Genomic DNA, 57671 nt, shown 5'->3' with positions numbered 1-57671 from the left:
GCGAACTCGGCAGAGCAGGTATCAACACGTTTGAATACCGGGCGCACGCCCAGCTTCTGACGCTGCTTGCGGAACTGCTTTTCGGACACACCCAGCAGCTTAGCCAGGCGTGAGTCAGAGAAGCCCTTACGCTTGAGACGGAACACCTGATCCTTGTCCAGCTCGCTCAGCGCCATCTCGGAGACACGCTGTTCTTCCTTGATCAGGTCTTCAAGCTGTACCAGGAACCAGGGATCAACGCCGCTCAGGTTATAGATTTCGTCAACGCTCATACCGAGACGGAAGGCATCGCCGATGTACCAGATGCGCTGGGCACCCGGCTGACTCAGCTCGGCGATCACTTCATCGCGGGCTTCCTCTTCGTTGCTCAGATCAACGATCGGGTCGAAGCCGTCTGAGCCCACTTCCAGGCCGCGAAGCGCTTTCTGCAGGGATTCCTGCTGGGTACGGCCGATCGCCATCACCTCGCCGACGGACTTCATCTGAGTGGTCAGACGGTCGTTGGCCTGGGGGAATTTCTCGAAGGTGAAACGCGGAATCTTGGTAACCACGTAGTCGATAGCCGGCTCGAACGATGCCGGAGTACGACCACCGGTGATATCGTTCTGCAGCTCATCCAGGGTGTAACCCACCGCCAGCTTGGCCGCGATCTTGGCGATCGGGAAACCGGTGGCCTTGGAGGCCAGCGCCGAGGATCGGGATACACGCGGGTTCATCTCGATAACGACAACGCGACCGGTCTTCGGATCGACACCGAACTGGACGTTGGAACCGCCGGTTTCCACGCCGATCTCACGCAGTACCGCGATCGATGCGTTACGCATGATCTGGTACTCCTTGTCGGTCAGGGTCTGGGCCGGTGCAACGGTGATGGAGTCACCGGTGTGCACGCCCATGGCATCGAAGTTCTCGATGGAGCAGACGATGATGCAGTTGTCGTTCTTGTCGCGAACAACTTCCATCTCGTACTCTTTCCAGCCGATCAGGGATTCATCGATCAGCAGCTCGTTGGTCGGTGACAGGTCCAGACCGCGCTCACAGATCTCGATGAACTCTTCACGGTTGTAGGCGATACCGCCACCAGAACCACCCATGGTGAAGGAGGGACGAATAATTGCTGGGAAGCCGATGGAATCCAGCACCTGCAGCGCTTCTTCCATGCTGTGGGCGATCGCCGCACGCGGGCATTCCAGGCCGATGTTCTTCATCGCCTTGTCGAAGCGCTCGCGGTCTTCCGCCTTGTCGATGGCATCCTGGGAGGCACCGATCATTTCTACGCCGAACTCCGCCAGCACGCCTTCGCGGTCCAGATCCAGCGCACAGTTCAGTGCGGTCTGGCCACCCATGGTCGGCAGCAGCGCGTCAGGACGCTCTTTTTCAATAATTTTGGCTACGGTTTTCCAGTTGATCGGCTCGATGTACGTCGCATCGGCCATCACCGGATCGGTCATGATGGTAGCCGGGTTGGAGTTCACCAGGATGACCCGGTAACCCTCTTCACGCAGCGCTTTACACGCCTGTGCTCCGGAATAGTCGAACTCGCACGCCTGGCCGATGACAATGGGGCCTGCGCCGAGGATAAGAATACTTTTAAGGTCCGTACGTTTTGGCATCTGTATTAACCGGTCGTCGCTGTTTTCAGTTCAGGGCTTGTGGAGCGTCTTGCCTCAGGCACGGGCACGCATCAGTTCGATAAAGCGATCGAACAGCGGCGCCACGTCGTGCGGACCGGGGCTCGCTTCAGGGTGACCCTGGAAGCTGAACGCCGGGCAGTCAGTGCGCTCGATCCCCTGCAGGGAACCATCGAACAGGGATTTATGGGTCGCACGCAGCGTATCCGGCAGTGTTGTCTCATCGACAGCGAAGCCGTGGTTCTGGCTGGTGATCATCACATGAGTGCTGTCCAGATCCTGTACCGGGTGGTTGGCACCGTGGTGACCGAACTTCATCTTCACGGTCTTGGCACCGGATGCCAGCGCCAGCAACTGGTGGCCCAGGCAGATACCGAACACCGGCAGCTTGGTCGCCAGGATCTGCTGGATCGCATCGATCGCGTAGTCACAGGGCTCTGGATCGCCAGGCCCATTGGACAGGAACACACCATCCGGATTCAGCGCCAGCACGTCAGCGGCCGGGGTCTGCGCCGGTACAACCGTCAGACGGCAGCCGCGCTCGACCAGCATGCGCAAAATGTTGCTTTTAACACCGAAATCGTAAGCGACTACATGGAAGTCCTGATCCGCACCGGCGATCTCCTGATGGCCTTCGCCCAGTTTCCAGGTGCTGGAGTTCCACTCGAAGCTGTCTTTAACGCTGACTTCGCGGGCCAGATCCATTCCCTGCAGACCCGGGAAAGCGCGAGCAGCCTCAAGCGCCTTCTCTTCGTCAATCGCGTCGCCGGCCATGATGCAGCCGTTCTGCGCGCCTTTTTCACGCAGGATGCGGGTCAGGCGACGGGTATCGATATCGGCGATACCGAGAATATTGTTGTCGCGCAGGTACTCATCCAACGCTTTCTCGCTGCGGAAGTTGCTCGCCAGCAGCGGCAGGTCACGAATGACGAGCCCGGCAACCCAGAGGTCACGGGATTCTTCGTCTTCGGCATTGACGCCGACGTTACCGATATGCGGATAGGTGAGCGTGACGATCTGGCGGCAGTAGGACGGATCGGTAAGGATCTCCTGGTAGCCGGTCATCGAGGTATTGAATACCACCTCACCACTGGACTCTCCATCGGCGCCAATCGCTACCCCCCGGAATACGCTGCCATCTTCAAGGGCCAGAATGGCTGGTCGCGTCAATTGAACCTCCCCGCGCGTGCGCTAAAAATTTTATGATCTGAAAGAGAGTGCCGTCTCAGGCGTGAAGCCCAAGAGCCTCAAAACACCGCCTCATACGTGCAAAAAAGCGAGGTCGAGCCCTGGGCTCACCTCGCTTCTACAAAAATTCTGCTGATTCGCCACAGACCTGCGGCTAAAACCGGCAATATTTTAGTGTATGCCGGGCAAGCTGTCCACGAACGATCCTCGCTATCTACCCCTGGAAGCCGGTTTTTCATGCCGACGGGAATAGACCGCTGCTATCGCGGCAACCTGCACCTTATGGATCAGCTACCCCAGTAACGTACCCGGCCGGTATCCACGTGGATAAAGTTGGACTCGCTGTAGAGCCCGACGCCGCCTACCTTAAGATCCACCGCCATCTTGTGCAGCTGATGCAGATCCATGCCGGGCATGCGGATGTCCATCGCCTTGCCCTGCATATGCAGACTTTTCTTGGCAACGCCGTTGCTGTTTGAACGCAGCATGTTGTTGGTCTTTGGCGAGCGGTAACCGGATATGATTTCGAAAGGCGCCTTGCGGCCCGCTCTCAGCTTGAGAACGTGAAGCATGTCGATCAGCGCCGGATCCATCGGATGCACATCACCCGTGCGGAAATCACGCAACACATGGTCAATTTCGGCCAGACTTTCACTGAGGTAATTCCCTTTTTCCCAGTAGGTCAACTTCACCTTTTCGCCGGTATGCAGGTTGTGCAGGGCGATATGGCGCTCGTTTTCGTGGGGTATGGCTGCGAAGGTTTTGGGGACATAAAGCCCTGCAGCGGTGGCTGCAAAGCCCTTCATGAAGCCGCGGCGGGAGAGAGGCGCGGCTAACCTCGTACTACGTTTGAACGGCACTCGTGTGTTACCTCAGGGTGTCGATTCTAGGTTTAATCCTTTGGCTATAAATTCCTTCAATAGTTCAAATGCTAACCAATAAAGCAACATATGTATATATTTTAATCACTTGTATGCAGCAACTCGGTTATCGGGAAGGCGGCCCGCATGCTCCAGCCGCGCCTGAATCTGCTCATCAAGGCCGTAGATATCCGGCCGGAACTGTGCCCTGCCCTCGGTATCAACCCAGGCTGAAAGGTAGACGAGATACACCGGCACCGGTTCAGGCAGGCGCCTGATCTGCTTATCCCCCTCTGCCAGTGCAGTGTTCACCCAGTCCTGCATGGCAGGCGAGCCGGACACCAGCAGATCCACCAGCCTGTCGATCCCCTCGACACGGACGCAGCCGGAACTGAACGGCCGCAGCGGTTTGTCGAACAGGTATTTGGATGGTGTGTCGTGCAGGTAAATCGAGAAGGGGTTGTCCATGCCAAATTTAAGCTGCCCCAGTGCGTTACCGGCACCCGGCGCCTGAATCAGGCGGATGTTACCCGGGTTCTGCCAGTCGATCTCCTGTGGAGAAACGAAGCGCCAACGCCCCTCCTGGTGCAACTGTACCCGCACCCGGTTTTCGGCCAGCCAGTTGATATCGGCACGAATCTTCGGCAGCAGATCTTCGCGCATGATCCGTCTCGGCACCGTCCAGTCGGGGTTAACCGTGAGATAGCTGAGATCGGACTGAAACGAAGGCGTCGGACGACGCGGCCTGCCGGTGATGGTGCGGGCATAGAAATTGACCTGATCATCGACGACCAGCTCGAGAAAATATCCCGCCGGGCTGACAAGAATATAGCGCTCACCCAGCTCCCGGGGCATCCAGCGCCAGCGCTCCAGGTTTACCTCCAGCTGAGCCAGACGCTGCTCCAGGGTACGGTTCAGCTCACGCAGGGTTTTCGGCCCCAGAATCCCATCCTCTTTAAGCCCGTGGCGTGACTGGAAACGTTCAAGCGCTTCGACCATTGGCTGGTCATACAGATCGGGCGCGGTCTCCAGTGCCAGCGGATCGGGCTCGGCATCGCCAAGCTGGATCAGCCGGTCGCGCAGCGCCGGCACTATGGGCGCCTGATCACCGGGTTCCAGCAACCCCTCCAGTTGCAGCGGCAGCGGCTGAACGCTTTTCGCCAACTCACGGTAGCGACCGTAAAGATCAACCAACGCCCGGTATTGGGCGGTCTCGGGAGCGAGGCTCGCAGCGCGTTCTTTCGGGGCACGCTGCTGCAGCGCAGTCCAGGCCTGCGCCACCGGGTCGATGACCGGCCGCTGCAGGTACCAGAGACGGTCGAGAGCGGCTTCGTCCTGGCCACGTCCCAAATCCGCCAGCAGGCGAATAAGCGCATCTGACAGCAGCAGGTCCCTGACGGCGGGATCCTGTTCCTGACTTAATCGAACATCGTGATAACGGGTGGGAGACAGGCCCTGCGCGTAGGCAAGATCAACCGCATCAAGCAGCGAATCGATCAGGGCGGTATCCGGGGTACCCTCCGAGTCATACCAGAGATAGGGGCTATCGGACCTGTCATAGAGCGCACGCAGACGGAGCCAGTCCGGCCTCATTTCACCGGCAGCCTGAGTCAGCTGTCCCGGTCCTGCGGGGAGTTCTACGGCCGTCACACTCCATGTGGTCAGCAGCAGAGAGACCAACAAAAACCAGCGACAGGGGGTCCGATAAGCAGACATGAGCACACCCTCGACAAGCGGTTGTGAGCCCGCATCCATTGCCGGCTCAATGCTCTAATTATAGACCCCCTGCATGATCAGATCACTTCAGCCAGGTTACCTTTGCTCTCCAGCCATTGCTTGCGATCAGAAGAACGCTTTTTAGCCAGCAGCATGTCCATGACTTCGAAAGTATCGTCGCCATCGGTCAGGGTCAGCTGAACCAGGCGACGGGTATCCGGCGCCATGGTGGTCTCGCGCAGCTGCATCGGGTTCATCTCACCCAGGCCCTTGAAGCGCTGCACGTTGATTTTCGCGTTGCGCCTCTCCGCCTTGATCCGCTCGACGATGCCCTGTTTCTCCTCTTCGTCCAGCGCGTAGTAGACCTCCTTGCCGGCATCGATGCGGTACAGCGGCGGCATCGCCACGTAGACATGCCCCGCCGCCACCAGCGGACGGAAGTGCTGCACGAACAGGGCGCAGAGCAGGGTTGCGATATGCAGGCCATCGGAGTCCGCATCGGCAAGGATACAGATCCGGTTGTAGCGCAGGCCGTCGAGTTTGTCGGAGCCGGGATCGACACCGATCGCCACGGAGATATCGTGGATCTCCTGGGACGCCAGGATCTCGCCCGATTCCACTTCCCAGGTGTTCAGAATCTTTCCGCGCAGCGGCATGATCGCCTGAAACTCGCGGGAACGCGCCTGCTTGGCCGAACCACCGGCGGAGTCACCCTCCACCAGGAACAGCTCGGCCTGGGTCATATCCACACCGGAGCAGTCCGCCAGTTTGCCGGGCAGAGCCGGCCCCTGGGTCACCTTCTTGCGCACCACTTTCTTGTTTGAGCGCATGCGGCGCTGGGCGTTGGCGATCACCAGCTCGGCGATCTTCTCCCCCTCCTCCACGTGGCGGTTAAGCCAGAGGGAGAAGGCATCCTTCACGGTACCGGAGATGAACGCGGCGATCTGGCGCGAGGAGAGACGCTCCTTGGTCTGGCCGGCGAACTGGGGGTCGCGCATCTTCGCTGACAGGATATAGCAGCAGCGCTCCCAGACATCTTCCGGGCTCAGCTTCACACCGCGCGGCAGCAGATTACGGATCTCACAGAACTCACGCATCGCATCGAGCAGACCGGAGCGCAGGCCGTTGACGTGGGTACCGCCCTGCGCCGTGGGAATCAGGTTCACGTAGCTTTCGGCGGTAATTTCACCGCCTTCGGAAAGCCACTGCACCGCCCACTCAACGGCATCCTCTTCGCCCTGCAGATGACCGGTAAAGGGCTCTGCCGGCAGGGTCTCGTAAACCTGGGTGTTACCCTTGAGGTAGGCCACCAGGCCATCCTCGTAGTACCACTCCTCTTTCTCTTTCTTGGCGCCGCTGGCGTCAGTGAACACCACGCGCAGCCCCGGACAGAGCACCGCCTTGGCGCGCAGATTGTGCTTCAGCCGGCTGACGCTGAACTTGGGACTGTCAAAGTACTTGGGATCGGGCAGGAAACGCAGCGTGGTACCGGTGTTGCGTTTGCCGCAGCTGTCCACCACTTCCAGATCGGAGACTTTCTCGCCATCCGCAAACGCCATCTTGTACACCTGGCCATCGCGCTTGATCTCCAGGTTGAGCAGCTTGGAAAGCGCATTAACCACGGAAACGCCGACACCGTGAAGGCCGCCGGAGTAAGTGTAGTTGTCGTTATTGAACTTACCGCCGGCATGCAGCCGGGTCAGGATCAGTTCGACACCGCTGACGCCCTCTTCCGGGTGGATATCCACCGGCATACCGCGGCCGTCATCACTGACCGACAGGGAGCCGTCATCATGCAGTGTCACCTCTATACGGCGGGCGTGACCGGCCAGCGCCTCATCCACCGAGTTGTCGATCACCTCCTGCGCCAGGTGGTTGGGGCGGTCGGTTTCGGTGTACATGCCCGGACGACGACGTACCGGGTCCAGTCCGCTCAGTACCTCGATCGCTTCGGCGTTGTATTGCTTAGACATCCGTCTGTTTTCCTGTATCAGAGTGCGCTTGCCGGCAGCGGCGTCGGCTCGGGAAGCGCGATGCGCCCTTCGGCAAAGGCGAAAATAGCGGGAATCAATTGTTCAAACCGGTCAAATCCGTGACTGCCCCCGGGCTGCACGAACTGGGCTGCGGCGCGATACTTATCCACAGCCTGGCGATAATCCAGGGTTTCATCGGCGGTCTGCACCAGCAGCAGGTAACGCTCCGGCGCTTTCGGCTCAGGGGTATCCAGCGCGAGCAACTGTTGCAGATGGCGCTCGGTCAGCTGGTAGTGCTCATCGGTATAGAGATTGGTGTTCTCCCCCAGCCATTCACTCAGCAGCTCGTAGGGGCGCACCGCCGGATTGATCAACACTGCACGCAGGGAGTCACGCTGCGCCGCCTGCTCCATCAGGTAGCTGCTGTAGTAGCCTCCCAACGAGCTGCCAATCAATACCACCGGCTCTGCGGCGGCGCGCTCAAGCTCAGCATTCAGCTGGGCGATCGCCTGCTCCGGCCAGTGTGACAGTTTTGGACAGCGAAAGCGTTCCCCGATACCGCGCTCTTCAAGCGCGCGCTTAAAAAGTTGCGCTTTCCAGGACGCCGGCGAGCTGTTGAAGCCGTGCACATAGATATATACCGGATCGGCCATCAGCAACACCTGTTCAGAATCTTGTGGATGCCGGGAACGTTACCCAAGCTCGGGATCTGGCGCAACCTGAGCCAGGCGCCGCATGCCGGACTCAACCCGGCCGTCCGGATACAGCCGATACCAGCGGTAGCCGGGAGATGCATCAGGACCGCCGCTCTCCAGCAGAAAATCAGCCTGGGCCGGTTTGAACTGGACACTGGTGGACGGCGAACACCAAAAGCGAGCCTGACCGATAGAGCGCGCCTGGGATTGATGCAGGTGGCCGCAGATCACCGCTTTCACCTGGGGCGCAGCCGCCACCAAGTCAGTAAAGTCGGCGGCATTACCCAGCATGATTTCATCCTGCCAGTCGCTGTCGGTGGCTACCGGGTTATGGTGCAGGGCGATCAGTACGGGACGTTCGGTGGATTGTGCCAAACGCTGCTCCAGCCAAACCAGTTCGGTTTCACTCAGTGATCCACTGCCGCGCCCATCCGGGTAGCTGGTGGAGTCGAGCAGCAGCAGGCGCCAGTGCCCCAGATCCACCTCTTCCCGACCACAGGGCATAGCGCTGGCCGCCCGCATGGCACCGATCTCATCGTGGTTGCCGGGTATCCAGTGCCGCTTACCGGGCAGAGGCGCGAGAATATCCAGCAGCCGCCGGTAGGCTTCAGCGTTGCCGTGATGCACCAGATCACCGGTCAACAGCAGATGATCGACCGGCAAGCCACTGGCCAGCACATCATCCACCACCAGGCGCAGCTGGCTGTCGGCGTCGATATCGCGAAACAGCTGTCCCGGTTCGGGCATCAGGTGGCAATCGGTGAGCTGGAGCAGGAAGACAGCGCGGGATGCGGAATCAGCCAACGAAGACAGGCTCCATCAGGTGGCCGTGGCTGAGGCACTGGCTCAGGCACTCGCCGAGAAAGTCGTTCAACTGCGCCTTCTCGTCCGGCTGATGCATCTGCGGATTGGGATAGGGGTAACGCCCGGAGAGCTGGCGGCGCTGGCGAATGCAGATCACCTCGGCCATGCCGGCATCGTGATACAGCCGCACCAGCAGCTGCGGGGCGTCGAGCCAGCGGGAATCGCTCTCCATCTGCTGGCTCACCATCACCGTGCTGGTGTAGCGGAAACGCTCCTCGACCTGCAGCCGAACGACCGCACTGCGCCCCTGCCAGCTGATCTGATACTCGCGCTGATCCTGAGTATCCAGATCGGGCAGCAGCTTCAACAGCCGTGCGTAGTTGGCCTCGCAGACAGAACTCTGTCGCGTCAGGTCGGGTACATACTTGCGTTTCATCGTTGTTCGGATAACTCCTCGTTGCGTATCGATTCGCGATTCAGTTCAAGCCACTGTAGACCAATTATCGCCGGTCCACTATTGATGCGCCCGTTGCGCACAAGTTCAAGGGCCTCGTCGGCGGCCAGCACACGTACGCGAATATCCTCGCCCTCTTCGGGCAGGCCGTGCACCCCCTGAGCATCGCTGGCATCGACACAGGCGAACATCAGGTCGATCCATTCATCACAGGCACCGGGACTGGGCAGAAAGCGGGAGATTTTTCTGACTCCGCCGAGTTTCATGCCCGCCTCCTCATCGCTCTCGCGGATGGCGACATCGGCGGCACTTTCGCCCGGCTCGACAATACCCGCCACCAGTTCCAGCAGCCAGGGACCTTCGGGGGCATCCAGCGCGCCAACGCGGAACTGCTCCACCATCACCACCGCATCCTTATAAGGGTCATACAGTAGCACACATACGGCATTGCCGCGGCGAAACAGCTCGCGCGTAATGCGAACTTCGCCACCCTGGTAACGTTTGTGACTGAGTGTCAGACGGTGCATCTTGAAGTAACCGTCAAACACCCGGCTATCGTCCTCGATGCAGTAGTCATCCCGACCGAATTCGGCCTGCCACGGCTTTTGCATTGGGTCACTCCCTGTGTCTGAGATCGGTCTACTATACCGCGATTCTCAGACACAGGGGCAAATGGCCGGCGGGATCAGGCGCTGCGGCAACCCGCCGGCAGAAGGTCCGGCGCACGCCGGGGAGAGAGGTAGAGCGCGTTGCCGCCCTTGGCCTTGGCCTGCATTTTCGCCTCCAGGGCCAGCTCGGCGACCTCGTGACAGCTGGAGCACTGGTAGGGGTCAGGATGCACCACACCTATGGCCAGACTGATCAGCGGATAGAAGGCCTTCTGGCCATGACGGTCCGGTGCCCAGATTCCGCCGGCTTCCAGGTCGGCAGCATGACAGAAGGTCTGCACCCGCTCCTCAAAGGCGGCGAGGATCGACTCACAGGTTTTACGCCAGTCGTGGTGCCGGAACAGGACAACAAAGTCGTCGCCACTCACATGACCCAGATAGTTATCATCAAAGGAGACGAACCGCACCAGCAGCTCACCCAGTTCACGGATCAGCTCATCGCCCCGGGTATAGCCGTAACTGTCGTTAAACGCCTTGAAGTGGTTCAGGTCGATATAGGCCACATGAAAGTCACTGGCCCGCTGCAGCAGCCGGTCCACCTCACTGTTGATCGGCACGCTACCGGGCAGCAGCGTGAGAGGGTTCGCAAAGCGGGCGTTACGCACCTTCAACTCGGTCATCCGCCTGAGCAGGTCACGCACATTGCCCATGCCGAGATAGCAGCCGTCCTCGACGATCACCAGATCCTGCTGGATCAGCAGCGACTCCTCCTGCCCGGTCACCATCAGCGAGACCTTCTCCAGCGGCGTGTCAGCGGGCACGATCAGCACATCCGTCTGCATCAACCGGGAGACCGGTCGCTGCTCGTATAGCGCACGCCCATACTTCGCGGCGAACCGCGCCAGCAGATCCGCCCGGCGCACAACCCCCGCCGGCTCGCCGTTAACCAGCACCGGCACGGAGATCACCTGCGGATCGTTACTGAAAATCTGACTGACTTCATGCAGGGGCGCATCCGCCACCACTGCAGGTACACTGCGCACCAGCACCCGTGCGGTATCCGCCTGGGCCAGCATGCGGCAGTCACTGCGACTCTGCAGATAGCCGTGGCGTACCACCAGCGGCTCGATCAGCAGATCCGGCTCCCGGGCCGGGCGCCCGAGCAGGAAGCCCTGGCCGTAGCGTACCCCCATTTCCTGAAGTGCATGCAGCTCTTCAAGTGTTTCTATGCCCTCGGCGATGATTTTGCAGTCCAGGGTATCGCCGATATTGCAGATGGCGCGGACAAACTCCCGCTTCACCGAATCGCGCTCGATACCACGGACAAAGTGCATATCGATCTTGACGTAATCGGGGTGAAGCTCGGACCAGAGTTTAAGGCCAGAGTAACCACTGCCGAGATCATCGATGGCGATGTGAAAACCCATTTCCCGGTAGTGATCGACGGCGGAACGGGTCAGCCCATGGTGATCAAAGGGGTGCTGCTCGGAGAGTTCGATAACGATGTTCTCCTGCGGAATCCCCAGCTCGCCGAGCAGCTCGGCGGTGAAGCCGTGCTGATGTTCAGGCGTGCTGAGCAGCGACGCGGAGACATTGAGAAACAGTTTGCCCTGCAACCCCAGCGCCGAGTAGCGCTCCACGGAGCAGCGGCGACACAGCAGCTCCAGCCGGTGCTGCAGATGGTTGCGGATGGCCGCGTTGAACAGGTGATAGGGCGAGTAAAGGGAGGTCCCCTCCGGCCCCCGGATCAGGGCTTCGTGACCGAAACACTCCCCGGTGGAGAGGTCGACTATCGGTTGAAAAACCGGGTAGAGACGCTGCTCGCGGATAATCTCCGTGAGCAGCTCCGCCTCCGCCTGGCCGCTGTCTAATGCCCCGCCTGCAAACCGTCCCTGAACCATAGAAAGCCACCTGTAAAACCATTCCTGGATAGGTCAGTTTATGGCGATTCCATGACAGCGAGGTGACAGCTCAGACCACTTCGGTTTGCCCCACAGAGAAGCGACGCAACTGCTGAATCTCCTCTGCCCAGATGTCGGGATCGATGGTTTCCAGCACCAGAGGAATCCCCTCAAAGCGCTGATCCTGCATGATGTAACGAAACACCGCCCAGCCGATTTCACCCTGCCCGAGGCTGTGGTGACGATCCACATGGCTATCGAGCGCCGCCTTGGAATCGTTGATATGCATGCCGCGGAGATACTCAAAACCCACCGTGCGCGCAAACTCGGCAAAGGTCGCTTCGCAGGCTTGCGTAGTTCGCAGATCGTAGCCCGACGCAAAGGTGTGACAGGTATCCAGACAGACACCCACCCGGGACTTGTCCTCAACCTGGTCGATGATCTCGGCGATCTGTGCAAAGGTACAGCCCAGGTTGGAGCCCTGACCCGCGGTATTTTCGATCACCGCCGTCACACCCCGGGTTTGATCCAGCGCCAGGTTGATCGACTCGGCAATCCGCGCCAGGCAGTCAGTTTCTCTGATCTTGCGCAGATGGCTGCCGGGATGAAAATTGAGCAGCGTCAGCCCCAGCTGCTCGCAGCGCTGCATCTCATCGACAAAGGCGTTACGCGACTTCTCCAGCGCCTCCGCCTCCGGATGCCCCAGATTGATCAGGTAACTGTCGTGGGGCAGGATCTGCCCCGGTCCGAAGCCGTGCTTTTCACAGTTACGCTTGAACGCCTCGATACTCTTACCGGTCAGCGGTTTGGCATCCCAGCGGCGCTGGTTCTTGGTAAACAGGGCGAAGGCGTTGGCACCGATCTCGGCCGCGTTGAGCGGCGCGTTTTCCACACCGCCGGAGGCGCTGACGTGGGCTCCTACGTAGTACATATATCTCCCAAACTAAATCCTAGCGAGCGGCTCGTGGGCAACGCAGCCCACGGGTCGCGCAGTCGATTTATTAGAGTTTGCAGGCGCCGCCCAGGCAATCATCAAAGTCCATGGACGCCAGTTCTTCCTTCTCCGCATGCAGGGTGCGGATACGGCCCAGCAGCTGCCCTTCGGTGCTTTCGTTGGCTTCGACGCCTGCGCGCTCAAATACGGCCAGCAGTGCGCTCAGTTCTTCCAGATTCAGTTCATGCATGGTTATCTACCCAGCTTGGTTTAAGAGATGCGGTTATACAGGTTGCAGCTGCTCGATCATCAGCTGCAGATTCCGCTGACCGCGGAATTCGTTGATATCCAGCCGGTAAACCGCTTCCACTTCGGTGACCGACTGATCCGGCCACTGCCGGGTATCTATATTGAAGGCGATGGCATCCAGCGCCATCCCCGACTGCGGCTCCATCAGCACCAGCTTGAGATGACGCTGGCCGACTATCCGCTGCTGCAACAGCCTGAAGCGACCATCGAAGCGCGGCTCAGGGAACTGATGCCCCCAGGGTCCAGCTTCACGGATCTGCTCAGCAAGCTCCATGGAGAACTGCTCGGCACTCAGTGCGCCGTCGGTAACGACGCGATGCGTCAGTGCGTCTTCATCCAGCTGACGTCGCACCTCGCGATCAAAGGCCTCGCGGAAGGCATCCAGCTGTTCAGCCGCAAGTGTCATCCCCGCCGCCATGGCGTGGCCGCCGAATTTCTTGATCAGGCCCGGATGCAGTGCGTCTATGGCTGCCAGCCCGTCACGGACATGAAAGCCCGGGATCGAGCGCGCCGACCCTTTAATGTCGCCATTATCCCCCGGCGCAAAGGCGATCACCGGACGGTGCACCCGCTCCTTGATGCGGGATGCCAGAATACCGATCACCCCCTGGTGCCAGCCCGGATCAAACAGCGACAGGCCATAGGGCAGCGCTTCATCGTCCAGCTGCAGCTGGTCCAGCAGCACCAGCGCCTGCTGCTGCATCTCCTGTTCGATGCCGCGGCGCTCGCGGTTCAGGTCATCCAGGGTCCGGGCCAGGTCCAGCGCATAGTCGTAATCATCGCTGAGCAGGCATTCGATACCGATCGACATATCCTCCAGCCGCCCCGCCGCGTTCAGACGCGGCGCCAGGGCAAAGCCCAGATCGGTGGCGGACAGAATATCGCGCCGACGCCCCGAGACTTCGATCAGCGCCAGGATACCGGGGCGCGCCTGCCCGGCGCGGATCCGCTGCAGCCCCTGATACACCAGGGTGCGGTTATTACGTTCCAGCGCCACCACGTCGGCCACGGTGCCCAGTGCCACCAGATCGAGCAGGCTGGCCAGGTTGGGCGGTTTTATCCCCTGTTCGGCAAACCAGTTCGCCTCGGTCAGCGCACGGCGCAGGGCGATCATGACGTAGAAGATCACCCCCACACCGCAGGTGGACTTGGCCATAAAGCTGCAGTCCGGCTGATTCGGGTTGACGATGGCACAGGCTGCCGGCAGCTGTTCACCGGGCAGGTGGTGATCGGTCACCAGCACATCGATACCCAGTTCGCGGGCGCGCTCGACCCCCTCGATGCTGGAGATACCGTTATCCACAGTGATGATCAGGCCGGGCTCCTGGGTCGCGGCCACGTCGACAATCTCAGGGCTAAGCCCGTAGCCGAACTCAAAGCGGTTGGGAACCAGGTATTCCACGCTGGCGGCGCCAAACTGACGCAGAGCAAGAATCGCCAGCGCCGTGCTGGTGGCGCCATCACAGTCAAAATCACCGACGATCAGAATCGGCTCACGCTGCACCAGCGCACGAACCAGGCGCTCCACCGCTGCATCCATGCCGCGCATGGCCGAATCCGGCAGCAGCTCCTTAAGCTGCCGGCCCAGTTCATCGAGGCTGGAGATACCACGGCTGGCATAGATTCTGGCCAGCACGGGATGCAATCCCATCAGACCTGCGGGCAGGCGCTCCGGTACCGGGCGTCGTTCAATAAAAGCTTGGCTCATCGATCTCAATTAGCAGGCGCTTTCAGCTCCAGCGGTGCCGGGAACAGCTGACTGGTTTTGTTGGTCAGGTAGTACGCAACCAGCCCCACCCATTCACGCATGGCGGTTTCGGTATCACGCAGGTTCTCCCACAGTCCGGGGTCCAGACGGGCACCGTCAGAACTCAAGGCGCGGTAATCCACGGGATAGGGCGTCAGGTCCCAACCCTGGCGCCGAAATACGCCGATGGAGCGTGGCATATGGAACGCGGAGGTCACCAGCAGCCAGCGCCCCTTGGGCACGCCTTCCAGGCTGTCGATGGTATTCAGCGCGTTCTCGTAGGTGTTGCGGGAGTGCCGCTCAATCAGCACACGATCGGACAGACCCACAGCATCCAGGTATTCGCTGGCCACATCGCCACCGCGAAACTCCGGTCGCAGCACAGAGCCACTGCCGCCGGAGAAGACGATCTTCGCCTGCGGGTACTGGCGGGCCAACACGGGGATGATCATCAGGCGCTCAGCGGCCTGATTGAGCTGCGGCTGCCCCCAGAACAGGCTCTCCTCGGCCAGTTCACCGCCGCCAAGCACCAGAATACCGTCCACATCGGCGGTTTTTTCCGCTTGTGGAAAACGTTTTTCCAGCGGCATCAGCAGGGCATCTCCCAGCGGCATCAGCAGGAAGAGCAGGAACAGCAGCAGGTTGCAGCCCAGCAGCACAGCACCGAAACGGCGCCATCCAGCCCAGAGACTGAACAGTCCGACCAGCAGCATCCAGACCAGCAGGTGATCGGGACGGGCAAGGAACCAGAACAGCTTGGAAAGACTGAAGAAACTATCCATGATGCGCTCCCTGCTCCGGGGCTTGAGGCGGGATTAAGAAGAGAAGGCCCGGGCGGTCCGGGCCTTGTAGCAATCAGTCGCGATGAACGTGCGAGGCGATAAACGACTGCACGGCGCTGATGTCATTGTCGATCACGTCGAGACGCTCTTCGCGCTCAAACAGGTCAGATAGATGCTCCGGCAGCTGCGGCCCTTCCAGGCCCGCCTTGATTACCGGTTCCGGGAACTTGACCGGGTGCGCGGTGGCCAGGGTGATCATCGGCACCGACTTGTCGCGCCAGCACTCACGAGCCGCCTTGACGCCGATGGCGGTGTGCGGATCGAGCAGGTAGCCGGTCTCGGCGTGCACGTCGGCAATGGTCTGACAGGTGGTTTCATCATCGGCACAGGCGCTGTCGAACAGCTCGCGCACCTTCTCCCAGCGCGCTGCATCCAGCTTGACCGGCTCTTTCTTGAAGCGGTCCATCAGCTCGCTGATGGCAGCGCCGTCACGGTCGTAGACATCAAACAGCAGACGTTCGAAGTTGGAGCTGACCATGATATCCATGGACGGTGACAGAGTGTGCACCAGCTCGCCCTTGGACATGTCGTTGCCGCTGATGACGCGGTGCAGAATGTCGTTGCGGTTGGTGGCCACCACCAGTTGCTGGATCGGCAGACCCATCTGTTTGGCCAGGTAACCGGCGAAGATATCACCAAAGTTGCCGGTCGGAACGGAGAACGCTACCGGGCGGTGCGGCCCGCCCACGGCGAGGGATGCAGAGAAGTAGTACACGATCTGGGCCATGATCCGCGCCCAGTTGATCGAGTTCACGGCGCCCAGCTTCAGCCCCTTCAGGAAGGCCTGATCGGCAAAGCTGTCCTTGACCATCTGCTGACAGTCATCGAAGTTACCTTCCAGCGCGATGTTGAACACGTTATCGGCCAGAATCGTGGTCATCTGGCGGCGCTGCACCTCGGACACCCGGTTGTGCGGATGCAGGATAAAGATATCCAGGTGCTCAGAGTGACGGCAGCCTTCGATGGCGGCAGAGCCGGTATCGCCGGAGGTGGCACCCATGATCACCAGACGCTCGCCACGCTCGGCCAGCACATGATCCATCAGACGGCCCAGCAGCTGCAGGGCGAAGTCTTTGAACGCCAGGGTCGGGCCGTGGAACAGCTCCAGCACCCACTCGTTGGTACCCAGCTCTTTCAGCGGCGCCACGGCGGAGTGATTGAAACCGGCGTAGGTCTCATCGATCATCCGTTTCAGGTCGTCATCCTTGATGCAGGTGTCGACGAACGGCTTGATCACCTTGAACGCGAGATCGGCATAGGAGAGACCAGCCCAGGAGGCGATCTCCTCCTGGGAGAAGGTCGGCAGCTGTTCCGGGACGTACAGACCGCCATCGCTGGCGAGTCCAGCCAGCAGCACATCGGCAAACTCAAGCTTGGGTGCCTGACCGCGGGTGGAGATATATTTCATCGTTTTCTAACCTCAATCTGCCAGATGTTCGACGCGGATACGTACCACTTCGCCGAGGATATCCGGCAGCGCTTCGATCTCGCGGATCGCTTCGTTCATGGTGCTTTCGGCCACGCGCTGGGTCATCATGATCACCGGCACCTGCGCCTCGCGGGTCTGTTTCTGGATGATCGCCTCGATGTTGATACCCTTTTCACCCAGGATACGGGTGACGTGGGCCAGCACACCCGGACGCTCCACCGCCTGCAGACGCAGGTAGTAACCGGTCACCACATCGTCCACCGGCAGCATCGGCAGCTCGGACAGCTGGCCCGGCTGGAACGCCAGGTGCGGTACGCGGTTGTCACGGTCGGCGGTCAGGGTACGCACCACATCGACAACATCGGCCACCACCGCAGAAGCGGTCGGTTCAGCACCGGCACCGCTGCCGTAGTACAGGGTCTGGCCGACGGCATCGCCATCAACCAGGATTGCGTTCATCACGCCATTCACATTGGCCAGCAGGGTAGACTGCGGGATCAGGGTCGGATGCACGCGCAGCTCAATGCCGCGCTGGGTACGACGACTCAGACCGAGATGCTTGATACGGTATCCGAGCTCTTCGGCGTACTGCACATCTTCGGTGGTGATCTTGCTGATCCCCTCGGTGTAGGCCTTGTCGAACTGCAGCGGCACGCCGTAGGCGATCGACGCCAGGATGGTCAGCTTGTGCGCGGCATCGATCCCTTCCACGTCGAAGGTGGGATCGGCTTCGGCGTAACCGAGCTCCTGGGCTTCGGCCAGGACATCATCGAACGCGCGGCCTTTTTCACGCATTTCGGTCATGATGTAGTTACCGGTGCCGTTGATGATGCCGGCCAGCCAGTTGATCTGGTTGGCCGCCAGACCTTCACGGATCGCCTTGATGATCGGGATACCGCCGGCCACGGACGCTTCGAACGCCACCATGACGTTCTTATCCTGGGCGGCCGCGAAAATCTCGTTACCATGCACAGCGATCAGCGCCTTGTTGGCAGTCACCACGTGTTTGCCGTTCTCAATCGCTGTCAGCACCAGATCACGGGCGGTCTCATAGCCGCCGATCAGTTCGATGACGATATCGATCTCAGGATTGGTGGCAACAGCGAAAATGTCGTTGGTAATCTGAATACCGGTGGTATCGCAAGCGGGGTTCTCACGCCGCGTGCCAATCTGCTCAACAATAATTTTACGTCCGGCACGACGCGCAATCTCTTCAGCATTACGCATGAGTACATTGAAAGTACCGCCACCGACGGTGCCCAGACCACAGATACCTACTTTTACCGGTTTCAAACAACACCTCGCTTTACTTGTCAAAACAACCCGTTAGCCCATTCGCTACAGTGCCCCACAGGCGTGGTGACCAATACGGCGAAGGAGCGCGACTTCTTGCGGGCGAAAAAATGGGCCTCAGTATAGCAAACCCAGCCAGCCTGCATCCATTTACTGAGTGGATAACTGTTCATATCAGGCACAAAAAAGGCGGGTACGCAGCACGCACCCGCCCGGACACCGAAACGTTCAGACGTCAGATATTGAGTATCTGTTTCAGGCGCTCCGCCGGCAGATAACCCGGCAGCAGGCGACCATCATCCAGGATCAGCGCCGGCGTACCGGTCACACCCAACTGCTGTCCCAGGTGAAACTGGTCCAGTACAGGATTCTCGCAATCCACCGGATCCAGGTTCTCTCCCGCCTTGGCACGGTTCATCAGCTCCCGGCGCGCTTCACCAGGCTCGGCACACCAGATCGCGCTCATCTTCGCCGCTGCTGCCGAACGCTCACCGCCACGGGGAAAGGCCAGGTAGTCCACCTGGATACCCAGCTCGTTCAGCTCGGCCATCTCGGAGTGAAGTCGGCGGCAGTAGACGCAATCCACATCGGTGAACACCTGGATATGCCCCTTGCGCTCACCCTTGGCCGGAAAAATTACACGCTGCTGCGGAGCTATCTCGGCCAGCGCATCGACACGGACCTTCTGCATCCGCTGCTCGGTCAGGTTAACCAGGCCTTGACCATCCACCAGCTGGTAAAGCTCACCGGAGAGCACATATCCGCCCTCGCTGTCGGTATAGAGCACCTCACCGCTGCCCAGCACGACCTCGAACAGACCATCCATCGGGGTGGGTGTCACCGATTCAACACTGAGCCGGCTGTCCACGCTTTTGATCCGCTCCGCGATTTTATCGCTGGCCTCGTCCGCAGCCTGAGCGCCCTGCGCCACAAACATCATCACCATCGCGGCTATTAACGCTCGCATGCTACCTCCTGGAAAATTAAAAAATGCTTTCGGCCAGTCTACCACTGCCGCCCTGCCGGCGCCTGCATCATCCCCGGGGATGGTGCTCGCGATGCAGCGCCTGCAGACGTGCCGTCGCGATATGGGTATAGATCTGCGTGGTCGACAGGCTGGCATGACCAAGCAGCATCTGCACCACGCGCAGATCCGCGCCATGATTCAGCAGATGGGTTGCAAAGGCGTGACGCAGCACATGGGGCGACAGGGGTTTGTCGATACCACTCTCAAGCGCATACCGCTTGATCCTGTGCCAGAACGTCTGTCGTGTCATCGCCTGCCCACGCTGACTCAGGAACAGCTCTTCGACGCGCGGATCGTCACCAAGTTCCGGCCGGGCATCACGCAGGTAGCGCGTCAGCCAGCTCAACGCCTCGTCACCAACTGGCAGCATCCGTTCTTTGTCACCCTTGCCAATCACCCGCATCACCCCCATGCGCCGGTTCAGCTCATCGAGACGCAACGCCACCAGCTCGGAGACACGCAGTCCACAGGCGTACAGAAGTTCCAGCATCGTACGGTCGCGCAAACCCAGCGCCGTGCCGGTATCAGGCGCTGCCAGCAGCGCTTCCACATCGGCTTCGGTCAGGGTTTTCGGCAGCGGGCGGCCACGTTTGGGGCTGTCGATATTGAGCGTCGGGTCGACGTCGATCTGCTGTTCACGCAGCAGAAAGCGGTAGAAACCGCGTAGGGTTGAAAGCAGACGGGAGGTGGAGCTTGGTCTGAGCTGCTGCTCGATACGCCAGTGAAGGTGGCGCTGCAGATCCTCACGCACCACCTCCTGCAGCGCCAGCTTCCGTTCGTTCAGCCAGCAGGCGAAATGGTTAAGATCTCTTTCGTAGGAAAAACGGGTGTTATCGCTGAGACCACGCTCAAGCCAGAGATGATCGAGATACTGTGCGATAACCGCTTGATCTGGTTCGGCGGGCAACCTGGCCCGCCGACGTCGATCTGGTTTCAATGATAAACCTCAGCGGAGCGGATCTGACTGAACTCCAGCGGATAGGTGATCACACCCCGGTCGACCCGCTGTTCAATCAGCAATGTACTGCCGCCCTGCACCTCAACGATCTTACCCTCGAACTTGTTACCGAGGTCGGTTCTCACACGAACCGGCAGGCCCGCCAGTCCACCAAGCTGGGCCAGTGCTGTCTCACGGTAACGCTTGGGTTCAGGCTCGGGCTCCCGCTGGGGCATGCCGCGGAACAGGTCATCCTCATCGGCTTCTGTATCTTGCGCGACCGTTTCGGAGGGCTCTTCACTCTCACCGGGTGCGGACTCCGCTTCCGGCGCGTCCGCTGCATCAGCGACCTGCCCGGCTTCGCCTTCTCCCGCGTCTCCGTCCCCGCCCGCAGAGGGCAGCGGAACCGGGTCAACCTGAATACCGGCCCAGTCGATGCTGTTGATCGCCACCGGCTGACCATTCAGGCGAACCGCGATATTGAGACGTTCGATCAGCTGCGCCGGTGCGCCCATTGCGGCCATCACCTCGGCACCGAGACCACCGGGCGGGCGCATGGTCAGTGTGAAACGGCCTCCGGGCTCATTAATGCCGCTGTAGATATCCCACAACAGCTCAGGAAGATCCACACCTACCGACAGCAGCCACTGCTCCATTAGACGTTGATGCTCGGCGCGATAGGTTTCGACATCGACGCCGGCCTGCTCGGCACAGAAACGGTTGCGGCGTACGTTGTAACCACCGTCCGTATAGCTGACTTCCAGCTTACGCAGACGCGGGTTCGCGGCAAGCAGGCGGGCTGGAGCCAGATCATCACTGACCACCGAAAACTCGATCTCGGCGGTGGAACTGCCCATACCATTGGCAGAAAAATCGGTATTGATACTGATGCGCTGGTTATAGCGATCCACATCAAACCCGAGCACAAAGTCGGACGTAATGCGTGAATACCCCATCTCACGCATCGCAGCCACATCCAGCTGCTGCACATCACCGCAGGCCAGAGCATCAGGGCTGACGGCAAGCGGATTCATCTCGGCCGCGTTCGCTGCCTGCTGTTCAAGCGTTTTCACGAGGCCGCTGTTAAGACTCAGCTGCGCCTGTTTGACATAGAGGTTCAGCTGCGCCGGCCAGTCACCGGACTCTATACGTCCACGGGGATTGAAAAAGAAGAAGGGATCATCGGAGCGCACCCGTATCGATTCCACCGGAATGCGTGTGCCATCCTGTTTCAGGGTGATGCTGACACCGTCCACACCAACCTCGCCACGAGGATCAGCGTAAATGGCGCTGTACTCGATCTGCGCCTGGCCACTGACCTGAGCAGACAGGTCATCAACGAAGGATTTCACCTGGTACCAGTAAAAGCCGTAGGCACCACCAAGGACCAAAGCCAGCAGCAGTACCAGTATGAAGAACCGCATGGCGAGCTTGCGCATCTGCCACTCCTTTTGTTTTTTTCCCTGTCCGGCAGATTCTATGTCCGGCCGACCAAAAAGGCGACCCAGTCCCTGTAACCACCCTGGGCTGAGGCCTTACCCAAGCCTAAACCATGTCGGGGCCGGGTTTAATAACCCATGCAAAAATAACGTTTTTTGTAGGTTTATATCAACAAAAAGGGCGACCCTAAGGCCGCCCTTCCCGGAAGCTGATGCGATAGAAATCGCTTAGCCCAGCTTTTCCTTGATACGTGCAGACTTACCACTGCGCTCACGCAGGTAGTACAGTTTAGCCTGACGCACGTCACCACGACGCTTGACTTCGATACCTTCTACAACCGGGCTGTAGGTCTGGAAGGTACGTTCAACGCCCACACCGTGGGAGATTTTACGTACGGTGAAAGCAGAGTTCAGGCCGCGGTTACGCTTGCCGATTACAACGCCTTCGAACGCCTGCAGACGGCTACGGTTGCCCTCTACTACACGTACCTGGATGACTACGGTATCGCCCGGTGCAAACGCCGGTACTTCTTTACCAGTCTGTTCAGCTTCGATCTGCTGAATGATTTTGTTTTTGCTGCTCATCGCTCGCTCCTAATTTTCACCCGCCCGCCCTTTGGCCTCGCGGATATATTCGCTTAACAGCGCCTGCTGTTCCGGGTCCAGTTCAATCTGTTCAATCAGGTCCGGGCGTCGCGACCAGGTACGCCCAAGCTGCTGCTTGAGCCGCCAGCGCCGGATCTGCTCGTGATTACCGCTGAGCAAAACATCCGGTACCTGCATACCATCGAGCGCTTCCGGCCGCGTATAGTGAGGGCAGTCGAGCAGGCCTTCGTAGAAGGAGTCCTCCACGGCCGAGTCGCTGTGACCGAGTACCCCCGGCACCAGACGCGCAACCGCATCCACCATCACCATCGCCGGCAACTCGCCACCGCTGAGAACGAAATCGCCAAGAGACCACTCTTCGTCGACTTCCGACTGGATCAGGCGTTCGTCGATTCCTTCGTAGCGACCCGCTACCAGAATCAGCTTCTGCGCCTTTGCCAGCTCAGCGACACCGGTCTGATCCAGTTTTCGCCCCTGAGGGGAAAGATAGATCACCCGGGCGTCGTCACCCGCGGCAGCTTTCGCCGCCTGGATCGCATCACGCAGTGGCTGAACCTTCATCAGCATGCCGGGACCTCCGCCGTAGGGGCGGTCGTCCACGGTGCGGTGCCGGTCATGCGTGAAGTCACGCGGATTCCAGCACTCAACACTGATCAGTTCATTGCGCACTGCTCGTCCGGTAACGCCGTAGCGGGTGACCGCTTCGAACATTTCCGGGAACAGGGATACGATCCCGAACCACACGATTCAGAACTCCGGGTCCCAATCGACCCGCATAATGCCTGAATCCAGATCAATCTCTTTGACCACCTGATCCGGCAACCAGGGCAGCAGACGCTCTTCGCGATCGATGCTCTCTTTGGTGCCTTTCACCACCAGCACGTCATTGGCGCCGGTTTCCATCAGATGATCCACCCGACCCAGCAACTCGCCGGATTCGGTATATACCAACAGGTTTTCCAACTGGCTCCAGTAGTATTCGCCCGGTTTCAGATCCGGCAGCACCTTTTTCGGTACTGCTATCTCTTCGTTGGTGAAGACTCTCGCCTTCTCCGGTGCGTCTATACCGTCCAGCCGGGCAATCAGGCCCTTGCCATGCTTTTTGCCGCCGATGCGCTTAAGTTCGGTCCATACACCGTTCTTGCGTACCAGCCATGGCGTGTAGGTCAGGATGTTTTCCATCGGTTCGGTGTAGGAGTAGACCTTGATCCAACCCTGTACACCATAGGTGGCGGTGAAACGTCCAAGAACAACTACGTCCTCTTCGCGATATTCACTCATCCCAACTGGCCTGCCCGTCAACCTTTACTACTTACTGTGCTGCTTTACGTGCTTCTTTGATCAGCTGAGCTACACGCTCAGAAGGCTGAGCGCCTTTGCCGATCCAGTAGTCAACACGTTCCAGGTTGACGCGCAGCTTCTCTTCCTGACCGCGAGCGATCGGGTTGAAGAAACCGACCCGCTCAATAAAGCGGCTGTCACGCGCGAAGCGTGAATCGGCAACAGTAATCTGATAGAACGGACGCTTTTTAGCGCCACCACGAGACAAACGAATAGTGACCATGCGCTGGACCCCTTTATTTCGCGGGATGGGTTTTGAGATCGCCCATCGTGATTGTTACCTTCCGACAAACTCTCGACGTTTGACGAAAGGGCCTTACCTACCAGCCCAGAGCGCGAACCCAGGGCTGACAAAAATCAGGGCGGTGATTCTACGCGAATACACCGCCCGATAAAAGCTGTTTCGTGCAGTTTTTAGCCAGCACTCGATTGACTGGCAGCCGCGTTACATACGCGGGAAGCCACCGCCACCGCCCATACCCGGGGGCAGCATACCTTTCATGCCACGCGCCATCTTGGCCATGCCGCCCTTGGAGCCAAATTTCTTCATCATTTTCGCCATCTGCTTGTGCTGTTTGAGCAGGCGGTTGACGTCCTGAATCTGGGTACCGGAGCCCTGGGCGATGCGGCGCTTTCGGGAGCCGCTGATGATATCCGGATTGCGGCGCTCTTTCGGCGTCATCGAGTTGATGATCACTTCCATCTGCATCAGGCCTTTTTCAGCCTGGGCGCCCTGGGCCGCCTGAGCCATCTGCCCCATGCCCGGCAGTTTTTCCAGCATCGACATCATGCCGCCCATGCTTTTCATCTGCTGCAGCTGCTCGCGGAAGTCTTCCAGGTCAAAGCCCTTGCCCTTGGTGACTTTCTTGGCGAACTTTTCCGCTTTCTGCTTATCGATTTTGCGCTCGGCTTCCTCGATCAGCGACATCACGTCGCCCATGCCAAGGATGCGGGACGCTACACGGTCGGGATGGAAAGGCTCAAGCGCATCGCTTTTTTCACCGATACCGAGGAACTTGATCGGCTTACCGGTGATATGACGCACCGACAGCGCGGCACCACCACGGGCATCACCATCGGTCTTGGTCAGTATCACACCGGTGAGCGGCAGCACTTCGCTGAACGCCCGCGCGGTGTTGGCGGCGTCCTGACCGGTCATGGAATCGACCACGAACAGCGTTTCAACCGGTTTGACCGCGTCGTTCAGCCGCTTGATCTCGTCCATCATGTTGGTATCGACATGCAGACGACCGGCGGTATCAAGGATCACCACGTCATGATGCTGGATGCGGGCATGGTTTATTGCGCCGTTGGCGATATCCACCGGATCCTGATCTTCCGTGGAGGGGAAGAATTCAACACCGACTTCGCCAGCCAGGGTTTCCAGCTGACGAATCGCCGCCGGGCGGTAGATATCGGCAGAGACCACCAGCACCTTTTTCTTCTTGCGCTCTTTCAGGAAGCGGGCCAGCTTGCCAACGGAGGTGGTCTTACCGGCACCCTGAAGACCCGCCATCATCACCACGGCAGGTGGCGTAGCCGACAGGTTCAGCTCCTCGTTCGACTCGCCCATCACCTTGACCAGCTCTTCGTTGACGATCTTCACAAAGGCCTGGCCCGGGCTCAGACTCTTGCTGACTTCCTGGCCAACGGCGCGCTCCTTGACGCCATTGATGAACTCTTTGACGACAGGAAGCGCCACGTCCGCTTCGAGCAGCGCCATACGCACTTCCCGCAGCGTACCCTTGATATTGTCTTCGGTCAGTTTCGCCTGACCGGTTACGCCGCGCAGTGTTTGCGTTAGCCGTTCTGTCAGATTGTCGAACATGAAAAACCTCTGCCTCGGGCGGCATCTCAACACTGCCTGCCCATAGATAAGTAGCCCGGTCCAGGTACAGCAGCACCCGACTGTTTTGGCCGGCATTATACAGGAGCACCCGCCCGGTAGGCACCCGCCAGGCCAGCATTCCTGTCAGGGGCCGTATTTCCCTGTCTGGGCATTTGTGACACACTAGCGCGCTTAGCCGGCGCGCCCGTTCTGTTTAGTTTTTTTAATCTTTCCGCTGCTCCGGTCTATCGGTTCCTTAGGGAGGAGTTGAATGCTGTTCGTTGCCACCTTGATCGCGATCACAGCCTATTTGGGCGCTGCCTGGTTGCAGTGGCAGCGGCTCAGCTCTCCCGACAGTTACAGCGGCCGTTTGATTCGCCTGCTGGGACTGGGCGCCTTCATCTTTCATGGCTATGCCGTGTATGCGCTACTCCACTACCCCGAAGGCATCGACCTGGGCACCTTTCGCGTCGGCTCGCTGATCGCCTGGGTAGTTGTGGGTATCCTCCTCGCCAGCAGCCTGCGCCAGAAACTGGATAATCTGTTTATCGGCGCCTTTCCGATGGCCGCAATTACCGCCGCACTGGCCGCTTTCGCCCCCGATACCGGCGACCACCGTCTTTATTCCGGTGGTCTGGTGGTGCATATATTGTTGTCACTGCTTGCCTACAGCATCTTTACGCTGGCCGCGCTGCATGCCCTGGTGCTGTCGCGCCAGGAAAAACTGCTGAAACAGCATCACACACGCGGCCTGCTGCACTCACTGCCGCCCCTGCAGATCATGGAGCGCCTGCTGTTCGAGATGCTCTGGTGCGGCTTTATCCTGCTCAGCACCGCACTGATCACCGGTTTTCTGTTCGTGGAAGACCTGTTTGCGCAGCACCTGGCGCACAAAACCATCCTCTCGATCGTGGCCTGGCTGGTCTATGCCATACTGCTGGCGGGACGCGCCCTGCTCGGCTGGCGCAGCCAGACCGCCGTGCGCTGGACCCTCGGCGGTTTTATCCTGCTGATGCTGGCATTTTTCGGCTCCAAAATCGTGGTCGAGATGCTGCTAAAAGGGTAAAACCGGACGCCTTGACAGGGTACCCGGCTGACCAGACAATGGCGTTTCCTTTTTCAGGCTGAGGTTTCACCGCTTTGGACGACGCGTCGATAAGCTCGTTACTTATTATTCTGGTTCTGCTCATCTTCTGTTCTGCGTTCTTCTCCAGCTCCGAAACCGGCATGATGTCGCTGAACCGCTATCGGCTGCGCCATCTGGTCAAGAACCACCACCGGGGAGCCCGCCAGGCGAGCAGTCTGCTGGAACGTCCGGACCGACTGATCGGCCTGATTCTCATCGGCAACAACTTCGTCAACATTCTGGCCTCAGCCATTGCCACCGTGATCGCCGTGCGCATCTGGGGCGATGCCGGTATCGCCATCGCCACCGCCGGCCTGACGCTGGTCATCCTGATTTTTGCGGAGGTATCGCCGAAAACCGTCGCCGCCCTGCACCCGGAGAAGATCGCCTTCCCGGCCGCCTACCTGCTGCGGCCGATGCTGAAACTGCTTTACCCGCTGGTCTGGATCGTCAACTGCATCACCAACGGTTTTCTGCGTCTGCTCGGCATCCGCATCTCCGGCAGCAACAATGAACATCTAAGCACCGAGGAGCTGCGCACCCTGGTCAACGAGGCCGGTTCACTGATCCCGCAGCGCAACCAGTCGATGCTGCTCGGTGTACTGGAGCTTGGCGATGTGACCGTCAACGACATTATGATCCCGCGCAGCGAGGTGGAGGGGATCGACCTGGAACTGGATATGGAGCAGATCCTGCTGCAGCTGTCCAACACCAAGCATACCCGCCTGCCGGTCTACCAGGGCGATATCAACCAGGTTATCGGCGTCCTGCACATGCGTAACCTGGCTCAGCTGATCCAGCAGGGACGGGTCAACAAGGCCGCCATCATGCAGGTCGTGCATGAACCCTACTTCATCCCCGAGAGCACGCCGCTGCAGACCCAGCTGCTGAATTTCCAGAAGCACAGCCGGCGCATCGGCATCGTCGTCGATGAATACGGTGATATCGAAGGAATAGTGACGCTGGAGGATATTCTTGAGGAGATTGTCGGCGAGCTCTCATCCGATAACGCCGAGATGAACCAGGAGATCCATCCGCAGGAGGATGGCAGCTACTTTATCGACGGTACTGCCTACATCCGCGAGATCAACAAGGCGCTGCAGTGGGACCTGCCGACAGATGGTCCGAAAACGCTGAACGGTTTGATTACCGAGACGCTGGAGTCACTGCCGGACGCCAACGTCTGCCTGCGCCTTGGTAACTATCATTTCGAAACTCTGCAGATCAGCGATAACCGGGTCAAGACCGTGCGCATCCACAAGCGTTCGGGCGAGTCGCAGTGATAGTCGCAGGGTAAACTCAGATCCCCCGCTCGCCGGCCTCGCGCCGGCGGATCAGCGCCCAGACCTGGCGTTTCTCGTCATCGCTCATGGCACCCCAGTCGGCGATCTCCAGACCGCTGCGGCGACAGGCGGTACAGAGATCATCATTATCCAGCATGCAGACGCCGATACAGGGGCTGCGCACCGCCGGCCCTCGACTGACCTCACTCATTTTCCATCTCCAGATGTTCAGGCCTGGGCCGCATCGGCAGCCCGGCATCAAAACCTATATTCAGCAGCTCAACCAGCACATAAGCGGTCAGGCCCCAGATAACCGCACCCTCATATTCCCAGGCCGGGACATAGTGGGTCTTGCCGCGAAACGGAATCTCGTCGGTACGCAGCGTCTTTTCTTCGATAAAGAACCGCAGCGGTACGCGGAAGATGCTGTCGATCTCGTCGGGATTGGCAACCAGCGCAGTTTCAGCCGGAATGATCCCGACCCAGGGCATCACCGTCAACCGATGCTTGGAAACGAGCTGACCAAGCGGGCCTATCACACGCACATCTGAGGGTTTCAGGCCGATCTCTTCATTGGCCTCCCGCAGCGCCGTCGCGAGCAGATCCGCATCGCCCGGGTCACGCTTGCCGCCCGGAAACGCCACCTCGCCACGATGGGTGGACAGCCTTTGCGAGCGCAGCGTCAGCACCACCTCCGGATCATCACTCTCCGTCAGCGCCACCAGCACACCCGCTTCGCTACCGGGCGCACGAATACGCCAGGGTCTGTGCAGGGCAAGCCGCTCAGTTAACTGCTCCAGCATACTCGCCTCCTCTGAATTTTCTTAATATTACCCCGACCACGCCACCTCCGCGACTTGTTAGCCGGGGTTAGCCGCGCCGGAGCCGGACATACCGGTGCCGCAGAGGGACACGTGAAGCTGGCAACAGGGCCTATCGACTTGCCGCCAGATTGCCTAAAATTGGGGCCTTGCAACCTGAGTGGGAACACCATGAAATACTGCAGCGAATGCGGTGAGAGCGTTGAACGAGGCGTTCCACCGGGCGACAACCGCGAGCGCCACATCTGCCCCGCCTGTGGCACCATTCACTACCACAACCCCCGCATCATCGCCGGCTGCCTGCCGGTCTATGGCGACCGGGTACTGCTGTGCAGGCGTGCCATCGAACCGCGTCTCGGCTACTGGACCCTGCCGGCCGGTTTCATGGAGAACGGTGAGTCCACCGAAGACGCCGCCAGACGGGAAACCCTGGAAGAGGCCTGTACCGAGGTGGAGATCCATTCGCTCTATACGCTGACATCGATCATGCACGTCAACCAGGTACAGATGATCTACCTGGCCAAGATGCCGAGCCCCGACTACGGACCTTCTGAAGAGTCACTGGAAGTGGCCCTGTTCAGTGAAGAGGAGATCCCCTGGGATGAACTCGCCTTCGAGACGATCCGCAACGTGCTGCGCCTCTATTTCGAAGACCGCAAGCAGCAGAAGTTCCCGCTGCGCCATGTGGAGATAGACAACAACCGCTTCAACACCGCCCGGGTTCACGACTGAGACCGGGCCGCTGATTTTGTCTGCGGCGAGCCGCTGCAGAGCTTCAATCGCTGCACGGCTGAATTTCGCCCGAGTTCCGGGTAGGATCAGCTCTACAACCGCTGTCCCTGCCGCAACCGGGACTATCCCGCCTGGCAGCCGGGCTGCCGACGCAACAACCGATTTAACGCGGACCGCCTCACCAGCGCCCGCCCTCATTACCGGAGCCACTATTGGCCACTCCAGTGAACGACAGCAAGGCCTCCCTGGCCTTCCACCGCAAGCTCTACCTCTGCTGGCTGATCAGCCGCGAGCAGCACAATCTAGGCAGTTTGCAGAAAGCCACCGGCATGCCGCGACGCACGCTGCAGGACACGCTCAAGTCCGTGGACGATATCGGTATCGATTGCCGCTTCGAACAGCAGGAGGGCGGGCGCAACAACCAGGGACATTACCTGATCAGCGACTGGGGTCCGATCCAGCCGGAGTGGATAGAACAACGCGCCGACGAGATCGCCGACGCGCTGGGTATTGTCAAAGCCGAAGCCTGAATGTGAATCGAGAGCCTTAAGCCGCTGACTGCTGACCACCGCGCAGGTTTTCGATCTCCTGCAGGTAGTGACGGTAATCCGGGCTGTCCATGCGGCTGTAGTTGAGGTTTTTCAGCAGGCCGGTCAGGGTGACAAAATACTCACGGGCGGCCGCCTTATCTTCCAACGCTGGCAGCTCGTTGAGGCACTTCAGCATCAGGCTAAGCAGCACCTGCTGCCGCGCCAGTGGCGTCGACACGTCCACCGGATCGAAGGCGTCCTGCTGCAGATAAACCTGATCCAGGCAGTTGGCCTTCTGCCAGGTCAGATAATCCTCCAGGGTTACCCCCTCTTCGCCGGTCACCTCCATCATCTGCTGCACTGCCTCGCCCTGTTTCAGCAGCTTAAGCAGCCCGTGCACGCGTTCGGTCCAGCCCGGTTCCAGCTCATTCTCGAACCAGGGACTGAGCTGATCCAGATAACGTGACCAGGAGATCAGCGGGTCCACCGCCGGATAGGCACGTTTGTAGGCGCGATCGGCACTGAGACCGAGGAAGGTTTTCACCGTACGCAGCGTCGCCTGGGTTACAGGCTCCTCAAAGTTACCGCCCGCCGGCGATACGGTGCCGATCAATGTCAGACTGCCTTCACGGCCGTCGTTGGTCTTCACCACACCGGCGCGTTCATAGAGCGCGCGGATCGAGGATTCCAGGTAGGCCGGGAACGCCTCTTCACCCGGAATCTCCTCCAGCCGGCCGGAGGTCTCGCGCATCGCCTGGGCCCAGCGGGAGGTGGAATCGGCGATCAGCAGCACGTTGTAGCCCATCTGGCGGTAGTACTCGCTGATGGTGATACCGGTATAGATCGACGCCTCACGGGCCGCCACTGGCATCGACGAGGTGTTACAGATAATCACGGTGCGATCCATCAGCGTGCCGCCCCGCGGGTCTGGCGTATTGGGGAACTCGGTAATGGTTTCGACCACCTCACCGGCGCGCTCGCCACAGGCGACAATCACGACGATATCCACATCGGAATAGCGCGAAATCAGGCTCTGCAGCACGGTTTTGCCGGCACCGAACGGCCCCGGGATACAGGCGGTACCGCCGCGCGCCACCGGGAAGAAGGTATCGATCAGGCGGATACTGGTCTGCAAAGGCTTATCGGGAAACAGCCGCTCGCTGTAGCCTTCCCGCAGCAGGTCACGGTTGACCGGAATCCGCACCGGCCAGCTCTGCTGCATGGTCACTTCGCGCTCACGCCCGGCCTCATCGCTGAGTCGCAGCACCGGCGTGGTGACGGTGAAGCTGCCCTCCTGCACCCAGGTGACCTCCGCCTGTCCGCGCAGGTTGAACGGCGCCAGGATACGGTGCTCGAAGCGCCCCTCCTGCACCGTACCGAGCAGGTCGCCGGCACGCACAGTGGAGCCGATCTTCACCTTGGGCTGGAACGACCAGTGCTGCTGGGCGTCGATGCCATCCACAGCATAACCGCGCGGCAGGAAAAAGCCCTGCTGCCCGGCGATCAGCTCCAGAGGATTCTGCAGGCCGTCGTAAACCTGACCCAGCAGGCCCGGCCCCAATGCCACGGAGAGCATTTCGCCGGTCTGCTCCACCGCATCGCCCACGGCAACGCCGCGGGTGTTTTCAAATACCTGCACATCCGCCTCGCCGTAGCGCACACGCAGCACCTCGGCCTGAAGCTTCTCCTGAAACTCGCTGTTGGTGCGCTGCGGGCAGACCAGTACCACCTCGTTCTTGATGATCGGGTAGAAGTTGCCGTCCTCATCCTTCAACAGCCGGATGGTCACTATGTCGTCGTGCACTGCACTGACGCGGGCACTTACCTGCACGGCATCGCTCATGCTTCACTCCCTGTCGAAATCGGATCGGGTTCGAGACTGAATTCATCCAGGGCAGCCTCCGCCCAGCGATCGAAATAATCTACGGCCGCCGTCTGGTCCCAGCGCAGCCGGTACTCCGACAGCGCCCAGCGCAGCCGGTAGGCAACAATGGCGGCAAAGCTGAAATGCTGGGTCTGCTCGGTACGCCAGAGCCGGGTCCAGAACCGCTCAAGCAGCAGCGTTTCCAGCACCCGCCCCTCGCCAGCCTCCAGCGCTTCCCGGGCACGGACCAGCCAGGGGAACTGGTGCTCCAGTCCAAACAGCGGCAGCTGCCAGTTACGCTGGATCAACCAGACCCGGGGACCAAACCCCTTAAAGTCGCCGCCACTGCTCTGCCCCGCCAGGCGATAACGCAGCGCCGCCACCAGGGTGCGTGACTCGAGATAATCAGCGACCAGCTCGGTCACCAGCGGATCCTTGATGGCCGCCAGTTCCTGCTGCCAGTGACTTACCTCATCGCTGTCGGAGTACGCCTCATCCCCGGCACGCTCGCGCTGACAAAGGCGCAGGGCGCGATCCAGCTGATCCCTTTCCGCATCGCTGAGCATGGTCAGTCGCTGCTCAAGCTTTAGCGTGGAACAGGGCAGCTCCTGCAGCTTGTGCAGCGGCGCCAGCGCAGGCAGGGACGGTATCAGCGTGTAATAGGAGGACATCTAGCGGATCACTCCCTCCAGCAGCGCCCTGAAGCGCGGCTGCAGATGGCGCAGCAGCAGCTCGGCCAGCGCCCGGTCACTCAAATCCATTTCGGCATCCTCGCCCTCGAACCTCAGCACCAGGCCGCGTTGGTCGCCGATATCGAAGCTGACACCCTCACGCAGCTGCTCCGCCAGCAACTGCTGAACGAAGTTACTCAACTTGCCCTCACGGTAGGCGTTGGGATTGCGGCGCAGCTCATCGATACCGACAAACTGGGCCGGCAGCAGCACTTCCACCGGCTTGCTTTCCAGCTCGGCGTTTTCCCGCACCGTGCAGACCACCTCGCGCAGCAGCAACTGCATGAATTCGGCGTCGTCCAGTTGCTCGTTTACCAGGATACGCACCCGGTCGGCGAACACCCGGCCCAGGGCTTCGCGCAGCTGCAGCTGCACATCGCGGGCGGCGATTTTCAGCGCATCCTCGCCCCCCTTGCGCAGACGTTCGGCATCAGCCTTCGCCTTGTCACGAATCTGCTTCGCTTCCTGCTCCGCCTGTTCTATCAGCCAGTCGGCGCGGTGCTGCGCTTCTTCGATCAGCTGGGCCGCTTCCTCCTGCCCCTTCTCGACCCCCTGGAGTCGCAGCCTATCGATCAGCGCTTCAACGCCGGAGGCAGCGTGGGATTTTTCCATCTCGCTCATAACGCCTCCCTCAGGCCGGGATACCGGCGCTGATCACCAGGGCGAAGATAAAGGCGAACACCGCAAAACCCTCAACAATCGCGGCGGGCGCCACCGACATGCCGAAGATCTCCGGCTTGATCTTGGAGACGTTGATCGCCGAGGCGCAGCACTGCCCCTGGCGTACCGCACTGAACAGCAGCGCCATACCGGCCAGAATACCCACCGCAAACAGCCCCGGCGCGTTGTCGATGCTGACCTCACGGTTCAGCGAGAACATCACCACGATGCCGTAGATCGTCTGCGACGAGGGCATGGCGGCGATGCCGACATAACGCCCGTGTCCGGTTTCCGTTTCCAGCAGCGCCCCGCAGGCCGCCTGCCCTGCCAGCGCGCAGCCGATAATACTGCCGATAGCACCCAGGGCCATCGGCCCGTAAAGCCCCGCCCATCCCAGGGCAATAATCAGGTTATCCAAGGGTTAACCTCCCGCTTGGCAAAGGGTTGGAACAGATAGCCTTCATCGGAAAGGCTCCAGTTGTAGAACTCGATAAGGTTCAGGCGCAGGCCATGGATAACCCCACTGACCACCGCCAGAACAAAATTCAGCAGATGACCGACGATCAGGATCAGCACCTCCAGCAGCACCCCCATACCGGGCAGCGCGGCGGCCACCTCGCTCGCCAGCTGATTAAAGGTCAGCGCCAGCGAGGCACTGGCCAGCCCCAGCGCAAACAGGCGCAGGTAACTGAGCACATCACCGAACATGGAGGAGAGACCGGTCAGCGCCAGTAGACCATCAAATACGCGCAGCGCCAGGGTTTTGCCATCACGCCCCTTGCGCTCACTGGAACAGGCGAACACCAGCAGCAGCCCGGTGCCGCCGAGAGCATAGATCGGTGCCGAACCGCCCAGTTGCCAGAGCATCAGACCAGCGATAATCACCAGTATCCAGCCACCGCTGGCAAAAGCGGGCAGCCGTCCTCGCAGGCGCCAGGCGTTGATTCCATTGGCGATAACCAGATGCGCCGCACCCACGAAGATCGACAGGTTCATCATGCTGTTGAAGTCGTTCACATCCAGCACCTTGACGCTCTCCAGCCACCCCAGGGGTGGCCCGGCGCCGAAGTAGCTGCCCACCAGTACGCCGTAGACCAGCGAGAACAGCGCCAGCGTGGAGCCGAGGATGCGCAGCCGCTGTCCGGCGTCACTCTCGCCCATCCGCTTCCAGTAGAACCCGAGCACCAGCGCCAGCATCAGCGCATAGCCGGCATCGGACAGGATCAGCGCGAAGAAGGTGGCAAAGGAGAAGAACACAACCCGTGACGGGTCCCAGGCGCGATAGCCGGGCATCTGATAAAAACGCACCACATCTTCACCGCCGGAAAGCGCAGCCGGGTTATCCAGCAGGGTCGGTGGCAGTTCATCGTCCGTCGGCTGGTGTAGCAGCAGCGCCAGCCCGTTGCGCTCGGCAAAGGCGGTCAGTTCCTCTTCCCTCGCGGTATCAACCCAGCCCTGAATCGCAAACACACCGTCACGGTCCAGGGTCTGGTCCGCCACTTCGGCGCGCTCAGCGGCGTCGGCGTTACCGGCCAAGGAGCGCTGCAGCAGGTAGAGCCAGCGCGTATCCGCCTCTCGCTCGCCATCGAGCAGCTCCAGCTCGATCTCGATATCCTGCAGCTGATGCTCCAGTGTCGTCAGCGGAATGGAACCGGTATGGGTGCGCGGCACCGGCATCTGGTTGGTGCGCGGCTCTTCCTCAGCGATCACGGCCACATAGGTATGACGGTTGTCGCGATGCACCTGGCTCCAGACCAGGTTGGCCTTCTCCACCTCTTTCATGCGGTAGTTCGGCACCAGGTAGAACCAGAGCAGCTGGCCATAGAGCCCCTGCTCGCCCGGCAGTTCAAAACTGCCCCAGGGCGTCAGATCGCGGATCCGCTTCACCAGTGCATCCCGCTGCTCTTCCAGCTTCAGGCGGCGATGGCGCTTCTCCAGCACGTGATGGACCACCTCAACCAGGTCGAAATGGCGCTCGGTGACCACCTGGCGCCGCTTGTTAGGGCAGCTGGCCAGGTAATGCAGCGCCAGGCGCAGCTGCTCCGGTGTCACCCCCAGATCCTGCGGTGGCTTTTCCGGCGGCCGCGAGGCCAGCGGAACGATATGCACCAGCCCCAGGCTCTGCAGCGCATCCAGCGCCCGGGCCTTCTCTTCGAGCATGCCGATCAGTGTGACCTTGAACAGTGGCCGGATACTCATGAGGCGGCCCTCACACGTTTGCCCTTGGCGATCTTGGCGCGTACCACGCCGGCTCGCTCGGCATCAGACAGGGCGATGCGGATGCGACGGATATGGGTTTCGGTGCGGGGAATCAGCACCTTGTCGAACAGATTCAGACGCTGGGTGGTCTTGCGCAGCGCGATTTCCAGACACTCAAGGCGCTGCTGCTCCACGCGGCACGCCACTTCCAGGCGCAGCCGCTGCTCGATCAGCTCACAGGCGGTGTCGACCCAGGCCGGCATGGCCAGGCGGGAGTGCTGCTGTCGCTGGATGCTGACCTGCTCGATCTCCGGCAGCTCGATACCGACCAGATTCACCTGGCGTACCTGCACCTTCTCCAGACGAACCAGCGCGCGCAGGTCGAGCTTGCTCTGCGCCAGCATCGGCAGCTGCTCACGTACCTGGCGCAGAATCTCATCCAGCTTGCCGCGGGTCTCGTTAAGCGCGCGGCGGCTGCTCTGCCGGGCCGCCAGTATCTGCTTGCGCTTCAGATCCAGCGCCGGCACAAACTGACGAAACGCCTTCAGCCGGCTGGTTTCCCTGTGCAGTGAACTCTTGTTCAGCGCCAGCTTTGCCACGGTTTACTCCTGTGCCGTCCGTGCGACCCTGGACTGGCCGGGCTGAGGGAAATACTTGCTGACCAGTGCGTCCTTCATCAGCAGTTCCTTGGCTTCGAAACACTCCGCCAGCGTCTGCCAGCAGAGATCCAGCGCCTCCTCCAGCGGCAGGGTGACGCGGATATCCATGAAGCGTTCACGGAACAGGCCACCAAACTTGAGCAGGCGTTCATCGTATTCGGTCAGTTCGAACGACATCGCCTGCTTCTGCTCCGCATCCTGGGCAGCGGCATAGAAACGCACCATGGTGTTCATGATCTGGCTGTGATCCTCGCGGGTCACCTTGCCGATCACATGCTGTTTCAGGCGCGACAGGGAGCCAAACGGGTCAATAACGCCATCATGCAGGTAGAACTGCCCCTCGGTGATATAGCCGGTGTTATCCGGTACCGGATGGGTAACATCATCGCCGGGCATGGTGGTGACCGACAGGATGGTCACCGAGCCCGCGCCCTTGTAGTCACAGGCTTTCTCGTAACGCCGCGCCAGCTGTGAGTAGAGGTCACCGATATAACCCCGGTTTGAAGGCACGTGCTCCATGGAGATACCCACCTCTTTAAGCGCATCGGCATAGGCGGTCATATCGGTGAGCAGTACCAGTACCTTCTTGCCCTCTTCGACGGCGAAGCGCTCCGCCACCGCCAACGCCATATCCGGCACCAGCAGGCCTTCCACCACCGGGTCGGAACCCTGGTGCACGAACATCACCGTGCGCGCCAGTACCCCGGCTTCCTCGAACGCCTGACGGAAGAAGTGGTAGTCATCGAAGATCAGCCCCATGCCGCCAAACACGACGATATCGGCATCGGCGTTGGCGCCAATCTGCGCCAGCAGGCGGTTATAGGGTTCACCGGCCACGGAGAAGATCGGGATTTTCTGGCTCTCCACCAGACAGTTGAACACATCGATCATCGGCACATTGGTGCGGATCATCCGCGACGCGAGAATACGCCGCGCCGGGTTGACCGTGGGGCCATCGATATCGATACGCGCTTCCTGTGAAAGCTCCGGGCCGCCATCGATGGGGCGTCCGGAACCGGAGAAACTGCGGCCAAGAATATTGGGGGAGAAGGTCACCTGCATCGGGTGACCGAGAAAACGTATGCCGGCCTGGGTCGACAGTCCCTTGGTGCCGGAGAACAGCTGCAGCGACACCTCGTCACCGTCAATACGGATCACCTGTGCCATAAACGGCAGCTGGGAGGGATCTTTGGTATTTTCGATCAGGGCCAGATCGCCATAGCCGATCTCGGAGACCTCGCCGGCCTCCGGCTCGGGCACATGAACCTTGACGATATCGCCGATGATTTCGAGGATTCGCGAATAACGTACCAGCAATTGGGTCACGGCAGACTCCCTGTCCTGAAGGCTCTTTTATAGCTTGTCCGGATCGATAAGACGCCAGAGGTCGAACGCGACCTCTTCATAGGGGTGAGCGGTTCGAAGCGCCATCAGCGTGGACTGCACCAGGTCATCATCCAGCACCAGTTCCACTTTCCATTCCTCAACACGCTCCACCTGACCGACCTGGCCAAGGTGCGGATTGGCGCCGTCCAGAGGCCGGAACTGCCCGGTGCCCAGCGTCTGCCAGCAGCAGCTGTCGTAATCACCGATGCGGCCAGCACCGGCCTTGAACAGGGCATCCTTGACCAACTCCAGGTGAGAGTCTGGTACGAAAAAGCAAAGCTTGTACATCCTGTAAAACCTTCTGCTCGGAGGTGGGTGTATGCACGCTTTCGAATATCCATACATATAACGCTGGTGCTGCTCATGTTGCAACAGCACAATGGCAATTATGCTGCTAACTGACTGCAATTTTTTGACGCCCGTTAAAGACTGTAATCAAAGGAAAAAAGCGTTAACAACGGCCAACGTCAATGCCCAGGCGGATAGCACGCAATCGGTGTAAATCAGTATACTGACAACCGTTTTTCCACCTGGATCGCCTGGCCCATGAACGAACTCGACAGCGCTCTGCTCAAAATTCTGATCAAGGATGCGCGCATCTCCTTTGCCGATATGGCCCGTCAGCTGAACGTATCGCGAGCCTACGCCCGCGCCCGGGTGCAGGCGCTGGTGGAGGAAGGAGTAATCGAGAAATTCACCGCAGTGGTCAACCCGGAGAAGCTAGGCAAAACCATCTCCATGTTCGTGGACCTGAAGGTCAGCCCCCAGGAGATCGAACAGGTGGCGGAGGAGCTGGCCGCACTGCCGGAAGTGGTCAGTCTCTATATCATGTCCGATCTGCGCAGCCTGCATATCCACACGTTGACCGACAGCCACGAGGGCTTCGACCGCTTCGCCAAGGACCATATCTTCGGCCGGCCGGAAATTATCTCCGTAGAGTGCAACAGCCTGTTGAAGCGGGTTAAGCATCGTCGCGGTGGCGCGAGACTCTAAAAATAACCAGAGAGGTTGATCGAATCGCCGTGTATACAAGGCACCGTTTTCCCGCCAATCCTTGTATACACAAAAGCCAAACCAAATGAATTTCGCACATATTTGGTGCGCATCTCCGCTTTCGGTGCAACAAGTACATCTGCCGCCAAACCCAACCTGCCGCTGCCATTTGTGATCTGTGAAACCCCCAGTTCCATTTTTACCGTTTACAACTGCTAGTCATTTCCGACTCGTACGACCTTTTGTATTCATGCCCCGTTTTGCACCCGCCTCTTTTTGATCCCGAAACTTTCTCAACCTGCTCACAAAAAACTAACAACAAATCTTTTATTTTCATAAAGTTACGAACCAATCGCACAACTGGCACGCGCCCTGCTCTAGCAAAGTCAGAAACACAGCGTCTTAACCGTTTCGGGCATCACGCCCATCCCTTTGTTAGACAGGAGCAACAGACATGACTATGAAACGACGCAAATTCATCGGTGCAGCTCTGGCTTCAACCGCCGTCGGCGCCACCATCGGCGCCCCGGCTATCGCGCGTGCCGCCGCGTCCCAGGAAACGTTTAACTTCAAGATGACTAACGCCTATCCGCCGGGAGCTCCTTTCTACGTGCAGGGCCCGGGTAGCCCGATGGATTTCTGCGAGAAGGTCAAAGTCATGTCTGGCGGCCGCATCAATATTCAGCACTTCGCCGCCGGCGAACTGATTCCTGCCATGGAAGGTTTTAACGCCGTGGCTGCCGGCACCGTTGAGATGAACGCCGCCAACGCCTACTTCTGGGCCGGCCAGATCCCGGCTGCCCAGTACTTCACAACCGTACCTTTCGGCATGAGCACCCAGGGCATGAACGCCTGGCTCTACCATGGTGGCGGCCTGGAGCTGTGGCACGAGATCTATGCCGAGTACGGCCTGATCGCCTTCCCGATGGGTAACACCGGCGTACAGATGACCGGCTGGTTCCGCGAGCCACTGGAGAGCGTGGATGACCTCAAGGGTCTGAAGATGCGTATCCCGGGCCTGGCCGGCAAGGTGTACTCGGAGCTGGGCGTGAACCCGGTACTGCTGCCGGGCGGTGAGATCTTCCCGGCACTGGAGCGCGGCGTTATCGATGCCGCCGAGTTTGTCGGCCCCTACCAGGACCGCCGTCTGGGTCTACACAAGGCCGCCAAGTACTACTACACCACCGGCTGGGGCGAACCCACCAACGTCACCGAACTGCTGATTAACAAGAAGGTCTGGGATGGCCTGCCAAAAGACCAGCAGGAGATCATCAAGGCCGCTGCTGCCGCCTGTGTCACCGAAAGCTTTACCTGGTGTGAAGCGGTCAACGCCGATGCGATGACCGACCTGGTTGAAAACGAAGGCGTTATCGCCCAGCCGCTGCCGGGCTCCATCGTCAGCCGTCTGCAGGAAGTGACCGCCGACACCCTGGAGACCATGGCAGCCGCGGATCCGCTGACCGGCAAGGTGCACAAGTCGTTCATGGAGTTCCGCAAGAAACACGCTTCCTGGGCTGCGCTCAGCGAAAAACCTGTCCTGAACCTGCTGTAACGGTAGCGCATGAAGATCGCGATTAACGCCATAGAGTGGTTGGTCGAAGCAATGGGCGGGCTGGCACGATTAGTCGTGCTGGCCCTGGTCCTGCTCGTCGCCACCGATGTCATTCTGCGCTACCTGTTCTCCATCGGACCTGTGGCCCTGCAGGAGCTTGAGTGGCACCTGATCTCCCCGATCGCGCTGATCGGTCTTTCCTACACCATGAAGCACCGCGCCGATGTGCGCGTGGATTTTCTTTACGAACGTTTCAACTGGCGCCTGCGCGCCTTTGTCGATCTGGTTGGCGCCCTGCTGACCCTGGCGGTGGCGGTGATCATCACCTATCTGTCGATCGCCTACGTGCAGCAGTCGTTCCGCATGGGCGAAGCCTCCCCCGACCCGGGCGGCCTGACCATGCGCTACCTGCTTAAAGCCTTTATTCCGCTGGGCTTCGGCCTGCTGGCCCTGCAGGGGCTGGCGGAAAGCCTGCGCTCGCTGCTGGTGTTGTGCGGCAAGCTGCCCCCTGAACAAACACCAGAAACCCATCCTGCCGAGGAGGTCGCATGATCGGTAACGAGTGGCTGATCATCGGTATGATCGGCGGGTTCCTCGGCCTGATGATGATCGGTATTCCGGTGGCGATCTCCCTGGCTGTATCCGGCTTTGTCGCCGGCTATCTCGGCTTCGGACCGATGCTGTTCAACCTGATGCCTGCACGCCTCTATGGCGTAGTGACCAACTACACCCTGATGGCGGTGCCACTATTCGTGTTTATGGGTGTGATGCTGGAGAAATCCAGGGTGGCCGAAAATATGCTGGAAACCATCGGCAAGGCGATGGGTGGCGTGAACGGCGGCATGGGCTTGGCGATCATCCTGGTGGGCGTACTGATGGGTGCTTCCACCGGTATCGTTGGCGCAACGGTGGTTACCGTGGGCCTGCTGACACTGCCGTCGCTGTTGCGGCGTGGCTACGCTCCCAGCGTTGCCTGCGGCACCATCTGCGCTTCCGGCACCCTTGGGCAGATCATTCCGCCCAGCCTGGTGCTGATCCTGCTTTCCGATATCGTCGGCGAATCCGTGGGTACTCTGTTTGCGGCCGCGTTTATTCCGGGCCTGGTACTGGCGGTCATCTACGTGGCCTATCTGCTGATCCTCGGCAAGATCAAACCGGAGTGGATGCCCGCCATCCCGGCGGAAGAGCGCGCCGGAGTCACCGGCAAGCAGCTGACCAAAGATCTGCTGCGCGATGTCTGCCCGCCGCTGTTCCTGGTGGTGGCGGTACTTGGCTCCATCGTCGGCGGTATCGCTGCACCGACAGAAGCCGCATCCATGGGTGCACTGGGTGCACTGGCGATCGCCCTGGCGTTCAAGCGCCTGAACTGGAAACTGGTGAAAGAGTCTCTGCATGGCACCCTGACCATCTCGGCCATGGTGTTTTTTATTCTCCTCTGTGCACAACCCTTTTCACTTTCGTTCCGCGGCCTTGGCGGCGATCAGATGGTTCACCATATGTTCGAGATGCTGCCGGGCGGCGAGATGGGTGCACTGCTGTTCCTGATGGCACTGCTGTTTGTGCTCGGTTTCTTCCTGGAATGGATCGAGATCTCCTATATCGCGCTGCCCATGTTCCTGCCGGTGTTCGTCAATTACGGCACCGATATGGTCTGGCTGTCGATTCTGGTAGCGATGAACCTGCAGATGTCCTTCCTGACACCGCCGTTCGGCTGGGCGCTTTTCTTCCTGAAAGGCGTGGCGCCACCGGGGGTGACAACGCGGGATATCTACGTCGGTGCGCTGCCGTTTGTATTGCTTCAATTCGCAGCCGTGGTGGTGCTGTTCCAGTTCCCCTCACTGGTCACCTGGCTGCCTGAAGCGATCGGTTGGTAAAACCCTTATAACAATCTAAGGACACGTTCATGGATATACTCTCGGATTACTCGACAACCTGGCTTATCGGTCTGGCTGTCGCTCTGGTCGCCACCGGCGTGATAGCCGGTCTGATGGCGGGGCTGCTGGGCGTCGGTGGCGGTATCGTCATCGTGCCGGTGCTCTACCATCTGTTTACTCTGCTCGGCATCGACGAGGCGGTACGCATGCATGTGGCGGTAGGCACCTCGCTGGCGACCATAATCCCCACCTCGATCATGTCGTCGCGGGCTCACTTCAAGAAGGGCAGCCTGAATCCGGATCTGCTCAAGCAGCTGGTACCGGGCGTGATCATCGGCGTCATCATCGGCGCCGTGGCCAGCGGCTACCTGAGCGGCAAGGTACTGACGTCGGTGTTTGCCACCATCGCCCTGCTGGTGGCGCTGAATATGGCGTTCAAGAAAGATGGCTTTAACCTGGCCGACAAACTGCCCGGCGCCCTGGGCACCGGAGTAATCGGCAGCTTTATCGGCGGTATCTCCACCCTGATGGGTATCGGCGGCGGTACCCTGAGCGTGCCGATCCTGAGTGCCTTCAAAACCCCGATGCACACCGCCGTAGGTACGGGTGCAGCCCTGGGCCTCGTGATCAGCCTGCCCGGTACCCTCGGCTTTTTGATCAACGGCATCGGCGTTGAAGCGCGCCCGCCGCTGTCGATCGGTTACGTTAACCTGATCGGCCTGTGCCTGATCATTCCGGCTACCATGAAAATGGCGCCGGTGGGTGCGAAGATCGCCCACGCGATCAACGCCAAGCTGCTGCGCCAGCTTTTCGCCCTGTTCCTGGCGATCACGTCGCTGCGCATGTTTTACGGACTGTTCACAGGCTAATAGAGCCTTCAGCTAACCGATTAGAGCCTTCAGCTAATCAAGTAGAGCCTTCAGCTAAGAACGGAGAACAACAATGCTGAAAACGGTTTATTCCACCCGGGGAATGATGGTTGCCCCCCATCACCAGGCCGCTCAGGCGGGCCGCGATGTACTCGCCGAGGGCGGTAACGCCGTCGAGGCGATGGTCGCTGCGGCCTCCACCATCGCCGTGGTCTACCCGCACATGAACTCCATCGGCGGCGACGGCTTCTGGCTGATCCATGAACCGGGCAAGGCGCCGGTGGCGATCGATGCCTGCGGTCGAGCCGCGAAAAAAGCGGACCGCGACTTCTACGCCGGCCTCGATGCAATCCCGAGCCGCGGCGCCACTGCCGCCCTCACCAGCGCCGGCACCATCGGCGGCTGGGCCGAAGCCCTGAAGGTCGCTTCAGGCTGGGGTGATGCGCTGCCGCTGAGCCGCCTGCTGGAAAGCGCGATCAACCACGCCCGCAACGGCATCGTCGTCACCGAAAGCCAGTCGGCGCTGACCGCTGCCAAACTGGATCAGCTGCACGCTGTGCCCGGTTTCGCCGATACCTTTATGCTGAACGGTCAGGTACCCGATGTGGGCGCCCTGATGACTCAGAGCAAGCTGGCCAATACCTTGGAACAGCTGGCCCGTGCCGGTCTCGATGACTTCTATCGCGGCGAGCTGGGTCGCGCCATGGGTGAAGAGCTGGAACGCCTGGGCAGTCCACTAACGGCGGACGATCTAGCCGGCTACAGCGCCAGCCAGGTGACACCGCTGGAAGTGGCCGTCAACGGCGCCAAGATCTACAACCTGCCACCACCCACCCAGGGGCTGGCATCGCTGATGATCCTGGGGATTTTCGACAAGCTCGGCATCACCGAAGCGGAAGGCTTCGCCCATGTTCACGGCCTGATTGAGTCCACCAAGCGCGCCTTCCGCGTTCGTGACACCAACGTCACAGACCCGGACCGCCTGCCGGCGGATCCGCAGTCATTCTTGGACCCCGCAGTGCTGCAGAAGCTCGCCGACGAGATCGACCCGGAGAAAGCCCTGCCCTGGCCTGATCCTGCCAGCCCGGGCGATACCATCTGGATGGGCTGTATCGACAGCGAAGGCCGTGCGGTCAGCTTTATTCAGAGTATCTACTGGGAGTTCGGCTCCGGCGTCGTCCTCGACAGCACCGGCGTCAACTGGCAGAACCGCGGCATCAGCTTCTCGCTCGACCCCAAGGCGCTGCAGGCGCTGGAACCTGGCCGCAAGCCGTTCCACACCCTGAACCCTGCGCTGGCCCGTTTCGATGACGGCCGCGTGATGAGCTACGGCACCATGGGTGGCGAAGGTCAGCCGCAGACCCAGGCGGCGGTATTCAGCCGCTACGCCATGCTCGGCCTGCCGCTGCAGCAGGCGGTCACGGCACCGCGCTGGCTGCTGGGACGCACCTGGGGCGATACCAGCACCACGCTGAAACTGGAAAGCCTCGTCGATCCGGTACTGGTCAAGCAGCTGCGTGATGCCGGCCATGAGGTGGAGATGCTGGACGAGGCGTTCAGCGACACCATGGGCCACGCAGGCGCGCTGGTGAAACGCCCGGATGGCGTACTGGAAGGCGCCGCGGATCCGCGCAGCGACGGCTGCGTCGCGGCGCTTTAAGCTTGATATCCGAGCACCGGGTCAGGGGACCAGTCCCCCCTGACCCGGTGCTCGGATTGTCGTTAAAGGTGTTAAGCGAGCAGCGTCAGCAAAGCACCTCCCGCCGCACCGGCCAGCACCAGCAGCCAGACCGGACAACCACGCCAGACCAGCCCCGCCAGCACGACCAATAACCCGATGTCAGCCATGCCCTGCACCGCACTGATAATCACCGGGTTCCACCAGGCTGCAAGCAGTAAGCCCACCACAGCCGCATTGATACCGGCCAGCGCCGCGTGCATCCCCGGTCGCTGCTGTAGCTGCTGCCAAAACGGCAATACGCCGACAAACAGCAGAAAGGCGGGCAGAAAAATCGCCAGAGTCGCCAGCAGCCCGAAACCCAGCGCGACAGGCAGCCCTGCAGCCGGATCGGCAAAGGCCGCACCGAGATAGGACGCCAGGGTAAACAGTGGACCGGGCACCGCCTGGGCCAGACCATAACCGGCGAGGAACTGACTCTCCTGCACCAGCCCGGTTGCCACCACCTCGTTCTGCAGCAGCGGCAGCACCACATGGCCACCGCCGAACACCAGCGCGCCGGCACGTACCAGGCCATCCATCAGTCGCCAGGCCGCATCGCTGTAGATCATGCCCAGCACCGGCAGACCGGCCAGTAACAGCACTAACATTGCAAGCCAAATGTATCCATGAACCGATGAAACACCCCTGAATGTCAGCGGCGTATGGGGCGCTGTTTTGGTTTGCTGCCCGAGCCAGAGACGCCCCGCCAACCCTGCCAGCAGGATCACCAGCAACTGGCTCCAGACCGCGCCCAGCAGAAGCATCGACCCGGCGGCTGTGAACATGATCAGCAGGCGCCGCGTACCCGACACCAATGACCTGTACATCCCCAACAAGGCCTGTGCCACCACAACCACCGCTACCAGCTTCAGGCCTGCAATGACGCCATCCAGCCAGACAGATTCAACCTGTGCCAGCCCGTATGCGGCCAGGATCAGCATAAGTGCCGATGGCAATGTAAAGCCCAGCCAGGCCGCGAGCAACCCCGGATAGCCTGCCTGCGACATTCCTATCCCCATGCCTACCTGACTGCTGGCCGGCCCCGGCAGAATCTGACATAGAGCCACCAGCTCGCTGTACTGTGCATCACTGAGCCAGCAGCGTCGCCTGACGAAGGCTTCGCGGAAGTAGCCCAGATGCGCCACCGGTCCACCAAAGGAGGTCAGGCCCAGCTTGAGAAAAACCCAGAACACCGACACTGCGCTCGCAACTTCAGACGTCCTCTCTACGGCTCTTTTTGTTTCCAATGATCGACTCCGGCCAAAAACAGATTAACCGGCAATTTTAACGGCGTTAGCAGACGAGTTGATGACAGGCCGGACAAGCGTTGCTCGGCTATGCTTGAAGGGATAACAACACCGGGGAGGCATATCATGGGCACTCGGTACAACAACATTCTCGAAACCGTCGGCAGAACACCGGTTGTACGCATCAACAAGCTGGGCCCTGTCGACATCGAACTCTACGCCAAGCTCGAAGCTTTCAACCCCATGGGCTCGGTCAAGGACCGCCTGGCACTCGGTGTGATCGAAGACGCAGAACGCCGCGGCGCTCTTAAACCCGGTCAGACGGTGATCGAAGCCACCAGCGGCAATACCGGCATCGGCCTGGCGATGGTCTGTGCCCAGAAAGGTTATCCACTGGTCGTGACCATGGCGGAGAACTTCAGCGTCGAGCGGCGCCGGATGATGCGCTTTCTCGGTGCCAGAGTAGTGCTGACGCCTGCCTCTGACAAAGGCAGCGGTATGCTGGCGAAAGCGGTTGAGTTGGCCGAAACCCACGGCTGGTTTCTCTGTCGCCAGTTTGAAAACGAGGCCAATGCGGAGATCCACTCCCGCACCACCGCGATCGAGATTCTCGATGACTTCGCAGATACCAGGCTGGATTACTGGGTAACCGGTTTCGGTACCGGCGGTACATTGAAAGGAGTCTCCCGGGTGCTCAGAGAAAAGAGCCCGGATACAAAAATCGTCGTCTGCGAACCGGACAATTCCCCCCTGCTTGGCAGTCAGCAGCCACAGGCGCGAGCCGCCACCGGCATGCCATCCGCCAGCCACCCCGCCTTTCGACCTCACCTGATGCAGGGCTGGACACCGGACTTTATCTCCAAACTCACAGAAGACGCGGCCGACGCCAACCTGATCGACGAGATCCGCCCCATTGCCGGCAGCGACGCGCTGAAGGTCTCACAGGACCTGGCGCGGCTGGAAGGGATATTCTGCGGCATCACCGCAGGAGCGACGCTGGCCGGCGGCCTGCAGCTGGCCCAATCGTCGCCGCCGGGCACAAAGATTCTCTGCATGCTGCCCGATACCGGCGAGCGCTACCTGAGTACACCGCTTTTCGCCGATATCGAAACCGAGATGACAAAAGAGGAGATCGAGATCTCCCGCTCCACCCCCGGTTACCGCTTCGACAAACCCTCGGCACCGGCCCCAGCGCCCAAGAACGCTCCGGTCAAGACAACCCCGCAGGCCGAACAGTTCCTGGCCGACGCGCTGAAAGACCAGAACAATCCAGTGGTAATGTTCGCGCTGGAGTGGTGCGAGTTCTGCTGGTCGCTACGCAAACTGTTCGGCCGCTGCACTATTCCTTATCGCTCGGTGGATCTCGACAGCGCCCAGTATCAACAGGATAACCTGGGCGGCAGTATCCGCGCCGCACTGAACGCCCACACCGGCTGTGTCACTATCCCGCAGATATTCGTGGCTGGCGAATTTGTCGGCGGCTGTACCGAGGTATTCGACGAATTCAAAAACGGACGTTTCCAGCAGCGCCTTAAAGACGCCGGTGTAAAGTTCGATACAGAGAGCTCGATCGACCCCTACACACTGCTACCCACCTGGCTGCATCCCCGCAAATAAACTCTGCAGCTGTTTTGCGCTGTTTTAAAACGCTTTTTGATAGACTGGATCGCCCGGCTCAGGAAGGCCGGGCGTCACTCCTTCCTATATCAACAAGACACAGGAGATCAGCATGAGCAGCATCCGCATCGGTTTTATCGGCATGGGTCTGATGGGCGTTCCGATGAGCACCCGCCTGGTAGACGCCGGCTTCCCGGTATCGGTCTGGAACCGCAACCCCGAGAAGTCCAAGCCACTGGCTGAACGGGGCACTCAGGTTGCCGCCAGCATCGCCGAGCTCTGCGCCAATTCGGATGTGATAATGACCTGTGTTTCCGACACCGATGCGGTGCGCAAACTGGTTTTTGGAGACCAGGGGATCGCAGAGTCGTGCCGCCAGGGCCAGATTCTGATCGACTTCTCCAGCATCGCCCCGGATGCGACCCAGGAGATGGCGGCCCACTGCAAAGCCCAATACGGGATCGACTGGATCGATGCGCCGGTATCCGGCGGTGTAGCCGGCGCCGAACAGGGCACCCTGGCGATCATGGCCGGCGGCGAAGCCGAACTGGTCGAGCGTATCCGTCCGCTGCTGGCGCCTCTGTCACAGCGAGTCACCCACATGGGGCCGGTCGGTTCCGGCCAGGCCACCAAGATCTGCAACCAGATGCTGGTCTCCTGCAACGTGCTGGTCATGGCCGAAGTCATGGCACTGGCAGAACGGTCCGGCGTTGACGCAACGCGGATTCCGGAAGCGCTCAAGGGCGGTTTTGCCGATTCGATTCCGCTACAGCTGACCGGTCCGAAAATGGCGGCACGGGATTTCGACGAGATCAAATGGCATGTCAAAACCCTGCTCAAGGACCTGGATATGGCCAACGCGCTGGCCAAAGCCAACGGCAGCGCGATCCCGATGGCGGGCCTTGGCGCCGAGCTGATGCGGCTGCACGGCAGCAAGGGATATCTGGAGCAGGATCCCGCGACACTGGTGGAGGCCTATAGGGCTGGGAAGTGAGAAGCCGGGATGGCTCCGATTTCGACCGCTGTTTTCGCCTGCAGGCGAGTTAAGGCGCTTGTGCGGACAAGCGCCTTAACAATCCCAAACCGCCCCTGAAGCTTGGTCGGCTGCGCCGACTGCCCTGTGCTTCTCGCCTGAAAGAGCGGGACAGGAAACTCGCAGCTTAGCTGCTCAAGCAGCCTGTCCCTTGTTTCTCTTTCAGCCTGCGATGCTCGGCTGCGCTGAAGGGGTCAGGCTGCTGCGCTTAGCAGATATCTAGATAATCTGGTGATTTTCGTTTTTAGCGAAGCCGCGACTAAACGCATACCACCTCCATAGGAGATGGTTTAAGAGCGACAATAAAAAGCCCGCAAAAAGCGGGCTAAAAGGGAACAACATACAACGGAAAGGGCCGCGCAAATCAGCGCAGGCCGAGCACGTCCTGCATGTCGTAAAGACCTGCTGGACGCGAGTCCAGCCAACGGGCAGCGCGTACGGCGCCCTTGGCAAAGGTCATCCGGCTGGATGCCTTGTGAGTAATCTCGATGCGTTCACCTTCGGTGGCGAACAGCACGGTGTGATCACCGACCACATCACCGGCGCGGATGGTTTCGAAACCGATCTCGCGAGCGGTGCGAGGGCCGATCTGACCTTCACGGCCATAAACGGCACACTCTTTCAGATCACGTCCCAGTGCATCGGCAACCACTTCGCCCATACGCAGCGCCGTGCCGGACGGGGAGTCGATCTTGTGACGGTGATGCGCTTCGATCACTTCGATATCGTAACCGCTGTCTTCACCCAGCGCCTTGGCCGCCACTTCCAGCAGCTTGAAGCAGAGGTTCACGCCCACGCTCATGTTCGGTGCGAACACGATGGGTATCTCTTTCGCCGCTGCCTGAAGCTGAGCCTTCTGCTCATCATCAAGACCCGTAGTACCGATCACCATCATCTTGCCGTTGGCACGACAGAACGCCAGGTTTTCCATAGTTACGCTGGGCATGGTGAAATCGATCAGCAGATCGAAATCCTGTTTAACCACATCCAGATCGGCGGCGATCTGTACGTTCAGCTTGCCGACACCGGCCAGCTCACCGGCATCGGCGCCGTTCAGGCTGCTGCCCGGTTCAACGATGGCTGCGGTCAGTTCCGCGCCCTCGGTCAGGGTAATCGCTTCGATCAGGGTTTTGCCCATTCGACCGGCGGCGCCGATCACTGCAATTCTTGTCATGCGTGCTTCCTGTTACAGGGTGCTTTATCTGAGTTCTGATCGCCGTCGCAATCCGGCTCTGCATTTCTGATGGTCTGATCCATGTCCAGTGCCGGGGTATCGCAGCCTGCGCAACCCACGACCTGCGCCGGAACACCCACCACCGTGGTGTGTGGCGGCACAGCATTCAGCACCACGCTGCCGGCACCGACGCGGGCACACTCGCCCACTTCGATATTGCCGAGGATCTTGGAACCGGCACCGATCATCACCCCCTTGCGGATCTTCGGATGACGATCGCCACTCTCCTTGCCGGTACCGCCGAGGGTCACCGACTGCAGGATAGAGACGTCGTTTTCGATGACGCAGGTCTCACCCACCACGATACCGGTGGCATGGTCGAACATGACACCAAAACCGATGTTGGCCGCCGGGTGGATATCCACCTGGAAGATGGTGCTGACACGGCTCTGGATGTAGAGCGCCAGGGAGCGCCGGTCCTGCTGCCACATCCAGTGCGCTACACGGTGGGCCTGGATCGCCTGAAATCCTTTCAGGTAAAGCAGTACCGTCGAGAACCGCTCCACCGCCGGGTCACGGGTGCAGACCGCCTGGATATCGGCACAGGCCGCCTCTATGAGGCATTCATCCGCCTCATAGGCCTGCTCGATGATCTCACGCAGCGCCATGGCCGACACCACCTCATCCGCCAGTTTGCTGGACAGCAGGAAGGAGAGCGCCCCCCGCAGGTCCGTGTGGCCGATGATGGTGGCGTGATAGAAACTCGCCAGCAGCGGCTCATAATCCACAAGCCCGCGCGCTTCGTCACGTATGCGGGACCAAAGCTCATCCACGGAGAGCGGCATTTCGTACATGCTTACCCCCTCACGACGTAAACTAGCCATCGTGTCAGGTCATATCCTCGAAGAACTTCTTCACAGAATCGAAGAAGCCGTGTTTTTTCGGGCTGTGCTTATGGTTCCCTTCGGCCGTCGCTTCCTGGAACTCCTTAAGCAGGTCCTTCTGACGGCTGTTCAGGCTCACCGGGGTTTCCACCGTCACCTTGACCATCAGATCGCCGGTGCTGCCACCACGGACCGGGGCGATACCCTTGCCGCGCAGACGGAACAGCTTGCCGGTCTGGGTTTCAGCCGGAATCTTCAGTTTAACGCGACCATCCAGGGTCGGCACATCCAGTTCACCACCAAGCGCCGCATCAACAAAGCTGATCGGTACTTCGCAGTATAGATGCTTGCCATCGCGCTCGAAGATCGGGTGCTGCAGCACGTTGACCTGGACATAGAGGTCGCCCGCCGGGCCACCATGCGTGCCCGCTTCGCCCTCGCCGGTCAGACGGATACGGTCACCAGTGTCGACGCCGGCCGGAATCTTGACCTGCAGGGTTTTGGTTTCTTCGACACGGCCCTGGCCATGGCAGCTGGAGCAGGGATCGGAGATCACCTTACCTTCACCACGACAGGTGGGACAGGTCTGCTGTACGGAGAAGAAGCCCTGCTGCATGCGTACCTGGCCGATACCGCCACAGGTGCCGCAGGTCTTGGCGCTGGTACCCGGCTTGGCACCGGTGCCATCGCAGACTTCACAGCCTACCAGGGTCGGGACTTTCAGGGTTTTCTCGCAACCGCGAACCGCCTCTTCGAGGTTCAGGTCCAGGTTGTAGCGCAGGTCGGCACCACGCTGGACGCTGGAACGACGACGACCGCCGCCTCCGCCACCACCGAAGATATCGCCGAACACGTCGCCGAAGATGTCGGAGAAATCGCCGCCACCGCCGAAGCCACCGCCGCCGAAGCCGCCCTGGCCGTTAACGCCCTCATGTCCGAATTGGTCATAGGCTGCACGTTTCTGGGCATCAGCAAGCACCTCGTAGGCTTCGCTGATCTCCTTGAATTTGTCCTCGGCCTCTTTGTTATCCGGGTTACGGTCCGGATGGTACTTCATCGCCAAACGGCGGTAGGCCTTCTTGATATCCCGGTCGGACGCATCGCGTGGAACGTCCAGTAGCTCGTAATAGTCCTGTTTCGACATGATCCGAATCTGGTCTGGTCAGATGACTCCGCGGGAGCCGGACACGACAACGCGGGTCACCAGGACCCGCGCTGCCACTCTTTGCTGTTCTCGGACCTGCCCGCGCTCTTTATTGCCCCTTAGGGTTAACGAGCGCGAGATGGTCATCAGAGGTAGCGAACGCTTACTTCTTGTCGTCCTTAACCTCTTCGAACTCAGCGTCGACCACGTCGTCGGCAGAGTCCTTGGCAGTCTGTTCACCGGCTTCTGCACCAGCACCCTGCTGCTCAGCTTCGGCGTACATTTTCTGCGCCAGAGAGGACAGCGCTTCGGTCAGCGCTTCAGTCTTGCTTTCGATCGCTTCCTTGTCAGAGCCTTTCAGCGCTTCTTCCAGAGCGGAAACCGCACCTTCGATCGCTTCTTTCTCTTCAGCGGTCGCCTTGTCGCCAGCGTCCTTCAGCGTCTTGTTGGCAGTGTGAACCATGGCGTCGCCCTGGTTGCGCGCTGCAGTCAGCTCTTCGAACTTCTTGTCTTCTTCAGCGTGCGCTTCGGCATCGTTGACCATCTGATCGATCTCTTCATCGGACAGGCCGGAAGAGGCCTTGATCACGATGGACTGATGCTTGCCGGTAGCCTTGTCTTTAGCAGACACGTTGAGGATACCGTTGGCATCGATGTCGAAGGTCACTTCGATCTGCGGAATACCGCGCTGCGCCGGCGGGATGTCGGCCAGGTCGAAACGACCCAGGGACTTGTTCTGCGCCGCCTGCTTACGCTCACCCTGAACCACGTGGATGGTTACCGCGGTCTGGTTGTCTTCAGCAGTAGAGAACACCTGAGACTTCTTGGTCGGGATGGTGGTGTTCTTCTCGATCAGCGGAGTCGCCACGCCACCCATGGTTTCGATACCCAGGGTCAGCGGGGTTACGTCCAGCAGCAGAACGTCTTTTACATCACCAGACAGTACCGCACCCTGGATCGATGCACCAATGGCAACGGCTTCATCCGGGTTAACGTCTTTACGCGGCTCTTTGCCGAAGAAGTCGGAAACCGCCTTCTGAACCATCGGCATACGGGTCTGACCACCGACCAGGATCACTTCGTCGATCTCGGAACCGGACAGGCCAGCGTCTTTCAGTGCGATGCGGCACGGCTCCAGGGAGCGCTGAACCAGCTCTTCCACCAGGGATTCCAGCTTGGCACGGCTGACCTTGACGTTCAGGTGCTTCGGACCGGTTGCATCAGCGGTGATGTACGGCAGGTTCACGTCGGTGGACTGTGCAGAAGACAGCTCAACCTTGGCTTTCTCGGCCGCTTCTTTCAGACGCTGCAGCGCCAGCGGATCGTTGTGCAGATCGATGCCGCTCTCTTTCTTGAACTCGTCAGCCAGGTAGTTGATCAGCTTGAGGTCGAAGTCTTCACCACCGAGGAAGGTGTCACCGTTGGTGGCCAGTACTTCGAACTGGTGCTCACCGTCGACGTCAGCGATTTCGATGATGGAGATATCGAAGGTACCACCACCCAGGTCGTATACAGCGATGGTCTTGTCACCCTTGGACTTGTCCATGCCGTACGCCAGCGCAGCCGCTGTCGGCTCGTTGATGATACGCTTAACTTCCAGACCGGCGATCTTGCCCGCGTCCTTGGTAGCCTGACGCTGAGAGTCGTTGAAGTAAGCCGGTACGGTGATAACCGCTTCGGTCACTTCTTCGCCCAGGTAGTCCTCGGCGGTCTTCTTCATCTTCTTCAGCACTTCAGCAGAGATCTGCGGCGGTGCCATCTTGTTGTCCTTGATCTGGACCCAAGCGTCGCCGTTGTCGGCTTCGATGATCTTGTAAGGCACCATCTTGATATCTTTCTGGACCACGTCGTCCTTGAAACGACGACCGATCAGACGCTTGATGGCGAACAGGGTGTTGTCCGGGTTGGTGACCGCCTGACGCTTGGCCGGCTGACCAACCAGGGTTTCGCCATCACCGGTGTAAGCGATGATGGACGGGGTGGTGCGGTCGCCTTCAGCGTTTTCGATAACTTTGGTCTTTTCACCTTCAAGGATAGCCACGCAGGAGTTGGTGGTTCCGAGGTCGATACCGATGATCTTGCCCATGTTTGACTCCAGTATATTCTTTGTTTCTCCCGCCTCGGCGGGGGACAACAGTCTTGATTCGTTGAAACTCTATATGGGTCTGGCGTTTTACATTTCAAGCCAAACCGTATGGCTTTTTCGTCAGAATCAGCCTTTGGCTACCATCACCATGGCCGGACGGATCAGACGCCCGTTCAGCAGGTAGCCTTTCTGCATCACAGCAACGACCGTGTTCGGCTCGGCATCAGGGGCATCAACCAGGGACATCGCCTGATGGTGCTCCGGGTTGAACGCTTCACCCGTCGGATCAACGGTTTCCACGTTGAACTTACCCATACCGTCAAGGAACAGCTTGTGCGTCATCTCGACGCCTTCTTTCAGGCTCTTGGTCGCTTCATCATCGGCCTGGCAGGCTTCGATAGCACGTTCCAGAGAATCCACCACCGGCAACAGTTCGCCGGCAAACTTTTCCAGGGCGAACTTGCGCGCTTTTTCCACGTCCTGTTCGGCGCGGCGGCGTACGTTCGCCATTTCGGCCTGGGCACGGGGCTGAAGCTCGGCGAGCTGCTTTTGCAGATCGGCGATTTCCGCTTCGGCCAGCGCCAGCTGCTCTCTCAGCGCCTCAGCGTCGACAGCCTCTTCGCCCTGGATTTCGACGTCTTCTGCCGCCGGCTCCAGAATCTGTTCCGGCTGCGCCTCTTCGGGGGTTTCAGTCTGCTTCTGCTGTTCGTCTGACATCGCGTTGTCTCTCCACAGATGTGTTGTAACGGGTACTGGCCTCCTATATGGGGCTGGCCTGAAATGATTCAAGGGTATTTTTTGAGGGAATTTTGTACAGCAGGATTGCAGGCACGGATTAAATGGCTTATACATAAACCACTGTATAAATAACCATGACTTTCTATTCATGAGCAGGTCGTCATGCTTACCCTACTGAGCATTCGCAACTACGCCATCGTTGACCAACTGGACCTGGAGCTGAAGCACGGCATGACCGTGGTCAGCGGCGAAACCGGGGCCGGCAAATCCATCATGCTGGACGCCCTGGGCCTGGCCCTGGGTGATCGCGCACAGAGCGACTGTGTCCGCGAAGGCGGCGAGCGCGCCGAAATCAGTGCCTGTTTTGATGTCAGCACCCTGGCGGAAGCCCGCGCCTGGCTCAGCGAACACGATCTGGAGGCCGACGGCGAGTGCCAGCTGCGCCGGGTAATCACCACCGAGGGGCGATCTCGCAGCTACATCAACGGTCGCCCGACACCGTTGACCCAGGTACGCGAGCTCGGCCAGCTGCTGGTGGATATCCACGGCCAGCATGAACACCAGCGCCTGCTGAAGAAAGATCACCACCGCACCCTGCTGGATGAATACGCGGATCAGGCCGAACAGGCGGAGCAGGTGCGCCGCACCTTCCACCGCTGGCGTCGCCTGGACACCGAGCTGAACCAGCTTACCGAACAGAGCGAAGAACAGACCGCCCGTGTACAGCTGCTCTCCTACCAGGTTGAAGAGCTGGACCAGCTGGGCCTGGAGATCGGCGAGCTGAGCGAGCTGGAAGAGGAACAGCGCGTGCTGGCGAACGCCGGCGAGATTCTCACCACCGGACAGCAGCTGGTCACACTGACTGCCGATAGCGACGGCGACAGCGAGAACTGCCTGAGCCTGCTGAACCACTGCCAGCACCTGCTGGAAAGCCTTGGCTCCCAGGCACCGGCACTGCAGCAAGCCGCCGAGATGCTGGCCAGCGCGCAGATCCAGGTGGACGAGGCCAGCCGGGAGATCCGCGGTTACATGGATTCGGTGGAGATCAACCCGGAGCGCCAGCAGGAGGTTGAAGACCGCCTCAGCAGCATCTACGACATCGCCCGCAAGCACCGTATCAACCCGGAGGATATTCCGGAGTTTCACGAAAAACTGCGCGAAGAACTGGGCAGCCTGCATCGCAGCGACGATGAACTGGAAGCGCTGGAACAGGCGGTAAAAGAAGCCCAGCAGGAGTATCTCACCGCTGCAGGCCAGCTGAGCCTGGCCCGCCAGAAGGCCGCAGAAGCACTCAGCCATGCGGTGGATAAACAGCTACACGGCCTGGGTATGGCGATGGCCAGCTTTGTCGCCTGCCTGACCCCGCTGGATCCGAGCCGCTACAACGCCAGCGGTCTGGAAGAGGTGGAGTTCCTGATCAGCGCCAACAAGGGCCAGCCGGCGCGCTCACTGGCGAAAGTTGCCTCCGGCGGCGAGCTGTCCCGTATCAGCCTGGCAATCCAGGTGGTGACCGCCCAGACCTCCAGCACCCCGACACTGATCTTCGACGAGGTGGATGTGGGTATCGGTGGCGCCATCGCCGAAGTGGTCGGCCGTATGCTCAGAGAACTGGGCGAGCGCGCCCAGATCCTCTGCGTCACGCACCAGCCGCAGGTCGCCTCCCAGGGCCATCAGCACCTGTTTGTCAGCAAGGACGCCAAGGGTGAGCTGACCCGCACGCGGATAGATATGCTATCGCGGGACCGCCGGGTACAGGAGGTGGCGCGCATGTTGGGCGGCATCGATATCACCAACACCTCCATCAAGCACGCCAAAGAGATGCTGAAATCCGCCTAGACCAGATCGCGATGGGGTCGTCGCCGCGGCAAAAACACCGCCCTGGCCGTGGACCACAGGCAATAAAAAACCGATCTCAATGGATCGGTTTTTTATCGCTATGCGAAGGAATCAGTGCTCTTCGCAGCCATCCTTGCAGACACCGTACAGATAAAGCGTACGGTCGGTCACGGAGAAACCGAGGTCATCGGCGATGGCGTTGAAACGATCCGTCAGTTCCGGATCAACGAACTCACGCACACGGCCACACTTCACACAGACCACATGGTCGTGGTGCTCATCGCGGGCGAGTTCGAATACCGAGTGGCCACCTTCAAAGTGGTGACGCGATACCAGCCCCGCCGCTTCAAACTGAGTCAGCACGCGGTAGACGGTTGCAAGACCTACGTCTTCTCCGCTCTCCATCAGCATCTTGTAGATATCTTCTGCTGAGAAGTGCTGCCCTTCCCCTGCGCGTTCCAGGATCTGGTAGATCTTCACCCGCGGTAGCGTGACCTTAAGTCCGGCTTTCCGCAGCTCCTGATTTTCGAGGGCCATATTCTTATCTCTAATCGCTATGCTGTTCACAAAATGCAATGTTAGACTTCATTATCTTTTTTTACGGGCGAAAACGGAAGTCATTTACAGATGCGAAAGGTTTTGATGTATGTAGCACTGGCCTCCCTGGTCAGCGCCTGCTCGGAATTCCCCGGAGTCTACAAAATTGATATTCCCCAGGGAAATGTCGTGACCCAGGAGATGATCGACCAGCTTCGTCCGGGCATGACCGAGAGCCAGGTGCGCTATGTCATGGGCACCCCGCTGATCACCGATACCTTCAGTCCGAACCGCTGGGATTACCTCTACAGCTTCAAGCCCGGTGGTGGTGATCGCGTCCAGGAACGCGTCTCCCTCTACTTCGAGGACGGCAAACTGGCCCGTATCTCCGGCGACTTCCGCCCCGGTGGCGGAGAGCAGCAGCAGTAAAAAACAAGGCCGGCAATTCGCCGGCCTTATTGTTTCTCGCCAGGTTGTTATTCCTTGGCTTCTTTTTCCTTCTCCGCCTTCAACTTGGCGGCGCGTTTCGCCCTTGCCTCTTTCGGGTCGGCGATCAACGGCCGGTAGATCTCAATCCGGTCTCCCGCCTTGAGCACCTCCGACTTGGGATCCCGGATCGCCTTGCCGAAAACCCCCATGGGATCACTCTCCGGATCGATCTGCGAGAACTGCTCGGCAATACGCGATTTAATCACCGCCTCGTATGCCGTGCTGCCCACTTCAACCTGCACCGCGACGATCTTCTGCTCATGCGGCAGCGCGTAGGCCACTTCAACCGTAATCATTCAGCCAACCTCAATCGTAAACCTTGTCA

57 protein-coding genes (2 of these 57 only partly in view) are annotated in these 57671 nt (G+C 60.0%); 14 read left to right on the top strand and 43 right to left on the bottom strand.

The genetic code is table 11. The annotated features are described in order from the left end of the window. The 24 genes from carB to ffh all read right to left on the bottom strand — a co-directional run. Positions 1-1613, bottom strand: the 5' portion of a protein-coding gene (gene carB / locus ACQUQP_RS03695) for a carbamoyl-phosphate synthase large subunit (protein WP_432697468.1). 1609 nt of this gene lie to the left of the window's left edge; the window shows 1613 of its 3222 coding nt (coding positions 1-1613); it begins with the start codon at positions 1611-1613; its stop codon lies off the left edge, out of view. A 54-nt stretch (positions 1614-1667) separates the two neighbouring features. Then, positions 1668-2801, bottom strand: coding sequence for a glutamine-hydrolyzing carbamoyl-phosphate synthase small subunit (carA, locus tag ACQUQP_RS03690; protein WP_432697467.1), 1134 nt, complete (start codon positions 2799-2801; stop codon positions 1668-1670). A gap of 305 nt (positions 2802-3106) precedes the next feature. Continuing rightward, positions 3107-3679, bottom strand: a complete 573-nt coding sequence (locus ACQUQP_RS03685) for a YcbK family protein (RefSeq protein WP_432697466.1) — start codon at positions 3677-3679, stop codon at positions 3107-3109. Between the two features lie 105 nt (positions 3680-3784). Next, the gene (locus ACQUQP_RS03680) at positions 3785-5395 is read right to left on the bottom strand and encodes a L,D-transpeptidase family protein (protein ID WP_432697465.1); all 1611 of its coding nucleotides are present in this window, start codon (positions 5393-5395) and stop codon (positions 3785-3787) included. Positions 5396-5472: 77 nt separating this feature from the next. Further along, on the bottom strand, positions 5473-7368 hold the full coding sequence (gene parE / locus ACQUQP_RS03675) for a DNA topoisomerase IV subunit B (RefSeq protein ID WP_432697464.1): 1896 nt from the start codon (positions 7366-7368) through the stop codon (positions 5473-5475). Between the two features lie 17 nt (positions 7369-7385). Beyond that, positions 7386-8021 carry a YqiA/YcfP family alpha/beta fold hydrolase gene (locus ACQUQP_RS03670; RefSeq protein ID WP_432697463.1) on the bottom strand — a complete coding sequence of 212 codons (636 nt, stop codon included), beginning with the start codon at positions 8019-8021 and terminating at the stop codon, positions 7386-7388. 39 nt (positions 8022-8060) lie between these two features. After that, the gene (locus ACQUQP_RS03665) at positions 8061-8867 is read right to left on the bottom strand and encodes a phosphodiesterase (protein WP_432697462.1); all 807 of its coding nucleotides are present in this window, start codon (positions 8865-8867) and stop codon (positions 8061-8063) included. Next, positions 8860-9303, bottom strand: coding sequence for a DUF1249 domain-containing protein (locus ACQUQP_RS03660; protein ID WP_432697461.1), 444 nt, complete (start codon positions 9301-9303; stop codon positions 8860-8862). Before ACQUQP_RS03660 ends, ACQUQP_RS03665 begins: the two co-directional genes overlap by 8 nt. Continuing rightward, the gene (locus tag ACQUQP_RS03655) at positions 9300-9932 is read right to left on the bottom strand and encodes an NUDIX domain-containing protein (RefSeq protein ID WP_432697460.1); all 633 of its coding nucleotides are present in this window, start codon (positions 9930-9932) and stop codon (positions 9300-9302) included. Before ACQUQP_RS03655 ends, ACQUQP_RS03660 begins: the two co-directional genes overlap by 4 nt. 74 nt (positions 9933-10006) lie before the next feature. Next, positions 10007-11830, bottom strand: coding sequence for a GGDEF domain-containing protein (locus tag ACQUQP_RS03650; protein WP_432697459.1), 1824 nt, complete (start codon positions 11828-11830; stop codon positions 10007-10009). 70 nt (positions 11831-11900) lie between these two features. Then, positions 11901-12761 carry a deoxyribonuclease IV gene (gene nfo, locus ACQUQP_RS03645; RefSeq protein WP_432697458.1) on the bottom strand — a complete coding sequence of 287 codons (861 nt, stop codon included), beginning with the start codon at positions 12759-12761 and terminating at the stop codon, positions 11901-11903. A gap of 70 nt (positions 12762-12831) precedes the next feature. Further along, positions 12832-13014 (bottom strand): hypothetical protein, encoded by a 183-nt coding sequence (locus tag ACQUQP_RS03640; protein ID WP_432697457.1) that lies wholly within the window; start codon positions 13012-13014, stop codon positions 12832-12834. Positions 13015-13047: 33 nt separating this feature from the next. After that, positions 13048-14781, bottom strand: a complete 1734-nt coding sequence (recJ, locus tag ACQUQP_RS03635) for a single-stranded-DNA-specific exonuclease RecJ (RefSeq protein ID WP_432697456.1) — start codon at positions 14779-14781, stop codon at positions 13048-13050. A 5-nt stretch (positions 14782-14786) separates the two neighbouring features. Further along, entirely contained in the window at positions 14787-15602 is an 816-nt protein-coding gene (locus ACQUQP_RS03630) for a YdcF family protein (protein WP_432697455.1), read from the bottom strand. Between the two features lie 73 nt (positions 15603-15675). Then, positions 15676-17070: a threonine synthase gene (gene thrC, locus ACQUQP_RS03625; protein ID WP_432697454.1), complete on the bottom strand. Its 1395-nt coding sequence runs from the start codon at positions 17068-17070 to the stop codon at positions 15676-15678. Positions 17071-17082: 12 nt separating this feature from the next. Further along, positions 17083-18384: a homoserine dehydrogenase gene (locus ACQUQP_RS03620; RefSeq protein WP_432697453.1), complete on the bottom strand. Its 1302-nt coding sequence runs from the start codon at positions 18382-18384 to the stop codon at positions 17083-17085. A 235-nt stretch (positions 18385-18619) separates the two neighbouring features. Then, a complete protein-coding gene (locus tag ACQUQP_RS03615; RefSeq protein WP_432697452.1) occupies positions 18620-19351 on the bottom strand; it encodes a DsbC family protein in 732 nt (243 codons plus the stop codon). A gap of 67 nt (positions 19352-19418) precedes the next feature. Then, the gene (gene xerD, locus ACQUQP_RS03610; RefSeq protein WP_432697451.1) at positions 19419-20318 is read right to left on the bottom strand and encodes a site-specific tyrosine recombinase XerD; all 900 of its coding nucleotides are present in this window, start codon (positions 20316-20318) and stop codon (positions 19419-19421) included. 26 nt (positions 20319-20344) lie between these two features. Beyond that, positions 20345-21787 (bottom strand): hypothetical protein, encoded by a 1443-nt coding sequence (locus tag ACQUQP_RS03605; protein WP_432697450.1) that lies wholly within the window; start codon positions 21785-21787, stop codon positions 20345-20347. 228 nt (positions 21788-22015) lie between these two features. Next, a complete protein-coding gene (rplS, locus tag ACQUQP_RS03600; protein WP_432697449.1) occupies positions 22016-22372 on the bottom strand; it encodes a 50S ribosomal protein L19 in 357 nt (118 codons plus the stop codon). A gap of 9 nt (positions 22373-22381) precedes the next feature. After that, positions 22382-23137 carry a tRNA (guanosine(37)-N1)-methyltransferase TrmD gene (gene trmD, locus ACQUQP_RS03595; protein ID WP_432697448.1) on the bottom strand — a complete coding sequence of 252 codons (756 nt, stop codon included), beginning with the start codon at positions 23135-23137 and terminating at the stop codon, positions 22382-22384. 3 nt (positions 23138-23140) lie between these two features. Continuing rightward, entirely contained in the window at positions 23141-23674 is a 534-nt protein-coding gene (rimM, locus tag ACQUQP_RS03590) for a ribosome maturation factor RimM (RefSeq protein ID WP_432697447.1), read from the bottom strand. A 31-nt stretch (positions 23675-23705) separates the two neighbouring features. Next, positions 23706-23957, bottom strand: a complete 252-nt coding sequence (gene rpsP, locus ACQUQP_RS03585; RefSeq protein ID WP_432697446.1) for a 30S ribosomal protein S16 — start codon at positions 23955-23957, stop codon at positions 23706-23708. Between the two features lie 222 nt (positions 23958-24179). After that, positions 24180-25562: a signal recognition particle protein gene (ffh, locus tag ACQUQP_RS03580; RefSeq protein ID WP_432697445.1), complete on the bottom strand. Its 1383-nt coding sequence runs from the start codon at positions 25560-25562 to the stop codon at positions 24180-24182. A gap of 271 nt (positions 25563-25833) precedes the next feature. Here ffh and ACQUQP_RS03575 point away from each other — a divergent pair, with 271 nt between their 5' ends. Then, a complete protein-coding gene (locus tag ACQUQP_RS03575) occupies positions 25834-26628 on the top strand; it encodes a cytochrome C assembly family protein (protein ID WP_432697444.1) in 795 nt (264 codons plus the stop codon). A gap of 74 nt (positions 26629-26702) precedes the next feature. Next, positions 26703-27971, top strand: a complete 1269-nt coding sequence (locus ACQUQP_RS03570) for an HlyC/CorC family transporter (protein WP_432697443.1) — start codon at positions 26703-26705, stop codon at positions 27969-27971. A 16-nt stretch (positions 27972-27987) separates the two neighbouring features. Here the strand turns inward: ACQUQP_RS03570 and ACQUQP_RS03565 are convergent, their stop codons facing one another. Further along, positions 27988-28182 carry a DUF1289 domain-containing protein gene (locus ACQUQP_RS03565; RefSeq protein ID WP_432697442.1) on the bottom strand — a complete coding sequence of 65 codons (195 nt, stop codon included), beginning with the start codon at positions 28180-28182 and terminating at the stop codon, positions 27988-27990. Continuing rightward, complete coding sequence (locus ACQUQP_RS03560; protein ID WP_432697441.1) at positions 28175-28774, bottom strand: CoA pyrophosphatase; 600 nt, start codon at positions 28772-28774, stop codon at positions 28175-28177. The genes ACQUQP_RS03565 and ACQUQP_RS03560 overlap by 8 nt, the downstream gene beginning before the upstream one ends. 189 nt (positions 28775-28963) lie before the next feature. Here ACQUQP_RS03560 and ACQUQP_RS03555 point away from each other — a divergent pair, with 189 nt between their 5' ends. Further along, positions 28964-29524, top strand: a complete 561-nt coding sequence (locus ACQUQP_RS03555) for an NUDIX hydrolase (RefSeq protein WP_432697440.1) — start codon at positions 28964-28966, stop codon at positions 29522-29524. Positions 29525-29736: 212 nt separating this feature from the next. Continuing rightward, the gene (locus tag ACQUQP_RS03550) at positions 29737-30054 is read left to right on the top strand and encodes a winged helix-turn-helix domain-containing protein (protein ID WP_432697439.1); all 318 of its coding nucleotides are present in this window, start codon (positions 29737-29739) and stop codon (positions 30052-30054) included. 16 nt (positions 30055-30070) lie between these two features. Here ACQUQP_RS03550 and ACQUQP_RS03545 read toward each other — a convergent pair whose 3' ends face one another. Genes ACQUQP_RS03545 through ACQUQP_RS03510 form a run of 8 tightly spaced genes read right to left on the bottom strand, consistent with a single transcriptional unit; the run spans position 30071 to position 37841 of the window. Further along, positions 30071-31897 carry a V-type ATP synthase subunit A gene (locus ACQUQP_RS03545; protein ID WP_432697438.1) on the bottom strand — a complete coding sequence of 609 codons (1827 nt, stop codon included), beginning with the start codon at positions 31895-31897 and terminating at the stop codon, positions 30071-30073. Beyond that, entirely contained in the window at positions 31894-32589 is a 696-nt protein-coding gene (locus ACQUQP_RS03540) for a hypothetical protein (RefSeq protein WP_432697437.1), read from the bottom strand. The genes ACQUQP_RS03545 and ACQUQP_RS03540 overlap by 4 nt, the downstream gene beginning before the upstream one ends. Then, positions 32590-33270: an ATPase gene (locus ACQUQP_RS03535; RefSeq protein WP_432697436.1), complete on the bottom strand. Its 681-nt coding sequence runs from the start codon at positions 33268-33270 to the stop codon at positions 32590-32592. It lies immediately after the preceding gene. Between the two features lie 10 nt (positions 33271-33280). Further along, positions 33281-33727, bottom strand: coding sequence for an ATP synthase subunit C (locus ACQUQP_RS03530; protein ID WP_432697435.1), 447 nt, complete (start codon positions 33725-33727; stop codon positions 33281-33283). Next, a complete protein-coding gene (locus ACQUQP_RS03525; RefSeq protein WP_432697434.1) occupies positions 33715-35508 on the bottom strand; it encodes a V-type ATP synthase subunit I in 1794 nt (597 codons plus the stop codon). Before ACQUQP_RS03525 ends, ACQUQP_RS03530 begins: the two co-directional genes overlap by 13 nt. After that, a complete protein-coding gene (locus ACQUQP_RS03520) occupies positions 35505-36107 on the bottom strand; it encodes a V-type ATP synthase subunit D (RefSeq protein ID WP_432697433.1) in 603 nt (200 codons plus the stop codon). Before ACQUQP_RS03520 ends, ACQUQP_RS03525 begins: the two co-directional genes overlap by 4 nt. Positions 36108-36110: 3 nt before the next feature. Then, on the bottom strand, positions 36111-37493 hold the full coding sequence (locus ACQUQP_RS03515) for a V-type ATP synthase subunit B (protein ID WP_432697432.1): 1383 nt from the start codon (positions 37491-37493) through the stop codon (positions 36111-36113). 27 nt (positions 37494-37520) lie between these two features. Then, positions 37521-37841, bottom strand: coding sequence for an NGG1p interacting factor NIF3 (locus tag ACQUQP_RS03510; protein WP_432697431.1), 321 nt, complete (start codon positions 37839-37841; stop codon positions 37521-37523). 258 nt (positions 37842-38099) lie between these two features. On the opposite strand from ACQUQP_RS03510, the gene ACQUQP_RS03505 reads away from it, so the two are divergent. From ACQUQP_RS03505 to ACQUQP_RS03480, 6 genes are all read left to right on the top strand, one after another. Beyond that, entirely contained in the window at positions 38100-38546 is a 447-nt protein-coding gene (locus ACQUQP_RS03505; RefSeq protein ID WP_432697430.1) for an Lrp/AsnC family transcriptional regulator, read from the top strand. Between the two features lie 454 nt (positions 38547-39000). Next, positions 39001-40098, top strand: a complete 1098-nt coding sequence (locus tag ACQUQP_RS03500) for a TRAP transporter substrate-binding protein (RefSeq protein WP_432697429.1) — start codon at positions 39001-39003, stop codon at positions 40096-40098. Between the two features lie 9 nt (positions 40099-40107). After that, positions 40108-40650, top strand: coding sequence for a TRAP transporter small permease subunit (locus ACQUQP_RS03495; RefSeq protein WP_432697428.1), 543 nt, complete (start codon positions 40108-40110; stop codon positions 40648-40650). Next, positions 40647-41972 (top strand): TRAP transporter large permease, encoded by a 1326-nt coding sequence (locus tag ACQUQP_RS03490; RefSeq protein ID WP_432697427.1) that lies wholly within the window; start codon positions 40647-40649, stop codon positions 41970-41972. The genes ACQUQP_RS03495 and ACQUQP_RS03490 overlap by 4 nt, the downstream gene beginning before the upstream one ends. Positions 41973-42001: 29 nt before the next feature. Further along, positions 42002-42841: a sulfite exporter TauE/SafE family protein gene (locus ACQUQP_RS03485; protein ID WP_432697426.1), complete on the top strand. Its 840-nt coding sequence runs from the start codon at positions 42002-42004 to the stop codon at positions 42839-42841. A gap of 73 nt (positions 42842-42914) precedes the next feature. Next, positions 42915-44501, top strand: a complete 1587-nt coding sequence (locus tag ACQUQP_RS03480) for a gamma-glutamyltransferase family protein (protein ID WP_432697425.1) — start codon at positions 42915-42917, stop codon at positions 44499-44501. Positions 44502-44572: 71 nt separating this feature from the next. On the opposite strand, the gene chrA is transcribed toward ACQUQP_RS03480, so the two are convergent. Then, entirely contained in the window at positions 44573-45754 is a 1182-nt protein-coding gene (chrA, locus tag ACQUQP_RS03475) for a chromate efflux transporter (RefSeq protein WP_432697424.1), read from the bottom strand. A 180-nt stretch (positions 45755-45934) separates the two neighbouring features. Here chrA and ACQUQP_RS03470 point away from each other — a divergent pair, with 180 nt between their 5' ends. After that, entirely contained in the window at positions 45935-47425 is a 1491-nt protein-coding gene (locus ACQUQP_RS03470; RefSeq protein WP_432697423.1) for a pyridoxal-phosphate dependent enzyme, read from the top strand. 112 nt (positions 47426-47537) lie between these two features. Further along, positions 47538-48419 carry an NAD(P)-dependent oxidoreductase gene (locus ACQUQP_RS03465; protein ID WP_432697422.1) on the top strand — a complete coding sequence of 294 codons (882 nt, stop codon included), beginning with the start codon at positions 47538-47540 and terminating at the stop codon, positions 48417-48419. A 403-nt stretch (positions 48420-48822) separates the two neighbouring features. Here the strand turns inward: ACQUQP_RS03465 and dapB are convergent, their stop codons facing one another. The 5 genes from dapB to grpE all read right to left on the bottom strand — a co-directional run bounded on the left by dapB (position 48823) and on the right by grpE (position 54463). Further along, complete coding sequence (gene dapB / locus ACQUQP_RS03460) at positions 48823-49632, bottom strand: 4-hydroxy-tetrahydrodipicolinate reductase (RefSeq protein WP_432697421.1); 810 nt, start codon at positions 49630-49632, stop codon at positions 48823-48825. Continuing rightward, a complete protein-coding gene (gene cysE / locus ACQUQP_RS03455) occupies positions 49629-50516 on the bottom strand; it encodes a serine O-acetyltransferase (RefSeq protein ID WP_432697420.1) in 888 nt (295 codons plus the stop codon). The genes dapB and cysE overlap by 4 nt, the downstream gene beginning before the upstream one ends. Positions 50517-50520: 4 nt before the next feature. Continuing rightward, complete coding sequence (dnaJ, locus tag ACQUQP_RS03450) at positions 50521-51660, bottom strand: molecular chaperone DnaJ (protein ID WP_432697419.1); 1140 nt, start codon at positions 51658-51660, stop codon at positions 50521-50523. Positions 51661-51823: 163 nt separating this feature from the next. Continuing rightward, positions 51824-53746: a molecular chaperone DnaK gene (gene dnaK / locus ACQUQP_RS03445; protein ID WP_432697418.1), complete on the bottom strand. Its 1923-nt coding sequence runs from the start codon at positions 53744-53746 to the stop codon at positions 51824-51826. Positions 53747-53872: 126 nt separating this feature from the next. After that, positions 53873-54463 carry a nucleotide exchange factor GrpE gene (gene grpE / locus ACQUQP_RS03440; protein ID WP_432697417.1) on the bottom strand — a complete coding sequence of 197 codons (591 nt, stop codon included), beginning with the start codon at positions 54461-54463 and terminating at the stop codon, positions 53873-53875. 183 nt (positions 54464-54646) lie between these two features. Here grpE and recN point away from each other — a divergent pair, with 183 nt between their 5' ends. Next, a complete protein-coding gene (gene recN, locus ACQUQP_RS03435; RefSeq protein ID WP_432697416.1) occupies positions 54647-56320 on the top strand; it encodes a DNA repair protein RecN in 1674 nt (557 codons plus the stop codon). A 111-nt stretch (positions 56321-56431) separates the two neighbouring features. Here the strand turns inward: recN and fur are convergent, their stop codons facing one another. Beyond that, positions 56432-56857, bottom strand: a complete 426-nt coding sequence (gene fur, locus ACQUQP_RS03430; RefSeq protein WP_432697415.1) for a ferric iron uptake transcriptional regulator — start codon at positions 56855-56857, stop codon at positions 56432-56434. 90 nt (positions 56858-56947) lie between these two features. Here fur and ACQUQP_RS03425 point away from each other — a divergent pair, with 90 nt between their 5' ends. After that, positions 56948-57286, top strand: a complete 339-nt coding sequence (locus tag ACQUQP_RS03425; protein ID WP_432697414.1) for an outer membrane protein assembly factor BamE — start codon at positions 56948-56950, stop codon at positions 57284-57286. 47 nt (positions 57287-57333) lie between these two features. Here ACQUQP_RS03425 and ACQUQP_RS03420 read toward each other — a convergent pair whose 3' ends face one another. After that, positions 57334-57642 (bottom strand): RnfH family protein, encoded by a 309-nt coding sequence (locus ACQUQP_RS03420; RefSeq protein WP_432697413.1) that lies wholly within the window; start codon positions 57640-57642, stop codon positions 57334-57336. Between the two features lie 10 nt (positions 57643-57652). After that, positions 57653-57671, bottom strand: partial view of a type II toxin-antitoxin system RatA family toxin gene (locus ACQUQP_RS03415; RefSeq protein ID WP_432697412.1) — the end only. It continues 413 nt past the right edge of the window; 19 of the gene's 432 nt are visible here — the last part of the coding sequence; its start codon lies beyond the right edge, outside the window; it ends in the stop codon at positions 57653-57655.

It is taken from the genome of Marinobacterium sp. YM272 (genome assembly GCF_050908845.1).
Classification (GTDB): domain Bacteria; phylum Pseudomonadota; class Gammaproteobacteria; order Pseudomonadales; family Balneatricaceae; genus Marinobacterium_D.
Note: the sequence above shows the minus strand (reverse complement) of the source record. Positions and strands in the feature narration are given on the sequence as shown.

What these genes read in the sequence shown, in the direction of transcription:
- grpE (WP_432697417.1), bottom strand. Translation starts at nt 54,463, where the DNA reads ATGTCAGACGAACAGCAGAAGCAGACTGAAACCCCCGAAGAGGCGCAG.
- ACQUQP_RS03540 (WP_432697437.1), bottom strand. Translation starts at nt 32,589, where the DNA reads ATGTCCTCCTATTACACGCTGATACCGTCCCTGCCTGCGCTGGCGCCG.
- ACQUQP_RS03615 (WP_432697452.1), bottom strand. Translation starts at nt 19,351, where the DNA reads ATGCGAGCGTTAATAGCCGCGATGGTGATGATGTTTGTGGCGCAGGGC.
- ACQUQP_RS03480 (WP_432697425.1), top strand. Translation starts at nt 42,915, where the DNA reads ATGCTGAAAACGGTTTATTCCACCCGGGGAATGATGGTTGCCCCCCAT.
- rplS (WP_432697449.1), bottom strand. Translation starts at nt 22,372, where the DNA reads ATGAGCAGCAAAAACAAAATCATTCAGCAGATCGAAGCTGAACAGACT.
- ACQUQP_RS03655 (WP_432697460.1), bottom strand. Translation starts at nt 9,932, where the DNA reads ATGCAAAAGCCGTGGCAGGCCGAATTCGGTCGGGATGACTACTGCATC.
- recJ (WP_432697456.1), bottom strand. Translation starts at nt 14,781, where the DNA reads ATGAGCCAAGCTTTTATTGAACGACGCCCGGTACCGGAGCGCCTGCCC.
- recN (WP_432697416.1), top strand. Translation starts at nt 54,647, where the DNA reads ATGCTTACCCTACTGAGCATTCGCAACTACGCCATCGTTGACCAACTG.
- ffh (WP_432697445.1), bottom strand. Translation starts at nt 25,562, where the DNA reads ATGTTCGACAATCTGACAGAACGGCTAACGCAAACACTGCGCGGCGTA.
- ACQUQP_RS03500 (WP_432697429.1), top strand. Translation starts at nt 39,001, where the DNA reads ATGACTATGAAACGACGCAAATTCATCGGTGCAGCTCTGGCTTCAACC.
- ACQUQP_RS03525 (WP_432697434.1), bottom strand. Translation starts at nt 35,508, where the DNA reads ATGAGTATCCGGCCACTGTTCAAGGTCACACTGATCGGCATGCTCGAA.
- ACQUQP_RS03510 (WP_432697431.1), bottom strand. Translation starts at nt 37,841, where the DNA reads ATGTACAAGCTTTGCTTTTTCGTACCAGACTCTCACCTGGAGTTGGTC.
- ACQUQP_RS03555 (WP_432697440.1), top strand. Translation starts at nt 28,964, where the DNA reads ATGAAATACTGCAGCGAATGCGGTGAGAGCGTTGAACGAGGCGTTCCA.
- ACQUQP_RS03420 (WP_432697413.1), bottom strand. Translation starts at nt 57,642, where the DNA reads ATGATTACGGTTGAAGTGGCCTACGCGCTGCCGCATGAGCAGAAGATC.
- cysE (WP_432697420.1), bottom strand. Translation starts at nt 50,516, where the DNA reads ATGGCTAGTTTACGTCGTGAGGGGGTAAGCATGTACGAAATGCCGCTC.
- ACQUQP_RS03470 (WP_432697423.1), top strand. Translation starts at nt 45,935, where the DNA reads ATGGGCACTCGGTACAACAACATTCTCGAAACCGTCGGCAGAACACCG.
- ACQUQP_RS03575 (WP_432697444.1), top strand. Translation starts at nt 25,834, where the DNA reads ATGCTGTTCGTTGCCACCTTGATCGCGATCACAGCCTATTTGGGCGCT.
- ACQUQP_RS03650 (WP_432697459.1), bottom strand. Translation starts at nt 11,830, where the DNA reads ATGGTTCAGGGACGGTTTGCAGGCGGGGCATTAGACAGCGGCCAGGCG.
- ACQUQP_RS03425 (WP_432697414.1), top strand. Translation starts at nt 56,948, where the DNA reads ATGCGAAAGGTTTTGATGTATGTAGCACTGGCCTCCCTGGTCAGCGCC.
- ACQUQP_RS03670 (WP_432697463.1), bottom strand. Translation starts at nt 8,021, where the DNA reads ATGGCCGATCCGGTATATATCTATGTGCACGGCTTCAACAGCTCGCCG.
- ACQUQP_RS03660 (WP_432697461.1), bottom strand. Translation starts at nt 9,303, where the DNA reads ATGAAACGCAAGTATGTACCCGACCTGACGCGACAGAGTTCTGTCTGC.
- ACQUQP_RS03535 (WP_432697436.1), bottom strand. Translation starts at nt 33,270, where the DNA reads ATGAGCGAGATGGAAAAATCCCACGCTGCCTCCGGCGTTGAAGCGCTG.
- rimM (WP_432697447.1), bottom strand. Translation starts at nt 23,674, where the DNA reads ATGAGTGAATATCGCGAAGAGGACGTAGTTGTTCTTGGACGTTTCACC.
- nfo (WP_432697458.1), bottom strand. Translation starts at nt 12,761, where the DNA reads ATGTACTACGTAGGAGCCCACGTCAGCGCCTCCGGCGGTGTGGAAAAC.
- dnaK (WP_432697418.1), bottom strand. Translation starts at nt 53,746, where the DNA reads ATGGGCAAGATCATCGGTATCGACCTCGGAACCACCAACTCCTGCGTG.
- dnaJ (WP_432697419.1), bottom strand. Translation starts at nt 51,660, where the DNA reads ATGTCGAAACAGGACTATTACGAGCTACTGGACGTTCCACGCGATGCG.
- ACQUQP_RS03560 (WP_432697441.1), bottom strand. Translation starts at nt 28,774, where the DNA reads ATGCTGGAGCAGTTAACTGAGCGGCTTGCCCTGCACAGACCCTGGCGT.
- dapB (WP_432697421.1), bottom strand. Translation starts at nt 49,632, where the DNA reads ATGACAAGAATTGCAGTGATCGGCGCCGCCGGTCGAATGGGCAAAACC.
- ACQUQP_RS03630 (WP_432697455.1), bottom strand. Translation starts at nt 15,602, where the DNA reads ATGGATAGTTTCTTCAGTCTTTCCAAGCTGTTCTGGTTCCTTGCCCGT.
- ACQUQP_RS03505 (WP_432697430.1), top strand. Translation starts at nt 38,100, where the DNA reads ATGAACGAACTCGACAGCGCTCTGCTCAAAATTCTGATCAAGGATGCG.
- parE (WP_432697464.1), bottom strand. Translation starts at nt 7,368, where the DNA reads ATGTCTAAGCAATACAACGCCGAAGCGATCGAGGTACTGAGCGGACTG.
- ACQUQP_RS03640 (WP_432697457.1), bottom strand. Translation starts at nt 13,014, where the DNA reads ATGCATGAACTGAATCTGGAAGAACTGAGCGCACTGCTGGCCGTATTT.
- rpsP (WP_432697446.1), bottom strand. Translation starts at nt 23,957, where the DNA reads ATGGTCACTATTCGTTTGTCTCGTGGTGGCGCTAAAAAGCGTCCGTTC.
- ACQUQP_RS03680 (WP_432697465.1), bottom strand. Translation starts at nt 5,395, where the DNA reads ATGTCTGCTTATCGGACCCCCTGTCGCTGGTTTTTGTTGGTCTCTCTG.
- ACQUQP_RS03545 (WP_432697438.1), bottom strand. Translation starts at nt 31,897, where the DNA reads ATGAGCGATGCCGTGCAGGTAAGTGCCCGCGTCAGTGCAGTGCACGAC.
- ACQUQP_RS03490 (WP_432697427.1), top strand. Translation starts at nt 40,647, where the DNA reads ATGATCGGTAACGAGTGGCTGATCATCGGTATGATCGGCGGGTTCCTC.
- fur (WP_432697415.1), bottom strand. Translation starts at nt 56,857, where the DNA reads ATGGCCCTCGAAAATCAGGAGCTGCGGAAAGCCGGACTTAAGGTCACG.
- ACQUQP_RS03485 (WP_432697426.1), top strand. Translation starts at nt 42,002, where the DNA reads ATGGATATACTCTCGGATTACTCGACAACCTGGCTTATCGGTCTGGCT.
- ACQUQP_RS03605 (WP_432697450.1), bottom strand. Translation starts at nt 21,787, where the DNA reads ATGCGCAAGCTCGCCATGCGGTTCTTCATACTGGTACTGCTGCTGGCT.
- ACQUQP_RS03565 (WP_432697442.1), bottom strand. Translation starts at nt 28,182, where the DNA reads ATGAGTGAGGTCAGTCGAGGGCCGGCGGTGCGCAGCCCCTGTATCGGC.
- ACQUQP_RS03495 (WP_432697428.1), top strand. Translation starts at nt 40,108, where the DNA reads ATGAAGATCGCGATTAACGCCATAGAGTGGTTGGTCGAAGCAATGGGC.
- thrC (WP_432697454.1), bottom strand. Translation starts at nt 17,070, where the DNA reads ATGAAATATATCTCCACCCGCGGTCAGGCACCCAAGCTTGAGTTTGCC.
- ACQUQP_RS03465 (WP_432697422.1), top strand. Translation starts at nt 47,538, where the DNA reads ATGAGCAGCATCCGCATCGGTTTTATCGGCATGGGTCTGATGGGCGTT.